We start from the raw sequence: 57671 nt of genomic DNA on the forward strand, positions 1-57671 counted from the left end.
TCAACTCGCTTTTTGGTTTGAAGCTGCCCACACCGGGCAACCAGGCCCAATCCCACTGGTACTGGAAGAATTCACGGCTGGTTTCAAAACGCCGCGCCAGCAGGGCGAACATGCGGGCGTCCAGGCGGAACTCGGCGGCTTTATAGATATAGCGCACGCCGCTGAACACCCCCGGCGCCAGCTTGCACTGACTAAGCCAACCGTATAACGCCTCGTAAAGAGAGGGATAGTGCAGGGCCAGCAGATAAGCGTTTTTCAATAGATCATTAGCGCCGGCGGGCGCAGCGTTCAGCCCGTTTTCCAGTTGCAGACGCACGCCCACGTCATCGCCGGAGGTCAGCGCCTGCTGCAATGGCGAGGGCGTCTGATTCCATTGCGTTTGCAACAGCGTCATTCTTTGCGAGGGTTCAGTCAGGGCCAGTATCGACTCAAACGCCATGGCGCTGACGGTGCTGTTTTTCGAGTTCTGCAAACGATGCAGATCTTCCATGTAATTCGTTGCGCGAGTGCGCCCCAGCGCCCAGGCCACCGCAAAATCCTGTAGCCAATCTCCTTTGCCGACGCACGCCGCCAACTCTTGCCCGGCTTCAGGACGTCCCAGTTCCCCCAAACGCCAGATCAGACGGGCCCGCTTGCCGTTGTCCCATTCCTGGCGCAGTTTTTCCAGCAACTTGACCAGCATATCCGTTGGACCTTCCGGCGTCGCCGGCTTGGAGCCGGCGTCCCCCGCAGACGTTGCGAGCGCACCGCGGCTGATGTCGTAATAGCCCTTGTTGGTTTTCGAGACGACGACACTGTCGAACAGCCTTTCCGCCTCTTCCAGCGTTACCGGCGCAGGCGTCTTGGTGCCTTCGCGCAACGCGCCGCCCTGGCGGCCGTAGCGGAAATTGACGAGGAAGCGGTCATCCTTGCGGCTGGCGGCTTCACTCAGCTCAACCTCGTAAACTTTGTTAGAGTTTCCTTCCTGAAAATGCAGGCTGGCCTTTTTTATCAGCTTCATATCGGCTTTATCCTTACGGGATAACGGAATGCGTCGCTCCGATTTAGTATTGCGGCCTTCAATGGCGAAGCCTTGCGCTGACCAAAACGAGGGGTCCATCTCGCTTTCGAGAATCACCCGGACATCGCCATGATGTGAGCGCGATGAACGGAAATTTCAGCCGCAGGCGCTTAGGAGCGGAGAATGAAAGGGAGTAAGAATAACATAGCGAAACGAAAAGTTTAGACGTTTTTTGTCCTTTGACGACAGAGGGTTGCGCCCCGTTATTAACAGGGCGAATGAGGTCGCTGGCAGGGCTTCAAAGCAAGCTCAGCCCCTGTCCTGCTCGCACTCCTGGGAGTTCACGTCACCGCCGATAATGGCCGCGCCCGCAGCGCCCGCCATGCCTTTGACGATGTTCCATTCCGCCTTGATGAGATTGAGAACGCGCTCCCATTGCTCTTCGGTCTCCGGTTCGGAAATATGGGCGAGCCGCTGCAAACTTTCGTAATGGCGCAAGGCGGCCTCGGCGGTGGCGCCCAAGGAGAAACTCTCCGCCGTCAGCCGTGCGCACTCCTGCATACGCCGGCGCTCTACCCGGCTCTGCGCGCCGAAGTGTTGCAACGCGCCAATGAAGTCGACGATAGACGGCTCTTTAATCAGATAGCCGTTTTCATGATCTATCACCACTTCTCGCACCCCGGCGCCATCCAGCGCCACCACCGGCACGCCCGCCGCCATTGCTTCAGTGAGCACCATACCCTGGGTTTCACTTTGCGAGCTGAACGCAAACACATCCATGGCGTGATAGGCGTCGGCCAAATGAGGCAGTTGCAACTGGCCGGCGAAGTGCAGTCGGTCAGCGAGACCGTAACGCTGAAAAACATCGCGCATCTCGGTTTCCGAAGGCCCTTCTCCCACGACTAAAAAGTGCGCATAGCGGTTGAGCAACATAAAGGCCGCCACCGCTTCCGCCAGGAACTTCAAATTCTTCTCCGGCGCCAGCCGCCCTACGTGTCCAATGACATACGCCTCCTGAGAGATCCCCACAGAATGACGAAACAGGCCGCCCTCGCCGCGTTGAAAATCCTGCAACTTTACGCCGGTAGGCACAACGCTGACAGGCATGCGTACGCCACGCTCGCGGATCAGCTCGGCGACGCTGTCGCTGGGGGCGAACACGCGATCAGTCATATTGGCGTAGATGGTCGCCAGTTCGATTACGAAGCGTTTGAACAGCGGCCTGTCCGCAGGCACATAATGGGTGTACTCCTCATACAACGTGTGATGCGTGAACACCAGCGGCGTCTCCCGGTATCTGGCCACCCGCAGGGCGGTCATCCCCAGCAGGTAGGGATGGTGCGAATGCACGATGTCCGGTTGAAAGGCGTTCAGCGTTTCCCTCAGCAGGCCGGGAACAGGCAGCACCATGGAAAAGTCGCTGCCATTGAAGTTCTGAATGGCGGGAACTCTGATGACATCCTCCTCCTGCTGCGGCTGATAAGGGAACTCCGGCGCGATCACCAACACCTTATGACCTCGTCGCCGATATTCCCGCGTAAAGCTTTCCACCGACCGGGCCACGCCGCCTACATGAGGCAGATACGTGTTGGTGACCATGACGATATTCATTGAGCATCCTCCACATTGATATCAACGAAATTACGCTCCTGAGGCGCACGCCTTGCAGCGACGCCCGGCAGTCTCACTTCCAGAGGCGGCGCTGCGTCGAACCACTCCGCTTCCCAACTGACCCTGACCATGCCGGCGGCGCCGACGCCCTCGCCGATCAGTTTGATGCTGACAGGACCAAACCGGGTGGGCGTCGGGCCAAAGGTGACGGGCTGATCATTCTCCAACCACCGCAGAGGCACGCCAGACGCCAAAATCAGCTTGTCCTCTTCTTCCCGTACGAAACAGCTGCGCAGCAACAAAATCCATTCCACCGCCGCCCAGGCGTGCTGCCCGTCTCCCATACAGCCGCCCCCGGTAGCCGGATGCACCGCCTCCGGCCATTGTCCCGCAGGCGAAGCCAAATCCGCCGCCCCCTGCATCAACGCCTCGTAGCGGGCGTCTCCGGCGCGCAGCAACACCTGCGCCACATGCAAGGTCAGGTAGATATTCACGCCGGAGTGAATCACGTCCTGAAAGAATCCCCCCTTGTAAAAGCAGTTGGCGAGCAGGAACTCCACGGTATCCAGCAAGCGGGGGTCGTCCGCCTCAAAGAGCTGCAGCGGATACCCTGCCGCCACCGATCCAATGGCGCCGGCGTCCAGCCGCCGATACGGCGACGCTGGCATACCAGGGCGTCCCAGGCGCTCTGAGGCGCGATGGAGACTGATGTCGATGGCCTGCTGAAAGACCTCCGCCTCGCGTTCGAACTCTTGCGCCGCCAATTTGTCATAGTCGTCCATCAAGCGCGCCGCGGCGCGTAAACCGGCTACGCCCCAAAAGTCATCCCAGTAATAATAGTCATTGGGTCCCAGATGTTCCGCGCTGAATCCCGCCGGCAATAGGCCCGCATGAGGCGCGCCGTCGTTGGGCTCGCGTTTGCGCAGAATCCAGCGCGCGCCTGCGCGGGCGGCGTCGAGCCAGGCGTTTTTCGGCCTGGTTCCAGTAAGCTCGCTGAAGCGCTGCATGATCCAGATCGCCTCGCCGTTGGAGTCCCACTCCCCGGCCTGAGAATGAAAATAGCCATTGAGGTCCTGTAGTTTGGGAAAACGGTCCAGGGCCCGTTCCGCCCTTTGTGTCAGTCCCAGACATAACAAGCCGTGAATAATGAACGCCGCGTCCCGGAACCAGAAACGTTTGTAGGTATAGGGGCCAGCGTATACTTCTCCGGGGGACAGCAGAGTCAGAGTGCGCACCGCCGCGTCATACAGAAATTGAACCTGCTCATCCGAGGTTTGCAGTCGGCAGCATTCACTCAGGCTCGCCTCCCAGTCTCCCGGTTTCTCTTCACCGGAGAGCGGCAACGTAATCCGCGCCTGAACATTGCGGGACGCCCCTGCCGGAATCGCGAACATAGCGGCGGCGGTGATCATGCCGATATCGCATTCCCCGGACTTCTGGTCCTTGGCGTCGCGCAGATGAATATAAACATCCCCTTGCCGATAGTCGGAGACGTGATGGCGATCGACGGGATCGCTGAACGCCACTTGGCGCTCATTATCCACCGTCCAGCCATTACGCTCCGGGCTCAATTTCACTTCATGAATAAAGCGCACCCCTTCAGGATTATAGGGACGCAGCGCCAACACCAGCCAGGCGTCGCGACCAGCATGTCCCGTCATGTCCAACAGACAAACCGGCGCGCCGTCGCGCATGACGACTTGCGCTTCAACACGCAAACGCATGTCCAGCTCGTCCGTTTCCGTGACGATGCTCAACGCATCCATGTGCAATACCTGTCGGGTCTCCGTGGAGCGGGAGGGAACCAGGATGTCGCCGTCGGCGGTGACGATCCAGGCGTCCAGAGACCAGCTGTCCCACAAAGGCGTCAACAGCCCGCGGGGGTCCACCAAAGGCGTTTCCTGCAGATCCGGCAGTCCCACGGCGGTCCAGTTGCGATGAGTCAGATTAACGTGGGTGAGGCTGAAAGCGCGGGGCACGAAAGAGGGGTCCGCAGGGTCAAACTGACGGCTGATCCAATAGGGCCAGACCCAGTCCAGATTATGCTGAATGACTCGACTGTTAATGAATCCACGGGCGTGAAACACCGCTCCCGCCCGCAACAATTCAATGGGTTCCGTCACCTCCGAAGGCTGGGAAAACCGGTGCAAATGCGACAGCACCGCCACCGGGTCCAGGAACCCGTGTGCGCGGGCGAAGCGGCTGATAATGTAGCGCCAGGGTAACCATTTCATCCACGGCATTGTTCTTCTCCTTCATTTACCGGCGACCCCTGCGTTGCGCGCGGAACTTTCGGCGCGTCCCGCCGCTCCAGCTCATAGGTCGCCAAAATCCGTTTAGCCATGCGATTCAGATAGACGAGAAACACCGCCAATGCGGCGAATCCGCCCAGATACAACGCCCATTGCCAGGGACTGCGCTGTGCGGCGCCGACGGAGACGCTGAGCGCATCCGCCGCCAGCGAACCGACATACACGTTATGCACGGAGTAAGGAATGATTCCGATCGTGTTGCCGATGGCGAAATCCTTGAGGGAGAATCGACTGAGGCCGAACAGATAATTGGACACTTTGAAAGGAAAGAGAGGCACGAGCCGGACCAGCATCACCAGTTTCCAGCCCTGATGACTGACTTCCGCATCGATCAGCCTGATTTTGGCGTGAGAGCGCACATACGCTGCCGCTTTTTCACCAAAGCCGCGCCGGGCGATGACAAAGGCGGCGATAGAGCCCAACGCCGTCCCGACAATCACGTAGATGGAGCCCATCACGACGCCGAATACAAATCCCGCGCCGGTAGTGAAAAACACGCCGGGAGCCAACAGCACCACCGCAGCGGCCATCACCACGACAAAGATCGCTCCCGCCGCCGGCCCCTGCCGATTCATCCACTCCAACAGGCGCACGATATCGCGGTGTACGTCGAAGGCGTACAGCAACGCTACAATCACGGCGACCACGACAATTCCCAGAATCATCGAGGTCTTCAAAGACAATCCGCGCGCCATTGCGGCCCCAGTCACATCAGAGTGGGTTTGACGCGCCTGTCCACAGCAGGCGTTCGCACGCCCGACATCCTGCAGTCTGGTTGCTTTGTACGGTTATCGCCAGATACCGCTCCACTGCAATCCTCCCTTTTCCATACGGCGTCGCGTCCTCCCTCTTCGCCTGCGAACCGCATTGGCGAAAGAGGCGAAGAGCCAAACCCGCTCTTCCCGCATACGCGACAACCTTTGCAAGTTGAACCGGCGATCAACGCCGGTCATTTATTGACCATACTTACTTTAAACGTCAGTCACAAGGGCGAAAGGCGTCGCCACGTCCTGTATTAATCTTTCGTTATTATCCCGCCAGCTTAGTCGGAAAACGCCTCAACCCGCGTCTCGCCGCCCCCGTCGCCGTACATCAACGCCTCCCATTGATCAGGATGTTCATTCATGATCAGCGTGCGCAAACGTCCCGCGGAGAGGCGATCGATAGGTTTGCCGTCAGTGCTGCTGCGCCCCCTGACCCGCAAATCCCGCAAGGGATATACCGATAGCTCCACGGGAAACTCCATATCCAGATAGATATGGGTGAATTCCATAAATCGGCCTTCTTTGCGTATGCAAATGCTCTTGGTTTCATACGGCCATTCCAGCTCGTCGAGATAGCGAAACAGGGTCTCCGGCATATCGACAAAGACATGCAGATCGATATCGCTGCTGGCGCGAATGCGGCCGGTGCTTACCGAACCAATCAGTCGCGGATTGAACGGCGCCAGTTGCTCCATCACATCCATCGCCAGGACCCGCATATCGAATAAGCGTTGCGTCACCGCATCCGGCTCCTCAAAACGCGCCATACGATATATTTCCTCGGATATTTCCCCGTTGGAGGGCAAATGCAGCGTATAGCCGCCCACCAGTCGTTTCGCCGCCTTACGCTTGGCGTCCAGGTATTGGTCCACGCCTTCTTCATACATCAGGCGGGCGGCCTCAATGATCAAAAGACGACGGAGGCGGTTATTACGTTTACTTTTCATAAATGGACCGGCGCGGATCTGCGCCGTGAAAGTCAGATTGATATCTAAATAAATCGGCGCATCAAAGCGCCTGCGCAGCGATACGCCACAGGATCAGGGTTGCTGGGCGCCAGCGGCGATCAAAGCATCCAGCGTCAACTGCAGCGCCTGCTCCGGGTTGCGCACTTTCGCGGTGAGCGAGCGTCCGCCCAGGTCCCAGCGTCGCAGCCGGACTAAGTCCTGCAGACGCGCAGAATCGCCCAGGCGTCGACGGGTTCGTTGCGGCGAAATCAACAGATCCAAATGATGAGCGATTAACCACTCCACCCGGCTGGACAGCACGCCTCGCACCATGGCGGCGCCGACTGCACAGTGATCGCGCTGATCTACGCTTTTGCCCAGGTCATGAAAGAGCGCGGCGGCCCAGAGTTCCGGATCATGGGTTTCGGCATACGCCAGCTCGAACACTTGCAGGGAGTGATAGAGAGCGTCTTCTTCAGGGTGATGACGCAACGGTTGACGCACGCCGTCCAGGTCCCATAACAGACCTGACAGGTATTCCCGAGTAGCTGGTTTCGCTGCGATGTCTGCAGCTTGTCGCAAGGTGACTTCGGAGGAAGTCGTTAAAGAAGTGGAAGAAGTGGAAGAAGTGGAAGAAGTGGAAGAAGTGGAAGAAAAGAAAGAGGTCGAAAAATCGAAATCGTCTTTGGTGTTTCCCAATATTTTTCCGGTTGAACCGGCTGTCCGATACTTGATTTTTAGCGGAGCGAACCGCACTGAGTTGTTATCCGCCATTAATCGGCGTTTAGCGCCGACGCGCCATTATAGCGGAATATTGTAACAGGTGAACCCTGGATGTCTTTCTTGTCTGTCGCCGTTTCAGGCGATTCCCCAAAAATTGGGTTACACTCAAGCAGTGTTTGGCGGTAATTGCGGCGGAACGCCGCACCGGCGATTGCTTACTATTAATCAGGCAGACAAATAGCTTCCTTCTATTTGTCTGCAACGACAGGGCCTGCACATGTCAGGCCCTGTCTCCCGCGGCTGGCCGCCGCGCAGGCGCATTCATGCGCCTGATTATTAACATGCCAATATCATTGCCATATTAATAAACCGTTAACCAGAGGAGTTTTTATGACCACATGGGTACTAGCGGCGGACACCACCCACGCCAGACTGTTTTCCTGCGATACCCCCAAAGGCGCATTACAGGAACTGGAAACCCTCACCCACCCGATCAACCGACTCATGGAACAGAAAATCGTCTCAGACCGCAACGGCGGGATGATGAATGGTTCAGGCAATCACTCCTACGGCGAAGCGGATCGTAAAAAGCATGAGGAAGTGGAGAGATTCGCCAAGCGCGTCAATGAGCGCCTGAATGAAGGGCTCAATAAAAAGCAATATGACAAGTTGTACATTCTCTCCGAACCCACCTTCCTGGGGGTGTTGAGACGTCAGATGAACTCTAATGTGCGTCATTGCGTGGCGGCGGAGGTCGACAAAAATCTCACTGTGCATCCGGTCAAGGACATCCGAGGACATCTGCCGGACTATTTGTAACGCTTGAGTTCTAACGCCGCTGGGCGGGCGCCAGGCGACTAATGGGTCGCCTGGGAGCTGCTGCGGCGCGCCAGCGGCATGTTCAGATGATGCGCCACGAACATGTCATGGGCGCGGGTGTCCGTCAGGCAACTCATACACTGCATCACGCTGGAATTAGTAGCTGGCTCGCTGAAACGCGCCAGATACTCGCAGGCGATGTTGAGCACCTTGTTGGACTCCACTTCGTCGCCCATATGATGAAACACATTAGACAGATAAATCCCGGACAAAGTCAGCAAGGTAATGGCTGTCTTGCGCTCTTCCCCCTGTCGCGACAGCAGCAGTCTGGCCAGATCGAAAGAGCTGCCGATATAGGGCAAGGCCCGGTTCCATTGAGAGTTTTGATAGTAGCAGCCTGACAAATGCATCCAGTGCATCCAGTTATTCACCAGTTCCTCTTCAGGTTGCAGCGAATACCATTCTTCGTGTGTGGGACATAGAAAACGCATGGGTGTGAAAGCCTCCGTCTTTTTGCAAAATCCTAAATGATAATTATTATCATTTGCAACAATAATTGACGCAGTTCTGATTCCTGTCAAATCGTCCATTGTCACGCCCCCTAAAACCGACCATTTGGCCGAAGCGCAGACTATCCCGCCGGACTAGAATATTCTCTTCGCATCGATCTCCCCATCTCCTGGCGCAGGCTTTGCGGTAAATGGAACTCACAACCGGATACATAACGACACGGCGATCATATGACCAAAACCAAAGCGTTTCTGCTAAGCCTCCCCCTGGCCTTCTCCGCCCTTCAGGCGCACGCACACCCCAACCATGACAGGCTGCAGTCAATCCCTGAGGAAACCGCTCAGGATCGCGGAGATTTCGTCATGAAGAAAATGGTCGGCGCCAAACGTCTGGACGCAAGCTGGACCCATGCGGAAAGAGTCGAGACCCTGTATATGGACAAGGGAGAAGAACACCTCTGGCGGGTGAGCTATAAAAACTCCAGCGCCGCCGATGCGGTCAAGCAGACGTTTTTCATCTTCCTTGACGATAACGGTAATTACGTCACGTCCAACTACACAGGCCAGCCTTAACTTCCCGTTTTCCCCGGGGCGCATGCGAGCCCCTTCCTTCTGAATAAACCTTCAGTTCACGGATAAACCTTCAGTTCGTAGATAAAAAAGCCCCGGCGCACGCAGCAACCGGGGCTTGAAATCAGGAATCGGAATTTCCTTAGTCGATTACTTCACCAGTTCCCAGGCGTCGCTCCAGTAGGCGCCTACGCCAGGTTCGTAGTGGTTGGCGTTGTCGCTGTATACCGTACACCAGCCGCTGTACGGGAAAGGCTTACAACGATAGATCTTGCCGTCTTTAGCCAAAACGGTCGTTCCCGCTTTATAGGCGCTCAGGCTTTCCGGGAAGACGTAATCGTAGTCTCCGCTTGGAGGTGTATCGCCGCCGTCTTCCTTCAACAGGAAGCCCTGGGTTTTCTGCACTACTTTGCCGTCGTCGCTCTCGCCTTTGATGACCAGGGAGTAAGCGCCAGGCTCGGCTTTGTCGATATCGATGCGGAAGTTGTGAGACGCGTTATCCACCTTGGCTTCACCGAAACCAGCGGCGGAGCCGTCTGGAGCGTACACGTAGCTGCTGACGTTCATCGCCGCATTGGTGGACACGGTGAAGTCGATGGTAGCCATACCATTTTCGATCATGTACTCGCCTTGCAGGCCGCTCAGCTCAACAGCCGGATCAACGGGGCCATCATCGCCTTTGACGATTTCAATCTCAACGCGGTCAACGTCGCCATCCGCTTTGCCGAATACATCATTGCGACCGTAGGCTGGAACGATGTCGCCTTTCGCGTTCATCTTACCGGCGCGCAGCGCGTCGGACTCTTTGTTGATGGCGGTGGCCAGCAGGAACGGCCACTTGTCTTTCTTACCGTCATCCGCGGAGTTGATGTTCAGTACAGTCTGCAGTCCGGGATTCTCGCCATTGCGATCGAATACGCGGGTTTTCACCTGGTCGCCGGTCTGCAGATCGATGGACGGATTGATGTCGCCGATATCGCGCCATTCCTGCGGCTCGGACGGATCACCGCCGCCACCGCCGAAATCCACATCGACTACTTGGTAGAAACTGTTGACGGTATCTCCTACATCCCAGACCCCCAGGATCACCTGATAACCGCTGCGGCTGGGCACGTTACATTCATGGGACAATTCCGTGGGCGGACGCTGATTATTGCCGTCATAGCTACAGAACGGCTGCGCTTCAAACGAGTTGCGGGTCAGCGGCGCGTTGGGATTCCAACCCTCTTTGGTGATGTAGTAACGCCAGTCACGGGTGGCGTGATTGGCGGTGAAGCGCCACATGAAGGTATTGGAGCCGGCCTGGATCGGCGTTTTTTTCCAGCGGTTGACGGACTGCTCATCCAGCTCGGAAAAGTGGGACACCCCGGCGCTGGCGATCTTGCCGTCGGCAGGGCCGCCCTCAGGATAACGGTCGGGGCCTTCTACACTCTGCGGCTCCCACTGAATAGCGCCGCAGTTAAGGTTTTCCCCCAGTTTACATTGGTAGGAACGGGACGCCGGCTTGGAAATATAGCCGTGCGCGAGAACGTTTTGGGCGATGAAAGGCAAAGTTACCAGACACCCAAGAACGAGTTTCTTGGTATGTGCTCGGTTCATATTAGAGCTCCCCTTATTATCAATTGGTATAGTCCTTTCTTCAAGGAAGAGCAGGGATTTTATTACGCGCATATTTCGCGCAATATCGGCTATTTACCTCATATTTGTAAGCCTCTAAAACTAAAGGACTAATAAAATCGCATTATGCTATTGGCATGCTTTTGGTATGCTTTCAATTCACAAAACGACCGAAACTGGTATTTAATTTCAACGTTACCCGGCGCCAAGACCGAGCGTTAGCGCCTCCCGCACGCCAAGCTTTGTTTGAGCGATTCTGTTTCCCATATACGGGACAATAAACCCCTGTTTTCACATTGCTTTCGACATATCGAGCCGGTAATTTTTTAAACCAATCTGACGTCAAACAGAATGTTGAGCCACTTCCGGAAACGACGCTTTCGTCGCCCGGGCATGGACGGCATAAACACCCGGTTAACCAGTGTTTCCTTAACCTGAAATTAAAATACGAGGAGTATTTATGTTCGAAAAAGTGAAACGCCAGGCAGGCATGAGTTTCATGCTGTTGGCCGGGTTGAGCGCGGGCGCGGCTAATGTTTACGCGGACTCCGATTTTTTTAATGGAGAGCGCCATCGCCCTCCTCGCTACCTTGAAGCGGAGTTTGGATTCACCACCGACCAGACCTGCGTGCGCAGTTTGCCGCAGGCGCCAGGAACCGTTTCCATAGATCCGGATACCCGTCAGTTGCTGGTGGATGCGCAAATCGTCGATATGAGCGGTTACGGGGTCATGACCTTCAGTCGGGACGGCACTATGACGCTGGAGCAAGCGGCGGCGGGTGAGTTGAACAAAGCCAGCCTCACCAGCGGCGACTTTCCGATTCAAACAGGCTTCAGCCCTTACTGCGAAGGCACTTATGAGCTTAAAAAAGATAACTTGGTCTCCGTCGCCTTCAACTGCGTTATCGATGTACCCGCGCAAGGCGCCACCATTCACGCCGGTCCTGTCTATGCCGACGGCTACTTGGCCAGAGGGGGGCGCGGCATGACGCTGAACCTGCAACAAAACATCCAGACACTGACTGTTGAGCTGCCGGGAACTTCCATTGAGTTCCAGCGCATGTGTCTGCAGCGCTTCGCTTTGGAAAAAATTAAGTAGCAGTGGATTAACGAATAGAAATGAGCCGGTAATTCATTTTCTGCTCAAAAAACGACATAGTCCAAGTCCCGACAGAGGCGTATGATCGAACTGTAGTTCGGGAAATGAGCGGTCAGGACAACAACGCGGCCCCGCCGGATGAACATCCGTCTCGACAAGAAGAGGCGAATGGAAGTTCGGCGGGGCGTCATGTAAACAAGGAGACTGTCATGGACACAGGACCAAAAACGCGGGTGCTGGTCACCGGCGCGACTGGCTTTTTGGGAAGCAACGTTATCAAGGCGCTGATGAACCGCTCAGATGTGGAGCCCATCGCCGCCTGTCGCACCCCCTCAAAACTGATCCCCCAATTCAAAGGCGAGATACGCAGCGGCGACCTGATGGACGCGGCCTACCGTAAAGCAGTGGCGCAGGATGTGGATGTGGTCTGCCATACCGGCACCTGGGGCGCATTCTGGGGACACGCCGCCTTGGAGCGCACCCATTTCTTCGAACCTGCGGTGGACCTGGTCGACCAATGCATTGACGCCGGCGTAAAGCGATTCCTACTCGCCAGCACCGTCGCCATCGCCGCCATCCGCAAGGACGGCAAACCTCAGGACGATTTTTCCGAACCTCGTTACACCGGCTACTGGCCGCACGTCGACAAGCTGATCGACGTGGATAACTACATGCGTGAAAACAGCCAGCGCGGCACGCAGATGGTTAATATGCGGCTGGGGCATTTCGTCGGCAAAGGCAACCACCTTGGTATGGTGCCGGCGCTGGTTCCCCGTCTGCGCACGTACATGGTGCCCTGGTTATCCGGCGGACGCAGCCGCATGGCGCTGGTGGCGGATTCAGACCTCGGCGAATCATTCGCCCTGGCTTCCGTGGCGCAGGGGCTGGACAACTATGAGTCGTTCAATATCTGCGGCAAAGATTTCCCCACCACCCGGGAAGTATTTGAATTCATCTGCAAGGAAACCAACTCACCCAAGCCCATCTACAGCGTGCCTTATTTCGCGGGCTACGCCTTTGGCTGGCTGATGGAGACGTTGCTGCCCATTCTGCCGGGCTCTTCCCCGTTCCTCACCCGTTCTCTGGTGCATGTGGCGGAAGACTGGCTGTGCCCGACAGATTACGCCCATAAAAAAATCGGCTATACGCCACAAAAAGATTGGCGCGTCGCAGTAAGCGAGGCCCTCGCGGAACTCAAGGAACAAGGCTACCCCTGGCCGCATCTGTCCCAGGCCGCCTGATTCCACAGCATGTCGGACAATAAGGAACACACCGCCGTGAAACCAGGATTAGTAAACAAAATCCAGGCGGGCGACCTCGTCGCCCCCAAAACCTTAACCACTATCAAAGGCCAACCGACGCAATGGCCGGACCCGGAACGACTGGTCCATTTACAGTTCCGCCGTTTCGCCGGCTGCCCCTTTTGCAATATGCATATGCGCGCCATGACATTGCGGCATGCGGAGCTGGCCTCTGCGGGGATACGGGAGGTTGTCATATTTCACTCCAGCGAAGCCTCCATGCAGCCGTTTCAGGGAGACGCGCCTTTCGATGTGATCTCCGATCCGGAGAAAAAGCTGTATCAGGAGTTTGGCGTAGAGAAATCCTTGCGCGCCCTGATGGACCCGCGAGCGATCGCCGCAGCGATTAAAGGCGGCGCGCGCAAGATGAAAACCGCCAATCCGGATAAGGGCGAAAGTCCGCTGGGTCTGCCCGCGGACTTCCTCATCGCGCCGGATGGCTCCGTGGTCGCCTGCAAATACGGCGTTCATGCGTACGACCAGTGGTCCGTAGACGACGTGTTGACGTTGGCGCGCGGTTTTCACGCCCGCGCATCAACACGGTCGGAACCGGCCCCATCGCCCGCTCCCAAAAGTGCCGCAGCCCATTGATGCGGCGGTTGAATGAATGTCGTTGCAGACAAATAGAAAATCACTATTGGTCTGCAGGAAATGAAGGAGGGACAAACCATGCGCACACCAACATGGAAGCAAGCCAAACCCTTTGCGCAACTTGTCGCAGCGGGCTGTCTGGCGACGCTTGGCGCTACCATAGTCCTGGCGGCGGACACGCCGACTGGTTCAATTGAAGTACAACTGCAGCGCCTGGAGAACGACAACGGGGGGCTGATGGTGCATTTGTACACCAGCGCAGACGGCTTTCCCGACACCCCCGCCAAGGCCTCCATCAAGCTATATGTGAAGCCCACGGACGCCAGCGCTCACGCCACGTTCGCCAATGTGCCTTACGGCGTGTACGCGGTGGCGGTGTGTCACGACGCCAACAGCAATGACGACTGCGACGCCAATTTTCTGGGTATTCCCAAGGAAGGCGTCGGCGTTTCCAACAACGCGAAAGGGTTTATGGGGCCGCCCAGTTTTGACAAGAGCAAGTTCACCCTGCAGGAGCCATCCAAAGTAGTTTCTATTGATTTGGATTATTAAGGCGGAGTCGTTTGGCGCTCTCTCCTGTCACGTTCATCAACGCCCGGCTGGTCTTCGCCGGGCTGACTCCAGACCTCCCTCTCACCTCAGGTTCAAATTCAGCGTCCCGCAAGCATTAAACTTTCCTAATAATCCGCTTATTCCGCCGTCTTTTTCTGGTTCTGCGTCGGGCCTAGTCTGATTGGCGTCTGGCGAAATTACGTTAACGGGCCAAACTATAAGTATCGCAGAGGCTTCTATCGCGACGCCCGGCGACCTCCAGCGTTGTCTAGTCGCAAAGAAGACCCGGGCGATTAACGCCGTTGGCGCTTATGCCCCTGTATTTAAAATGAATTATTGATGAATACCCTAATATTAATTCGCGAGAAAATGTTGCAGGCTGTTGGTTTTCACCCACATCAACATCAGCGTTAAAACAGAGAGGATAAAAAGCCGCAAAATGCTGGAAAGTTTCAAAAGTCTGATCGACATTGCGTCCACACGAGGAGTGCCCGCCACGATAACGCTGCTGATTGCGTTAGCGTTGCTACGATGGGTGGTTCACCGTCAGATCAAGCGCAATAGTTCGCTGTCGGAAGACTTCAAGCTGCGCTGGTCCAACATCCTCAAAAACTCCACCTACCTAATTCTCATCATCGGTCTGGTGCTGATCTGGGCGCCGCAGATCCAGACTTTTGCGCTGTCGCTGACCGCCTTCGCCGTGGCCATTGTGATCGCCACCAAAGAATTGATCCTGTGCGTAAGCGGCACCCTGTTGCGGGCGGGCAACCGCCAGTTCGCCGTGGGGGATATTATCGAAGCGGGAGACTACCTGGGCTACGTGGTGGACCAGAACCTGATCACCACCACCCTGAAAGAGCTGAACCGGGACTTCTATTCCAGCACGGGCAAGACGGTGGTTATCCCGAACAGCCTGTACCTGAGTTCGGCGATCAAGAATCACTCGGTGTTACGTCCTTACGTGATTCACAGTTTCTGCATTACTACAGAGCCGGACTTCCAACGCTCCTACGAATATTCCCTGAGAATGAAGGAAGCGCTGGACAAATACTGGAGCGAATTCCAAAAAGAGAACAAGGATTTCATTCCGTTGATCCGCAGTCGACGCTTGATACTGCAGGACGTGATCCCGAAATTCCGTTTCACCACCACGGATGTGGCCAAGCATAAATTCGTGGTGACGCTGCCGTGCCGCGCCGACGCCCGGCTACAGCAGGAACAGATGATCAATATGCTGCTGTTCGCCCCGCCGGTGGAGAACAATGAAGAGACGAGCCAGGAAACCGCGCAGACGGAAGCCTTGCCCGCGCCAGATCAGCAAGCGCCAGAGCCGCTCCCTGATGCGGCGCTGGTGCGCACCACCATCTAATAGCAGGCCTCTTTCTAGACCTCCAAAGCCGCTCCCAGACTTCTGTCTCGGGGCGGCGCGCCGAATAAACGCTTAAACTCTCTGCTAAACTGCGACGGGCTCACATAGCCCACCTTCATCGCCGCCGTACTGGCGTTGATGCCGCCCCGCGCCAACAGATTACGGGCCTGGTGCAGTCGAATGCTTTTCAGATACTGCAATGGCGAACAGTCCGTCACCGCCTTGAAATTGTGATGCAGCGTAGAGTGACTCATATTAGCCGCCCGCGCCATGGTATCGATATCCAACGGCTGATCATATTGCTGATGGATCATTTTCAGCACTTTGGCGATTTGCGCCACGCGGCTGTTGTGATTAGCAGCCGCGCGCAACGTTTCGCCGCGATCGCCGCATAACACCCGGTAGTAGATCTCACGCAGAATCTGCGGCCCCAGAATCTTGGCTTCCGCCGGGTCGGACAAGACCTTCACCAGGCGGATGCAGGCCTCGATCAGCGTATCGTTGAGAGGCGTGGAATAAATGCTTTTGGGAATATCTCCGGAGGTTCTGGAAGGCGGGTCGCCCATGTCGATCAACAGATCATTCAAGGCAAGGGTATCCACCAGTATGCGCAAACCGAGCAAAGGCGATTCCGGGGACGCTTCGTAGATTTCGCACTCAAAAGGCAACGGCACGGACAACACCAGATAGTTGTAGGCGTCATAAGTATAGGTCTGCTCCCCCACGTATCCGCGCTTACCGCCCTGCCCCACAATGACAATCGCCGGCTCGTACACCACCGGCTGCCGCGGCGAAGGTTTGACGACTCTGAATGTCGTGACTTCCGGCAGCGGCGTATGATTCACGCCGACCTGCTTCGCATGCTGATTCAGAAGATCGACGAACAGGCCTTTGTTATGGGCGTCCAGACACGCTTCGATGCTGGGTTTCGATTCACGGTTGTAAATGATCTTATCGCTCATCGCCATCTCTCCCATGTCATCCTCCGGGATGCGCCATCATTGAATTCAGAATGAAAATACTATCAGGCCCGAAGGGCCTGCGCTTCTGTTAATCACAGCATACGATAGAATCAGGCAAGGACGCCGTAGAATCGTGCATTCAGTTTGCCTCTCCCATCTCCTAGCATGAATATACGCCGTCCTCTAAACGGGCCCTTTAGCGACGACGCCCCACTCATAAGTGAAATACCGCACAGGGAGACAGATATGAACGATTCATCACGATTAGGCAAGGTCCAGTTAGGCTCCAGTAACTTGTTTGTTTCCCGTCTGGGATTGGGATGTATGGGACTGAACGCCTTCTACCGCCCGTTTGACGGCACTGGCGCGCATGACGAAAAGGAGTCCGAAAGCTTTCTACGCCAGGCGCTGGAAATGGGCATGAACTTCTTCGACACCTCGGACTTCTACGCCGCAGGTCGCAATGAACTGCTTGTAGGTCGGGCGCTGAAGCCGGTGCGTGAACAGGCCGTTATCGCCACCAAGTTCGGCATCACTTGGGATGAAGCCACTCAGACTCGTGGGATCAACGGGCGTCCGGAATATGTACGCCAATGCTGTGAAGACAGCCTGCGCAGATTGGGAGTAGATGTCATCGACCTTTACTACTACCACCGCATCGACCCGGAAACGCCGCTGGAAGACACCCTTGGCGCCATGGCGGAACTCGTCAAAGAAGGCAAAGTGCGTCATCTGGGCGTCAGTGAGGCGACCGGAGAGCAAATCCGCCGCGCTCACGCCGTGCACCCGATCGCCGCCGTACAAAACGAGTATTCGTTATGGAGCCGCGAACCGGAAACAGACGCTCTGCCCGCCTGCCGGGAATTAGGCGTGGCGCTCGTGCCTTACAGCCCTCTCGGACGCGGCTTCCTGACCGGAAAAATCGCGACAGGCAACGCGCTCAGCGAAGAAGACTGGCGCCGCAACAATCCCCGTTTCAGCGAAGAAGCCATTGAGGCCAACAAGAAGTTTGTGGATGTATTGGCCGCCATCGCCCAGCGCCATAACGCCACCGCCGCACAAATCGCACTGGCCTGGCTGCTGCGCCAGGGCGAAGACATCATTCCCATCCCCGGCAGCAGCCGCCTGAGCCGCTTACAGGAAAATCTCGCCGCCGCATCCCTGCAACTGGATGCGGAAGACGTGGATCTGATTAACGCCAAACTGCCAATGGGCTCGACTGCGGGCTCAAGGTACTAGCCGTTCTCACGCCCCGCCCGCTTCCGTTCAAGAAACTGGCGGGGCGTTCTCTTCTTTCCTAACGCCTTTATTACAGACTGTCAGTCGAAACCTAAAATCCCATCCAGCCGAATCTCACCGCACACAACAGCCTTCTTCCGAAAAGACGTTTCTACTGATACATTTCAGTAGCCCATTTTTAACGAACAACGTCAGTCGATAAATCGCTCAAGGAGCGCACATGCAGGGCTACAGAATCAGTACGAACTTGGATGAGATGGATTTGGACGTCATCCACGGCTTTATCTCCACCAGTTATTGGGCCAGCGGCATTCCCAAAGAGCTTATGGGCAAAGCCATCGCCAATTCTCTCTGCTTCGGCGTTTTTGATCCGGAAGACAAACAGGTTGGCTTCGCCCGTCTGATCACTGACAAAGCCACTTTTGCTTATCTGGCGGACGTTTTTATTCTCGATGCCCACCGCGGCAAAGGCTTGAGCAAACTCCTGATGACCCAGATCATGGACCACCCCGACCTGCAGGGGTTGAGACGTATGATGCTGGCGACGCGAGACGCCCACGACCTCTACTCCCAGTTTGGTTTCACCCAAGTGGAGAATCCAGACATCCTGATGCAGGTTTGGAAGCCAGAGATTTATCAGGGGTTTTAGAGCTGATAACTTACCCCTCATTTGTGACTTTAGCGCTTACAAGATCTGTGTAGGCGCCCAGCATATAGAAGGTGAAAAACATGAACTTGGAATACATCGACACCCCTAGCGAAGACTTCCTTTGCGACCGCTACCACATCACCGAAATCAACAGCTTCGAAGAATTGCTCGTTGCTTACCGCGAGTTGGCGGCCAGCCATCCCGATTGCCGCTTTCTGCTGACGTTGGATGACCTCGGACAAGCCTGCTACACCGCCATGCACTCGACACAGTCTCATGACCTGGACAATACGGATGACTTTGATTTATCAAAACTACCGCCGGAATGCTTCGAAGACGGCGAGCACAAAGGCTACCTGAGCCACAAAGACGAGTTTCCGATTCGCCGACGCAACATGGAAGCCAAACTCAAAGAGCACACCCTCGCCGACGTCATCGCCAGAGGCGTCAGCCTGAATGAAGACGCCCCCGAAGACATCGAAGACGTCAATGCAGACCCGTTATCCATCCTCGACGCAGAAACCTACTTGCTAAAAGTCCCAGTCACCGCCAGCCACGAAACGATCTTCGCCTTTCCCAACGGCTACTTCACCTGCGACCTGAATCCATTTGAAAACGTAGTGCTCGCCAAACACCTGGACGACCATTTCGGATACCAACTGATGGGACTCGGCGCCTCCTACCTCGCATTCCTGAAAACCAAACCGCTCGACCACAACGCCATACAACAACTGATCGATACACTGGATCAAATCTATCGCGATGAGTTTGATGACGAAATGAAGGAAATGCTTCGTGGGATTATCTCCAACAGTTCAGTTTTGGTTTTGAAATATACGGAGTAGTTGTTTCTTTACGGAACCTCTGAAAAACGTTGGGGACGCCGCAATGGCGCCGCCTATGTTCCCCATGAATAAAGGCGGCCTGAATTCAGTCATGCGCAAACATTAGGAAATTAAGAAGCCCCCATCTATGCATTCGCACAGCGAGGTTACTTACCCTTGACCCCGCCCACGAACGTGCCGGATAAGCCTGTTTGTTGGCATGACGTTATCGAGCACCGTTCATAGATGAAATGCCGCTAGAAGTTAGTCTCGGAGCTCCGAACACAACATCAGGCCTCTTGGCCATGGGACGGATGACCAACCAACCCTATAGGATTCGATACCCTATAAGGATTATCAAAGAAAGACGATATCATTTCTTTTTACAATCTGTTTCTCTAGAAGCTTATTAGCTGTCAAATAAGTCAACCGAGAATAGCCAATATTCTCGTCACTATGCTCTTTCAGATAAGTAATGGCAGCTTTCGCATATACCTTCAGTAGTTATCCATAATTTGTCACAATGCAGCATAATGGAATATCAAATAAATGAAAAAAACGATCAAAAAATCCTCATGGGATGCTGTAATAGATACAGGCGTCTGTGACGCTTACAACAATGCAGATCTCACAATTCAACTTCGTTTAGGCTTCAAACAAATCAACCCGTCCGGCGGCGCAGCAACAGGAACATACAATGACTACGGCGACAAAAGCGCCACCGCTCGAAAAATTGTGAAATGGTCAAACTCAGAGTGGCTCTCGTGGAAAACCAACTTTGTAAACTCAGCTAAAAATTTTTGGCATGGTAAGTTTTGGCTAGTTAATAATTTTTCTGAGTTTGAGTACGTGGACGCAGGAACAAAATATATACCTAACATTTGGTGTCGCTTTGAACTATATGGTGAAGACTACTCTCCCGCAAAAAAATTTCACCATGTAATTGAAGTTGTTAGACTGGATAAATCTGAAACGTGGTTCGGATCTCACTCCAAACTGTATGATAGCCTCGACACAAACTCTGTTCAAAAAGGCACTGACAGCAAAGGCAATCCTATTATGCAACGAGCTCACGTCCATGAAATTGGCCACCTACTTGGCTTAGGACATGTCGACATAGGGAAAAAGCACTGCCCTCCTTCAGGTAATACAAACCTCGGGCCTTGTTACGGTGTTGCTGACAAGGATAAGTACTCCGTCATGGGCCAAGGTATGGAACTTCGAGATCGACATGCTAACCCATGGAGGCGGGCAATGATTGATTTTACCAAAAAGGGTAGTATGACGAACGCGACTGATTGGGCTCCGAAAAGAAAAAGACACTACCCAAGAACGCTTCCAGAAGCTGCCTCAAACGTCCATATCACTGTAAAGCCAAAGCGCAAGTAACCTCACAACACTAAAAAGTAATCCAATGAAACTAACATTCCAAAGGAAGTCGATGAAGACTGCATACCTAATGCTATCATTATCAACATTATTTGGCTGCGCACATGCAGTCGCTGGAGGACAGAATACAATGGAAAATACAAAGCTTTGTGCTAATACACCCACTAAAAAGTCACAAGAAGTTTTGCAAGTGATACTAAAAGACATCGGTGAGAACTACCCTCATGCGGGAGGCGGAGGCATAACCGAAATAAAGCTAACCACATCAAGCACTTACACAGTATCAATTGCTCAGGAAGAGCGAATTGATAAAATAAGTTATGAATTTAGCGTCAACGACAAGTGTGATGTAAAAATACTAAAACGAGAGCTATCTGCTGAAAGCCCCTGGGAAGAGAAGTAGATTTGCACATGCCACGACTGACCGCCAGCGAGAAAAACTGGCGGTATATTGTTACACATTCATCCTGAATGATAAGTTGCTTTCATGCACAAATCTATCTCCGCCCTCACCCACCCAACATCGCCAGATGAGACATCGCGCCGGTAAACCCCTCATGCAGGGAGTGCCCTGGCAGTTTGCCTTCCACCGCGCGGCGGATGGCGGCGACGGTTCCTACTACGTCGCCGTTGCGGAGGTGGTCGCGGAGATTGACGCCGGCTTCCGCGAACAAGCAGAGGTGGAGTTTGCCTTGTGAGGAGACGCGCAGCCGATTGCAGGTGGCGCAGAAATCTTTGCTGTAGGGCATGATCAGACCAATGCGCCCACGATAATCCGGGTGTTGGTATTCCTGCGCGGGACCGGCGTCAATGTCTTTGGGAACCAGCGTCCAGCCTTGCTGTTCCAGTCGCTCTGCGATTTCCGCACCTGATATGTGATTGGCGCGAAAAAATACGGCGTTGTCGCCGGTTTGCATTAACTCAATGAAGCGCACCGCCACCGGTTTGTCCTTCACCCATTCCAGAAACGGCGTCAGTTGATCGCCATTGTAATCACGCAGCAACACGGAATTGAGTTTGACCTGCAGCCCCCCTAGTTCCAACGCGCGATCCACGCCGCCAAGCACCGCATGCAAGCGGTCATGCCCGGTGATGGCGTGAAACCGTTGCGGATCAAGGCTGTCCACGCTCACATTCAATGCGCTTAACCCGGCTTGCGCCCATGCGTCGATATGTTTGCGCAGGTTATAACCGTTGGTGGTCAGAGCGGCCTTGCGTATGCCCTCAGTTTGCGCGCAGGCGCTGATGATTTGCGGTAAGTCGCGACGAATGGCCGGCTCGCCGCCCGTGATGCGCACCTTGCGGGTTCCCAAAGCGGCGAAGGCGGTAGTGAGAGTCTGAATTTCGCTCACCGTTAAGGGCAGCGCCTCCGTCTTACATTGATAGCCGTCCGGCAAACAGTAATTGCAGCGGAAGTTGCAGATGTCTGTGATAGATAGACGCAAATAGTGCAGCCGTCGGCCAAACTTGTCTTGCAATACAGGTGCGTTCAGCTCAGAAGCCTCCATATGATCCGTCACAGACGTGACGCGAAGGCGATTTTTGAAAGAAGCGGAGGCGTTCATTGCGAGTCCAGCCCGGCTTGCGCCATGGCGGTCTGAATCTGTTCGACGACCGTCTCCAGATCGCCTTCGGGGCAGTCCTCGCCGTAGCGTTTTCGGTAGCCCTGCTCATCCAGGCGTACATAGACCTTTGGCGTCACATTCAGGTTATTCAAACACTGCTTGACGCAACCAAGCAGGCAGCCGTCTACGGCGACGATAGGACGGCCGCTGCAGGCGACTTTGACCAGAGGTTTCACACCACCGCCAACGCCGGAAATACAGGACATCTCCGCCAGCCCGCGACGGTCCATCGCCACAGCGGCATTGTTGGCCAACTGCGCAACGTTAGAGCAGCCCGAGCAGGAATAAATCAGGGGAAGATCGGTGCGGCGGTTCAAAACGGCTTACCTCGGTCAGTGATCAGACAGCCTCATTGTAGAGGGCTCACCGCTCGCGATCCCTTGACCCCCGTCAAATGCGTTCGCCCGCCGCCAGGGCATTGGTGGTACCTATTTATTAGTAGTCCTCTTGTTAGTAGTCCTCTCATAGCCCTTGCCGCGACAGCATCGATTAAAGTGGCGTCGCCAATAAACTGGCGCCGCGATACCCGGTGGCGTCGGAGATTTTCTCTTTGATATGCCGCGCTACAGCGTCCGTCGCTGGATTGAATAGACCGCATTTCTGTAACGCTTCTCGATTACGGATGGAGCGCCCCAGGTATTCCAGCACCACCTTCACGCACACGGGTTCACGCCGATCACTGGCGGAAACGCCTAGCTTGAGGCCAGACAGGTAACTCACCCGGCTCTTATAGGTTGGGTAAAGAATCGTCTGCGCAATCTCGTTGTGAGTCAGAGTTTCATATCCCACCAGAAAGATACGCTCGGAGAGAAACATGGCCGTTCCTTCATAGCGGGACTTGTATTTCTCTTCCTTGTTGGGCGGACGCATGCGCTCCAAGCGGCGGAAATAGTAGTCGTTTCCGCTCATGTCGATCTGTAACAGGCTACGAATAATCTGATCAGGAAAGGTCATGGAAAAGTGATATTCGTAGTAATAGCCCAGATACTTATCCAATCGCCCTTCCGATTGCTGCTGCAAACGCTCCAGTTTCTCTGCATAGGGCTTGTCTGGCGCACGCGCGTCTCTGTCGCTATTAGCCCGGGATTGAGCCACTTGCATAAAGCGGTCATGAGGAAGATCCAACTCGTGGGGCTCCACGCCAAAGAAATCGCAGATTTTGCGCAAAACGAAGCGCGAGGGCTGACTGGTTCCGTTCAGGTATTTGTTGAATTGGGCGCGGTGGATTTCCATGCGCCGACAGACTTCGGCGGTGGATTTATAGTGGCTGCACAGCAACTTCAGATTGCTGCAGAAGTCCTCGGTCATGTGATTCCTAGCGGTTTCCGTTCGCCGCTCACCAGCGCCATAATTCTACAGATGGCGCCGCCGATACGATCAAAAACGGTTCTTAATATATTGATATAACCGCTAATTTTAGCTGGGAATAACCGGAGCGCCTACTCTTGGCGACACAGAAAGCTCTTCATTCTGCTCTTCGCTCTCGTCTCGCGTGGAGCGCACCCAGGCGGAATGATCAATATCCAGGTCAGCGAACTTGTCTGGATCGAATACCGGACTCTTCACCCCGGATTGAATCTGCTCGTCGTAGTCACGCAGCAGGCGCAGCCCCACTTTCAGCAACATAAACAACGCCACCAGATTCACCAGCGCCAGCAGACCCATGGTAATGTCGGCGAACGCAAACACCGCAGCCAGGTTCTGCAACGCTCCCCACATCACCAGACCAAGCGTAAACATGCGGTATACGACGACGGCTTTCTCATTGGAGGAATTCAGATATCTGAGACTGTTTTCCCCCAGATAGTAGTTATAAATAATGGAGGTGAAGGCGAACAACATCAGCGCCAGACTGATTAGTCCACGGCCTAACTCTCCCATCTGCTTGGCCAGCGCCAATTGGGTCAACTCAACGCCGTTCAAAACGCCGCCCAGATCCAGAGAGTTAGACATCAGGATGATCATCGCGGTGCAGGTGCACAGCACCATGGTATCCATAAACACGCTGAACGCCTGCACGATACCTTGATCCGCCGGGTGCCCTACTTTGGCCGCGGCGGATACGTTAGGCGCGCTGCCCAGACCCGCCTCATTGGAGAACATACCCTGTTTCACGCCCATCATGATGGCGGTGCCGATCAATCCGGAAAATGCAGGCTCCAGCGCAAACGCGCTCTTGAAGATCAACAGGAAGGTCGCCGGCGCTGCATGATAATTCATGCCGATGACATAGAGTCCAATGCCAAAATACGCCAGCACCATAATAGGCACGATGACTTCCGCCACCTCGGCGATGCGACGCACGCCGCCAAAAATAATCAGTCCAATAAACACCACCAGAACAGAACCGGTAATCGGCGTGGCGATGCCAAAGGTATGTTTAAGCGTGGACGCGACGGTATGCGCCTGCAAAGCATTAAAGGCAAAGCCGAAAGTCACGAGCAGCAATACGGAAAACAGAACGGCGAGCCATTTGAGGCCCAGACCACGATGAATGTAATAGGCGGGACCGCCGCGGAAGCTGCCATCAGAATCTCTGCGCTTGAACAGCTGCGCCAGAGAGCATTCAAAAAAGCTCAGGCCCATGCCGATCAAACCAATCAGCCACATCCAGAACACGGCGCCCGGACCTCCCAAAGCGATAGCAATGGCGACGCCCGCAATATTGCCCGCCCCCACTCGACCGGCGAGTGTCAGGGATAACGCCTGAAATGAGTTGATCTGATCCTGAGATTCCTTCATCGAACGACGGACGAGACGAAACATCCGACCGAAATAGCGGAACTGTACGAAGCGCGAGGTGATGGTGAGCAACAACCCCAGCGCGATAAGGACGGCGACAAGCACCTTACCCCATATCAATTGAGTCAGGAAATCCAACATCTCAACCCTCTTTTATTTTTATATTGGAGTCTCGAAAGATTGAATGAATAGTCCAGTTAATCACCTGAGTTTTATGATTTCTGCATTAGATTTGTACACAGAGCCAACCTGCGCGCCGAGTCCGGGTTCCCCATGAAAATGACACCGAATTCAAGTCGCTGATCGAAGGACGAAAACAGGCTTTAGGCAGGTCGTGAATTTTGCTGTATATACGTGTTTATTGCAATTTCGCTGACAGACGCAAAATGGAGCTAGTTGATGCTATGCAGGCGTCAACCCGATAAAACTCTCCATTTTTTGGCGAAGAGTACGACTAATGTCGCCGGTTAAACGCTAAAAAACCTGGAAAACACCCTGTTTATCGGGCTTCGGAGGGCGGACATGAAGTGTGAAACTTTGAAAAATGTGCGTTTGTGAGTGGTTGTGGCGCGGAGTTTCGGGGTCTAAGTCTCTTATCAACCTAACAAGAGCATCAAGCTCGGTTTAGTTATAGATGGGCTTGAGACCTATTTTTTTCTCGAGGGGAAATCAGCTGGCGGAAATGCGGAGCGATTCCTGTCAAGCCTCTTGGCGAAGGCTGAAACGTTTAAATATCGCATAAGGTGGAAAACTTAATGGGGAACACTTACGAAGCGAAGCAGCAATTTATGAGCACCACTTGTTGATAACTGTTTACTCATAGACTTTCCCGCAGTACAGAAACACCGCGAATTGTTTCCATGAGTTCTCTTTCAGCTCTGGGTCCTGACAATTCCCAAAATCACTATCTTCAGCCCAAGCCACTGCTCCTTTCAAAAAGCCGCTGATGGAGTTACTTGCCCAACCGTCTGTGGAATCAGCCCCGTCGGCAACTTTTCCTTCGTGAGGTTCACGGTCAGCAATCAATGATTTCACAAAGAGAAGAAAACTCTCCTCGTCAGTCACTTCTTTCAGTAATTCATGAGGCTCTCTCATAATTATCCTTTGGCGTCTAACGCTCAGTTCACTGAGCGAATTTTAAACGACTATTTTTGCGAGATATTAAAAAGAACGCTTAAACTTGGCGCCTTAGCATTCAATTACCACGTCCCCTTCCCCAAGACGGACACAATTAAACTGCTTACCTTCAATAGTGACTTCTCGCCAATATTGGGGATCATCCGTTTCACCGTCTTCGATAACCCTATATTCACTACTTGGCGAATCACATCGTTTTCTGGGGAGCTTGGTAAAAATTGAGCCTGCGTAAACGCCGTGCTCATCACATTTTTTGAGGAGTTTAATTGCATGCTCTAGGAGACCTTTATTACCAGTAAGCTCAGATTTTCTCTCAACCGTATCGCACAACAATGTTTCTTCAATCAGAGCTGAAATCTCTTTTTCTAATGTTTTATATACGTATTCCATAATTCTCTCAAGGATAGAATGATCCTACCTACAAGGCCAAATGAAACAATCCGTGTTAAGCGCCTACTCTCTTAATGCACTAATATCTTTCACCATTGACTTAAGGTTTCTTAGCTTCTTTGGATGCTTTGGCGCCCACATGATTTCTGAACCATCTTCAAGCTCCTCATATATAGGCAAAAGGTCGATTATCCCAAGGTACTCCCACTGTACAGTAACGCCAGTTTCACCACCTTTATATGGTTCTGCGTGCTCGATACCAATTTTCTCTACTTTTTCGAAAGCTTCCTCTAATGTCGAAGCCTTGACTATCACTGTGTTTTCCCACGTTTCAAATTGTGCGTCCAGATCATTGTTACGCTCATCATCGACTTCGATAAACCGAGCCATATATGTTCCTATATACCAGCCAACGGGGGAGATATTTTTATCCCATGTCTGCATTCGCGCCACCAGTAGTTTTTGAAATTGGCAAGGGGCAGCACACAAATCGTGCAGTGCCACCTAAACTTGTTATACATAATCAAAATTAACAAATGCATATTGATCGAAATAAAACTTAATGAAACATACAATATACCACTATCATAATCCTTTTCCGCAGCTAATTTCATAACACCTAAAATCCATACAACCAACACTGAAACCAGGATGTACGCCTATAACGTAGCGCTATAAATCACTGCATACATTGCGCAATTTCGTACACGTGCTTATTAATAGATAGCGAAATACTTTGCAACATGCAGCCAACCAAACTCCCTCTTTTCATATACTCATTCATATTCGATACCAAAGGGCTTTTCGCCATCAGCCTAGGGAGCAGCTCTCCAAATTAAGCGAATTGCTCGCCTCATTCCGGTTTTCTCTATTAGCGCGAATAATACGATCCCTGAGATCAGTCACATCGTGCATATTATTGAGATATAATTCATATATTTTCATTTACAAAACTCTCATGCTCCGACTCATCAGGCACAAGCCATTTCGTACTCACTTTCAGCTAGCTCTACGAGCTTCCAGTCAAATTTTGTCGTAATCAGTGTGAGCGACATACCGCCATACAGATGCACTTCCCATACAGGGTCTTCATCTTGTAGGTCATTCATTCTATGCTGAACTGAAGGCGTTACTTTACTTTTTGTTGTTTCTTTCACACGGGTTTCCAGGACTACAAATAAATCATTGCTCGATGAGTCATCGTCAAGCTCCGCCTCCATGTAAACGACCTGACCACATTCAAAAACAGCCTTCCAATACTTATCGTCCATGGTTCCATAAACCAGTATATCCAGGGTAACTTTTGGGAAGGCGCTCAAGTCAATACGCATATCAGCGTTGTCTAAAAGTGTTTCACATACTTGCTTTAGATTCATACACAGCGCGCCCAACGTCGAATTGCAGCGCAGTTTCTCCCTGTGGGCGCTTTGTTAAACCTTAAATTGCTGAATAATTGTGCGAATTTCATTAAATTTCGTGTCTTTCTTTGATTCAAGTAATTCAAGAAACTGTAGTACATCAAACCCATCGTAATCTCTTCCGGGGCGATCAATCTTCATCTCGACTGTCTACATAAGGCTATTCATACTCGCCTGGGTTTGGCGTCCCAAATTCTATTAAGCCCAGTTCGCCCCCCCCCCTGTAACCAGACATCCCGAGCAGGGCTAGCAATCCACGCGTTCACTCAACCCTCCAAGAATACCGCAAATTTGCAGTTCAATTCCCTCCGATCTCAATCATCCAACAAAAAGTTATGCTCCCTTGCCTCCCGCAACCGCCGCCGGCTGCGTTCATTGCGGATGGCGGCGTACATGGCCACCATGCAGGCGGCCAGTACGCCGTAGAGCACCATGAAGCTGGCGGAGTGGACCCCCAACGCTTCTACCGCCAGGGCGAAGGCGATAGGTAAGGTGAAGCCGCCGGCGGCGCCGAGTGTGGCGACGGTTCCGCCGACGCTGCCCATATGATCGGGGAAATAGTCATGGATGATTTTGTACACCGAGGCGCGCCCGAAGCCTTGCGCCACGCCAATAACCAGCATCAACAAGGTGAACACCCACACATTGACGCGGATTTCCAACTGCACATCCCAATCGACGCCGTGAATAGTCATGCTGGTCGGTGGATAACTCAAAAAGAACAGGCACACCAGGCAAATCCAGAATACGCTCCAGTTTACCGCCCTGCCTCCATACCGGTCCGCAAACCAGCCTCCTAACGCCCGCACCATACTGGATGTGGTGACAAACAGCAGCGTCAGCAGCATGGCGTTCTGTAATGACAGCCCATAGGCATTGACGTAGTAGTGCGGTAACCACATCAATAACGCCAGGAAACTGCCGAATACGAAGTAGTAATACAAGCTGAAGCGCCACACCTGGGGGTCTTTCAGTGGTTGTAGATGATACGCCAGATCCGCCCGCCGCCGGGCCTGCATGTAACGGGTGTCCTCCGGCGCCAGCGCCCAGAACAGCACCAGCGTGACCAGCATCCCCAGGCCATAGGCGGGTCCGATAAACTCAGCGCTCCATACCCGCTCGATAACCGGGGCCAGCGCCAGGGTCACCGCCGCGCCGGCGTTACCGGCGCCGAACACGCCCATGGCGAAGCCCTGGCTGCGGCTTTCAAACCAGGCGGTAACGTAGCGAATGCCAATCGTAAATGATACGCCGGAGACGCCCAGCCATAATCCCGCCAGCAGATATCCTCGATAGCTGCTGATCCACGGCAATATAAACAGCGCCGGGGGCAACAACGCCATCTGCCAGATAAACAACTTCCGACAAGACATCACTTCGCTCAGCATGCCGGCGGGAAAACGCAGCAGCGCGCCGCTGAACATCGGCGCCGCCAGCAACAGACCAAACTGGAGGATGCTGAGGTCAAGCTGCTCTTGAATGCGCAACCCCAGCACAGCATACAGCGTCCATACCGAAAAGTTGGCGGCGAACGCCACCGTCGCCGCGGCGAGCGCGCGTTGTCCCAGTTTTTCGGTATAGAGCATTGGCGATTTCCCCATGCAGCAGTTTGCGCCGACTCGTTATCGGCCTTTAGTTGCAAGAATACTGGGTAAACACGCCAAGAAGACCCTTCTTACCCAAATAAACCATGCCTCCCGGCACACTGGCGTTTAGCTACCTATTTGTAGGCAGTCCCTGCCTGCATCCCCCACAAACTCCATAATCAAAGGCCTCGCATTGGCTACCCCTTTCGAGGTATGGCCCTTTACCGCGACCGAACCAGCCGCTGAAGCAATTTGATACTGATCAATTCGATTAGACCGCACAGGTGAAATATTGCAGTCATCCATGGTCCCTAACGAAAGCCAATGCTTTCCCATGTCCTTTCCAACCCTATGTGAAGGGGAGATGTATGAGTACTGACAGCAAACTCAATTTATTCAACTTCAGCGACGGCAAGATAAAGACGCTCCACATCACGTGGTTTGCGTTCTTTTTAACCTTTGTAGTGTGGTTCAGCCATGCGCCTTTGATGGTGTTCATCAAGGAGGCGATGGATCTGAGCAGCCAGCAGATCAAAGCCCTGCTGATTCTCAACGTCGCGCTGACGATTCCGGCGCGGATACTGATCGGCATTCTGGTCGACAAATACGGTCCACGTTTAGTGTATAGCGGCTTGCTGATCTCCTCTTCTTTTGTCTGCGCCGGCTTCGCCATGGCCGACACTTATGAGTCTCTGGCCTTGTTCCGTTTCCTGCTCGGCTTCGTCGGCGCAGGCTTCGTCATAGGCATCCGCATGGTGGGTGAATGGTTTCCGGCCAAGCAAGTCGGCATCGCCGAAGGCATTTACGGCGGCTGGGGCAACTTCGGTTCCGCCGCCGGCGCCATGACACTGCCCACCCTCGCCCTGCTGTTCGGCGGCGATGACGGCTGGCGCTACGCCCTGGGCCTGACCGGCGTACTCACTTTTCTCTACGGCATCATTTACTACAAAGTGGCCCGCAACACACCCAAAGGCTCTACTTACTTCAAACCGAAAAAATCAGGCGGCCTGGAAGTCACCAGCAAAGGCGACTTTATCTTCTACCTGGTGATGAACGTGCCGATGTATCTGGCCCTGGCCGTGTTGGCCTGGAAGCTGTCTCCCGCTGGCGTCGCCCTGCTCACCGACAACACCATGTACATTCTGTGGATCGCCCTGGTGATACTGTTCCTGTTCCAGACCAGCCAGATCTGGAAGGTCAACAAAGAAAACCTGACTCACGGCGCGCCTGAGTATGAGCACTATAAGTTCAAACAAGTGGCTTTACTGGATCTGGCTTACTTCGTGACCTTCGGTTCAGAACTGGCGGTCGTGTCCATGTTGCCGCTGTTCTTCCTGGAAACCTTTGATGGCCTGGACCCAGTCAAAGCCGGCCTGCTCGCCTCCGGTTTCGCCTTCATGAACCTGGTGGCGCGTCCCACCGGGGGGCATTTCAGTGACAAGATCGGGCGTCGCAAAAGCATGATGTTGCTGATCGGCGGACTGGCCGGAGGCTACTTCGTGCTCAGCATGATTGACGGGGGCTGGTGGCTGCCTCTCGCCGTGGCCGCCACCATGTGCTGCTCTTTCTTCGTCCAAGCAGGCGAAGGCGCCGTGTTCGCCATCGTGCCTCTGGTCAAACGTCGCATGACCGGACAAATCGCAGGCATGGCCGGCGCATACGGCAACGTGGGCGGAGTGGCCTACCTGACTGTATTGTCATTCGTCGATTACAGCACCTTCTTCCAGGTGATCGCAGTCTCTGCGGCGGTGGTGTTCGTCGCCTGTTGGTTCCTGGATGAGCCCAGCGGCCAGATCGCGGAAGTCATGCCTGACGGCAGCGTGCATATGATCGATGTGAGCTGAGCCGTCAAGAGCCAATCATGCCTCTGATCGTCCACCACAGCTCTATCACCGCCGCCGGCGTCAAAGACCTCAATGAAGACGCGGTGGCGGTGTGCGCCCCATCACAGGAGCGACGCTTGCTCAATAAAGGCGTCGTCGCCGCGCTGGCGGACGGGGTCAGCTCCGCGGAAGCCGGCAAGGAAGCCAGCGCTACGGCGGTAGATCTGTTCATCGCCGACTATCTAAAGACGCCGGACACCTGGGCGGTGAGTCACGCGGGCCAGAAAATACTCTCCTCCCTCAATCTCAGGCTATATCGTAAAAGCCAGGAATTCGTACATGAGGCCAAGGGCTATCTCTGCACGTTTTCCGCATTGATTCTCAAATCCCGCACCGCGCATATTTTCCACGTCGGCGACAGCCGCATTTATCTGTTGCGTCATGGCGAACTGACCCGCCTGACCCGGGACCATATCGTCAGCTTGGGCGGCGGAAGAAAGATGCTCGCCCGAGCGGTGGGCATGGATAACAATCTGCCCATTGATTACAGCAAAACGCCGCTGGAAGTAGGCGACATCCTGATCCTCACTTCCGACGGCGTGCATGACTTTCTGGACGACGAAACGATCAAACACATCGTGGACCATGCGCCTACCGCGCAGGAAGCGGTGGATGAGCTGCTGCAACAGTCGCTACAAGCCGGGAGCAATGACAATCTCAGCGCTATTGTGCTGGCGGTGGATGATTTGCCTGAGACCACGCTGGAGGATTACAGCAACCAGCTGACCCGCCTGCCCTTCCCCCCGGAGCTGGAGCCTGGAATGGCGCTGGATGGACTTGTCGTCGAAGAAGAGATTTTCGCTTCCTCACGCAGTCAGCTCTACTTGGTGAGAGATCAGGACAGCGGCGAGCGCTGGGTGATGAAAACGCCGTCACGAAATTATCTGGGGGACGTCAGCTATATCGATCGCTTCATACAGGAGGAATGGATCGGCAAACGCATCGACAATCCGCATGTGGTGCGCATTATCGAGCAGCCGCAGGCGCGCACCTGCCTTTATTATTTGATGGAGCACGTGGAAGGCGTCACCCTCCAGCAGTGGATCAAAGACCACCCATTTCCCAAGCCCAAAACCGCCTTTGCACTGATCGCACAGGTCGCAGACGGATTGAGCGCACTGCATAGCCAGGACACTATTCATCAAGACTTAAAACCGGCCAATATCATCGTCAGCCCGGACAATCGGGCGACCATCATCGACTTCGGCTCCGTCTACGTTGCCGGCGTCGCCGAGGTCTTCCGCCCCCTGGAGCATATCGCCGCTCTGGGCACCGCCTCTTACTCCGATCCGCTGTATCTGCTGGGACAAAATACCGGCGCGCGCGGAGATCTGTATGCCCTGGCGACCATCGCCTACGAAATGTTCACAGGCGAACTGCCCTACGGCGACCAAATCAACGAATGCCGCTCCCGCTTTGATTATGACCGCCTGCGTTATCGCTCCGCCATGCAGTTCAACCCGGTGATTCCACTTTGGTTTGATCGGGCGCTGCAAAAAGGCGTGGCGTTCGATTTGGACCAGCGTTATCAGACCATGGACGCGTTGCTGCAAGATCTGCAAAACCCTAATCCGGCGTTCCTGCAAGACAATCCTCTGGAAATGGAAGACCGCAGCCCGGTGATGTTCTGGCAAATGCTGTCAGGATTCTGGGCGCTGATACTTATGCTGGTGCTGATTTTGTTTTCCTGTCAGGGACCTTCCTGAACGTGCTCGCCATCCACCAGACCATTCTCTTTCAGGATGCGGTCAAACTCACCGTTCTCCTTGATAATGGCCAAGCCTCGGTTGAAGGCGTCGATGTACTGCCGGTGACGGGGGTTCTTCATGCCGCTGATAACGTACAGCTTGTTCGCGCTCAGGGGCGGCTCCACGAACTCCAGCATCGGCAATAGCGCAGGCTCCTCCCGCTGGATGCGGTAGCGGGCCACCAGTTCATCTTCCAGGGTCAGGTTGATGCGCCGTTGCGACAGCATCAGAACGCTCTGCATAAACTGAGTGACTTCCAGACGGGTAAAATAATCGGCTTCCATAAAAGCGTCATTGTAGGCATACCCTCGCACCACGCCGATCACTCTGCCGCGCAGACTTTCAAGGCCCTTGAACTCGAACAGGTCGCCCTTCAGCTTGATGAACTTCACTTCATTGGTCAGGTAGGGGTTACTGTACGCGAACAAGTCGATGCGCTCCTGACTCCACCAGGCGTCCAGAATCAGATCGAAAGTTCCGCGCCGGGTCCCTTCCACCGCCCGCGCCCAGGGAACGATAAGCTGTTTTACCTTGTAGCCCTGGGTGGCGAAAGCGGCGTTGGCGATTTCAACGGAAACGCCGCCATGTGGATGTTCGGGGTCGATAAAAGGAGGCCAGGGATCAGCCGCGGCCTTTAGTTCAACAAGGTCCGCGGCGGCCGCCACTTTACCGCCCAATAGAGCGGCGAGAGCGATCAACAGCAGCAGCGCCTTCGCCATTTTCGTTTGCTCCGCCATTAAGAAAACATTGCAAGGGAATGAATTAAGTATGCATCAAAAACGAAAAAGCGCATTCAAATCAAGTTTCCGCTAAAAATCGCTAACTAGAGGATTTATATAGCGGTTTGTCCTAAGTCATTTTGCCTACTCTTTTGTTTTTTAAACCAGTATATTTACGCCCGCGTGGTTAAAGGGGTATCTAACCACGCCAACATCAAAACTAAGGAAGGAATGACATGAATAACAAATTAGCGAAAAGCTACTCCCGGCTAACCTCTTCACTCACCCTCGGCGCTCTCATCGTTGCTGCTCCAGCAGGCGCAACCAGCTTCCAAGTCACCAAATTCACCGACGGCTACGACGGCGTATGCGACAGCGATTGTTCTCTGCGCGAAGCCATCCAGCTGGCTAACGAAAATGCAGGTCCGGATAAAATTATCCTGGACGCCGGCGTCTACAAGTTATCCATCCCCGCTGACAATACGATGGATGAAGAAGACGAGAACCTGAACGGTGACCTGGACATTCTGGACGATCTGGTTATCGAAGGTCAGGGCATCGACATCAGCATCCTCGACGCAGACGGCTTGGATCGCGCGATCGAGGTGTTGAAAGAAGTGAAAGTGGAGCTGCGCGGCTTCACCATTCGCAACGGCAATGTGCGCGACTACGGCGGCGGCATCGAAAATTACGGCGAATTGATGCTGCGTCAAATGCGCATCACCGGCAACGTCACCAAAGGCGAGCTGAACCCCGGCAATGGCGGCGGCATCTCCAACGAAGGCATGCTCGATATCTATCAGTCCATCCTTGACGACAACCGCGCGCAAGGCGATGAGGCGCACGGCGGCGCTATCTACAACACCGGCTCACTGTTCGTGCGTGAGACCACTTTCGAAAATAACTCTTCCGAGAACGAAAGCCTGACTGGCGCTGGCGGCGCTGTCTATAACCGCGGCGTGGCGGATATTTCCCGCACCACTTTCGCCAATAACGTCGCTGATTCCACCGGCTCTGCGTTCCTGAACGATGACGCCGCCGACCTGTGGCTGAGCAACAGCACCCTGAGCGGCAACATTGCTCTGGGCGAAAACGGCGCAACCCTGGTGAACGGCGTCACCAATCCGACTCTGCAAGGCGTCGCGACCATGAAAGTCGTACACGTTACCCTGGCGGATAACACCGGTCACGGCTTCTATAACTACGGCGACGTCAATGTGCGCAACAGCCTGATGGTCGGCAACCGCCTGCTCGACAACAGCGGCTTCTCCGATTGTGCGGACTATGGCGTCTCCTATCGCAACAAAGGTCTGATGACCGGCGCGGGCGCGGGCAACTGTAAGGCGGACATGGAAGTGGCCAGCGAAGACGTGTTCACCGAAGTGCTCTATCCATTGATGGATAACACCGGCCTGACCAAAACCCACCGTCTGCGTGAAACCAGCCCGGCGATCGATGCAGGCATGGGTCTCTGCGCCAGAACTGACCAGCGCCGTGTAGTGCGTCCTAAAGACGGCAATGGCGACGGCGTTGAGAACTGCGATTTGGGCTCTTTCGAATTCGTCATGCCCTAATACGCATCGGTTGAAATGAACAGCCAACGGGGGAGCGCTTCATGCCGCTCCCTTTTTTATTCAGCCCGCCTCTCTCCCCTCATCCGCAATCTTTCCCCTTGACGCCGTCAGCAATAAAAAAATACGCTGCCAGAATGCCGTAAATAACCACTAACTTAATGAAATTACGAAAATTTACTGCATAAAAGCCCATTTAGGGTTTATGATCCGGGTCCCACATTTTTATTTATTGCGGAAAAACTGGAGCGCCGTGTGAAGCGGCGAAATCCGCAGTCGGTTACAACACCAGGACAGTAGTTGTGAACAAAACATCCCCAAATCACCCCTTACGCGCGCGACTCCGTCGCAAGCCGAACTCCCTGACGCGGTTCGCCCGTCTTACGCCGTCCGCCTTGCTTATCGCAGGCGCAGCGTCTTCGGCGTTGGCGGCCGAGAGCAAATATTACGGCCTCATCGATCAATACCCGATCACCATGACGCTGTCGATTGAAGAAAACGGTTCCATAAAAGGCGACTACTTTTATGACCGCTACCAAACCGCCATCGAACTGCATGGGGGCATTCAGGGCTCGAACATTCATCTCGAAACCAGCGCGCCAAAAGACAAAGACGAAGAGAACTTTGACGGCAGCTTTTCCACCACCGTCGTTGCTGACCACAGCGACAACGCAGGCGCCGTCATTCCCAATGATATCAAGGGATATTGGACCCACTCGGGCAAAAAACTGCCTTTTACTCTTACCCTGGGACCTTACGAAGATGGCAAGCTGACCTGCGAGGAAATGAGCATGCAGCCAGCGCGCGTATTTTCAGAAGCCCCGGATCTTGGCTCAGGTAGAAGCAGTCCGCTGGAAGTGGACTATCAGTGTCCGCAGAGTTTGGCTGAACTACCGTTCCTGCAGAACTTGAAGGCATTGAGCGATACATTCCGCAGCGAACAAGGCTCATACGCATGCACGGGTACGATTGTTTACGTCCAATGGCGTTATTACCACTTTCAACTGCTTGAGGCAGGCTTCGCGCCGGAACTGAACCTGGCCCGCATTGATGCAAAAAACAGAGCGCGCTATCGCGCAGCGACGCTGGACTATCTCCGCTACTGGTCCCTGGAAAGCATCTACAACCTGCCCTATTACCACGAATACCTGCAAGTCATGCAGCAGGCGGAGACCGACCTGGCCGCTCACTACGCCAGCCGCTTCGGTATGGACGACGCCAAAGCGCACGCCGCCGCACAAGCGGGTGTGGACTTGTTCCTGCAACGAGCGGCGGGGGCGTATCCCAGCCACCAGGATCACACCGTCGCGCCGCTGGCGACGTTGATGTTCAACGACGAACCGCCAACGTTGGACACAGTTCGAAAGCTTATCACCGACGCCGACCAAAGCGCCCGTCTGCAAGCACTGAACGCCGCCTTGGGACTGGGGCTATCGACGGACGTCGTCGAAGCCCTGCTGGAGTCGGTTAAAGACGTCAATCAGGGCGATGAGCCCCCCCTGTTCTTCGCAGTGCGCAACCCGGACTATATCCGTCTGCTGCTTAACAAAGGGGCGGATGTGAACTATCAGAATGGTTTTGGTAAGACTGCCTTGTACTACGCGATTCAGTTCAATCTGCCGAAGTCAGCACAGAGCTTGCTCGACGCAGGCGCAGAGGTTAATCATCGCTACAAGTCCGGGCCGGAAATACAATATGACTGCCGCTACAACATCGCCCGCACGCTGCGCAGCCCATTAATGCACGCTGCTCAACACGCGGATACGGCTATGCTAGAGCTGCTAGTTAAAGCAGGCGCCGATCCTGCGCTGGCGGACGGCCTCGGCGACACCGCGTTGACCTATGCAGAGGAAAACGACAAGCTGGAGAATGCGGCCTATCTGAAAAGTCTCGCCGCGCAATCCCAGGCAAGCGTGAATCAATAACGTCTCTTTATACGACTACTTAAGCCGCCCGTTCTCCCTCCTGGGCGGCTTTTTCATGCCTGAAATACGCCCATAAAAAAAGGCCGCTGCGGCGACCCTTTCATCTTGGAACTGTTTGGAACTGTTTCGGCGGCGCTTCTGCTTACCGCGCAACAGCCATTATAAACGCTTTTTATCCAGACCCAGTACAGACAGCGTTCTGGAACGCACACTGTGTAGCAACTCGGCGTTATCCACCAGCGACTCGCCGTAGGAAGGAATCATCTCCTTCAACTTGGCCGTCCAGTCTGCGCTGCTTAAACGGTCTTTGAAGCAACGTTCGATCACGTCGACCATCGCCTTCACCGCCACGGATGCGCCAGGAGAAGCGCCCAACAGCGCCGCCAGCGTACCGTCTTTGGAAGCCACCAGCTCAGTGCCGAACTCCAGCTTACCGCGGCCCTGCGCGTCCCGCTTGATAATCTGCACGCGCTGTCCGGCTTCCGCCAGCGTCCAGTCGTCTTCTTTCGCTTCAGGGAAGTAGTTCAGCAACGACTTCACCCGGTCTGAATGCGACTGCATCGCCTCTTTGATCAGGTAACGGGTCAAGTCCATGTTATTGATGCCCACAGACATGATCGGACCAAAGTTATTGGCGCGGATGGAGCCGAACAGATCGAAAGACGAGCCTGTTTTCAGGAACTTGGTGGTGAAACCGGCGTAAGGTCCGAACAGCAGCGCAGGTTCGCCGTTGATGATGCGGGTGTCCAAATGCGGCACAGACATGGGCGGCGCGCCGATGGCCGCTTTACCATACACTTTGGCGTAATGACGTTTGACGATATCCGGCTTCTTGCACACCAGCCACTGACCGCTGACCGGGAAACCGCCATAGCCGTCTCCTTCCGCGATGCCGGATTTCTGCAGCAAGGGCAGCGCGCCGCCGCCGGCGCCCAGAAAGACGAATCCAGCGTCGATGGTTTTGCTTCCGCCATTGCGACTGTCGGACAGTTGTACGTTCCAGCGCCCGTCCGACGTTTGTTTCAGGCTCTTGACCGGATGGCTCAGCAGCAATTCAAAGTTGGCGTTCTTTTGCAGATGCTCCACCATGTTGCGCGTCAGAGAGCCGAAGTCGACATCGGAGCCGTAGCGAACGCGCGTCGCCGCTACTTTCTGCATCGGATCGCGATGTTCCATGACCAGCGGCATCCAATCCTGCAACGTGCGGGGATCGTCGCTGAACTCCATGTCTTTGAACAGATGATGCGCGCTCAATAATTGGTGACGCTTGCGCAAAAACGCGATGTCCGACTCGCCCCAAACGAAGCTTTCGTGCGGACAGGTGTTGATGAATTCATCAGGGCTGGGCAATCCGCCGCGCTCCACCAGATAACTCCAGAACTGCAGCGAAACTTCGAAAGAAGCGTTAATGGCCAGCGCACGGGTGATTTCAATGTCGCCGTCGCCGGTTTCCGGGGTGTAGTTCAGCTCACAGTACCCAGCGTGGCCTGTGCCTGCGTTATTCCAGCCATATGTGCTTTCGTGGGCGACATGATCGAGTCTTTCCACCATGACGATATTTAAGGATGGGTCCAACTGCATCAGCATCGTCCCAAGGGTCGTGCTCATAACACCGCCGCCGACTAGCAGCACATCCGCCTTTTTTACAGTCATTACAATCGCGCCTTTGCAAGAAAATCAAAATCTGGTGACAAGCATTAAACCGCCGCCGATTATGGAGGATTTGGGCGAAAGGTCAAAGATAAGTGAGACCGCCCCTGGCGAGAAGCGTTTGCTTTTCTGCTCTGTCGGAGGCTATGGTTCCTGTCGCCCCGATATTGGAAGAGAACCCGAAAAGCCAAACGTACCTGGCCACGGGGTCGCAATTATACCTTAATTTAATCGCTAAACGAGCGTTTAATTGCTTACGGATAATTTATTGTGGCGGGCCCCGCTGCATCAGGGCCGGCGCCACCTGCGAGATGGATACATAACCCTTTGTATTAAAATAGGAAATACTACTGCAACAGTGGAGATCCGTCCTGCGCAAAGCGGTAACCATGAATTTCCGCCGCCTCCACCAGCCTGTGCAAATAATCCACAATCGCCCGGCGCTCCGCCAGCTCCTTCAAATAACTGCGCAGTTTTTCCTCAACGTAAGAGTATGGCGCCAGCTCGCCGGGAATGTTGCGCTTCACCCATACCACATGAACGCCATAGCGACTCTCCACAGGACTGGGTATCAAGCCATACTCATGACGAAACACCGCCGCTTCGAACTCGGCGACGGTTTGCCCCCGGGACAGTTGTCCCAATGAGCCGCCCTGATCTTTGGAGGGGCAGGCGGAAAACTTCTGCGCCAGAGAAGCGAACTGTTCAGGATTCGATTGCAGCCGTTCGATCAGCGCCTTGGCCTGCTCCAGTTTTAATGAGCGCTCCTTGACGTCGTCAGGGGCCGCCGCCAGCAGTATATGATTGGCCTCCACCAAAGGAGATGAGGAGAACTGTTCCGGGTGGCCGCGATAGAACCGCTCGCATTCCTCCGCTGTGGGCTCGCGGACAGGGGCTTCGCGTTGCAGCAGCAGATCAATGACTTCATCCTGTGACAGCCCTTCTGTTTCCATCTCCAGCGCCTGCGCGCGTTGGCGCAGCAGTTCGCTGACGATCAAGGCGCGAGCCGCCTGGTTCAAAGCGTCTTCCTGGCTTTCAGAAGGGAAATACTGCATTTCCTGAAACATCGCCGTCTCAGAGATGGCAACGCCGTTTACACTGATATCTGTGCTCATGATTATCCTCACTGACCGCTTTCATTCCGCCCCTCGCCTTTTCTTCCTTATTGAAGAAAGACTCGGGGCGGATGTGGCTTAAAAGGCGTTTATCTCGCCCGAACGACTTGATAGTTGCGGGTGAAGTAGCGCACCGGCACGCTCCATACATGCACCAACCGGCTGAACGGAAACAGCAGGAACAGGGTCATACCCAGAAAGATGTGCAGCTTATAGATCACATGTACGCCACTAATCGCCGCCGCAGCCTCCGTCGCATTGAAGGTCACCAGAGATTGCGCCCAGGTCATCAGCTTGAGCATCTCGGCGCCGTCCATATGACCAGCGGAGACGAAGATACTGAGCAGCCCCAGAATCAATTGCGCGAAAAGCAGCAGCAAGATCGCTATATCCATTTTGCTGGAGTTGGCCCGCACCCGCGGATTGGTCAGACGGCGTTTGATCAGAATAACCAGTCCGACGAAGCAGATAAGGCCGAACAACCCGCCAATTCCCATCGCCATCGCTTGTTTAAAGCTGGCTGAAATACCCAGTACATGCCACACCGCTTTGGGAGTGAGCAGACCGACAAAATGCCCCGCCAGGATAGCGATGACGCCGATATGAAACAGCATGCTGCCTATGCGCAACTGACGGCTTTCAAAAATCTGGCTGGAGCTGGTCTTCCAGGTGTACTGATCCCTGTCATAGCGGATCAGACTGCCGAGGAAGAATACCGCCAGCGCGATATAGGGATAAACGGAAAACAGAAGTGTATTGATATAGTTCATGATATTTCTCCTCAACCCAGATTGGACTGGCGCTCGGCCATCGCCGCAGGGTCCAGTAACTGCACAGGCATGACGTCGTCTTTACGCTGCCCGGCCGACGGCCGATAGCGTGCGTCGCCGCAACTGTTCATCGCGCTGTCCTGTGTAAAGGTCACCGCTTCTTCTTCCCAGATTTTATCCAGGGCTTCAGGGGTGTCGTCGCGTTCTTCCCCTTTGATCTGCTCGCGCAGTGACGCCAGATTCACGTCCACCTCGGCAAGCTCGATCAGCGCATGAACAAGCTGGGCATAGGGACTGTCGCGCTCTTCCAGACGCGCCGCCAGCAGGGCGAGAATATGCGCCACGTCTTGCAGCCATCCTCGCGCCTGTTCGCCCTGCGTCGCGGCGAACTCAAGGTAGACCGGCAGATAATCCGGCAGTTCGCGCACACTGATTTCCAACCCCGCCTCACGATATTGTTGCAGCAGGTTGACCATAGCCTGTCCACGATCCCGGGATTCGCCATGCACATGCTCAAACAGGTGCAGGGATACCGCCCGGCCGCGTTCGAACAGGCCATCGTATTCACTCTGCAAATCCAATAAGTCGCGACTGAAGAAATCGTCGACAAAATTTTCCAGACGACGCCGGGTTAAGGTTGTCAGAAGCTGGTCATCCTTAACCAAGCCTCTGACAAGCGCCGAACTTGCATACAACTCCTCGGTAGGGTAATCCAACAACCGGGATATCAACTTCAAAATGACCATGATTAATCCTCCTGCCGCACCGGAATGACTTGTCGCACCGTCGCCTGTTTACCGCCGAACAGATTCACCGGGTTGTCGCCGTCGGAGCAGCCATTGCCGAAGCTGAAGCCGCAACTGCTCTTGAGATCGTAGGCGTTCTCCGCGTATTCCCGATGGGTGGTGGGAATCACAAAACGGTCTTCATAGTTAGCCAGGGCCATAATGCGATACATGTCCTCCACCAGGGATTTGGTCAGCCCCACCTGCTCCAGCACTTTCAGGTCTTCAACCTTGTCCACGTGCCTGGCGCGCATGTAGGCCCGCATGGCGATCATACGCTCCAGCGCCCGCACTACCGGCGCTTCGTCTCCCGCCGTCAGCATGTTGGCCAGATAACGCAGGGGGATGCGCAGGCTTTTCAGATCCGGAATCTCACCGTTCATGCCCACATGGCCCTGCTCCACCGCGTTCTGGATCGGGCTAAGCGGCGGCACATACCAGACCATGGGCAAAGTGCGGTATTCCGGATGCAGCGGCAGCGCCACTTTCCAGTCAATCGCCATCTTATAGACCGGCGATTGCATGGCCGCCTCCAGCCAAGCCTGGGGAATGCCTTCCGCCCGCGCCGCTTCCTGCACTTTGGGATCATGCGGGTCGAGGAAAATATCGCATTGCGCCTGATACAGATCCTGATCCGAGGCGGTAGAGGCCGCGTCTTTGATGCGATCCGCGTCGTACAGCAGTACGCCCAGGTAACGAATGCGGCCGACGCAGGTTTCCGAACAGACCGTCGGTTGTCCGCTTTCTATGCGCGGATAACAGAAGATACATTTCTCGGACTTGCCGCTCTTCCAGTTGTAATAGATTTTTTTGTAGGGGCAGGCGGAGACGCACATTCTCCAACCCCGGCATTTGTCCTGATCAATCAGCACAATGCCGTCCTCTTCCCGCTTATAGATCGCGCCGCTGGGACAGGCAGCCACACAGGCGGGGTTCAAACAGTGTTCGCACAGGCGGGGCAGATACATCAGGAAAGTTTTCTCAAACTCGCCGTACATGTCCGCCTGCACCTGATCAAAATTTTTGTCTTTGCGACGCTTGGCGAACTCCGTCCCCAGGATTTCCTCCCAGTTGGGGCCCCATTCGATTTTCTCCATACGGCGACCATCGATCAGCGAGCGCGGACGCGCAGTAGGCTGATGCTTGCGATCCGGCGCTGTGTGCAGATACTGATAGTCGTAGTCGAAGGGTTCGTAATATTCATCAATGGTCGGCAGGTCAGGGTTGCCGAATATGTTCGCCAACACCCGGTGACGACCGCCGATGCGCGGCTTCAGGGCGCCGTCAGCGCCGCGTTTCCAGCCGCCTTTCCACTTGTCCTGATTCTCCCACTCTTTGGGATAGCCCACGCCGGGCTTACTCTCCACGTTGTTAAACCAGGCGTATTCCACCCCTTCCCGCGACGTCCACACGTTCTTACAGGTGATGGAGCAGGTGTGACAGCCGATACATTTGTCCAGATTCAGGACCATTCCGATTTGAGCGCGTACTTTCATAATTTGTCTCCAATCACTCTGTATCTAGCCAGTCAACATTGTTCATTTTGCGTACGATGACGAACTCATCGCGGTTACAGCCTACGGTGCCGTAGTAGTTAAAGCCGTAGGACTGCTGCGCGTAGCCGCCGATCATATGAGTCGGTTTCATGACCGCGCGGGTCACGGAGTTGTGAATGCCGCCCCGGGTCTGGGTCATTTCCGCTCCGGGCGTGTTGATGATCCGCTCCTGAGCGTGGTACATCATCGCCATGCCTTCCGGCACCCGCTGCGAGACCACCGCCCGCGCGGCGATGGAGCCGTTGACGTTGAACACCTCAATCCAGTCGTTGTCTTCCAGGCCGGCTTTCCTGGCGTCGGTTTCGCTCATCCACACGATGGGACCGCCCCGGGACAACGTCAGCATCAGCAGGTTGTCCGAGTAGGTGCTGTGAATGCCCCATTTCTGGTGCGGCGTGATCCAGTTAAGCAGGATCTCCTTATTGCCGTTGGGCTTGCTGTTCATCACCGGCGAGGTGGTCTTCAGGTTGATCGGCGGTTTATAGACGCACATGGTTTCGCCGAAGTCGCGCATCCATTCATGATCCTGATAGAACTGCTGACGACCGGTGATGGTGCGCCAGGGAATCAGCTCATGGACGTTGGTGTAGCCCGCGTTATAGCTCACATGCTCATCCTCCAGACCAGACCAGGTGGGCGAGGAAATGATCTTGCGGGGTTGCGCCACGATGTCGCGGAAACGGATTTTCTCTTCCTCTTTGGGCCGCGCCAGATGGGTATGATCGAGACCGGTGGCGCGCCCCAATGCTTCCCACGCCTTCACCGCCACATGGCCGTTGGTCTCCGGCGCCAGGGACAGAATCACTTCCGCCGCGTCGATGGCGCTTTCGATTCTGGGACGACCGCCGCGCGGGCTGTCTTCGTCGTGAGTCAGATTCAGTTTGGCGAGAAACGCCACTTCCTCTTTGGTATCCCAGTTGATGCCTTTGCCGCCGTTGCCCAATTTGTCCAGCAGAGGGCCGACAGAGGTGAAACGGTTGTAGGTGTTGGGGTAGTCCCGCTCCACCACAACCATATTGGGCGCTGTTTTACCGGGAATCAGGTCGCACTCGCCTTTCCACCAATGCTCGACGCCAAACGGCTGGGCGATTTCCGCCGGGGTATCATGCAGAATCGGCACAGTCACCAAGTCTTTTTCCACGCCCAGGTGGCCTTGCGCCGCCGCGGAGAACTGCTTGGCGATGCCTTTAAAGATATCCCAGTCGCTGCGCGCCTCCCATACCGGGTCCACCGCCTTTGACAGAGGATGGATAAAGGGATGCATGTCTGACGTATTCAAGTCGTCCTTTTCGTACCAGGTCGCCGTGGGCAGCACGATATCGGAATACAGGCAGGTGGTGGACATACGGAAGTCCAGCGTCACCAGCAGATCCACCTTGCCTTCCGGCGCTTCGTCGCGCCAGATCACATCCTCCGGCTTGGTTTCGCCCATTTCACCCAGGTCTTTGCCCAGCAGACCATGCTTGGTTCCCAACAGGTGGCGCAGCATGTATTCATGTCCTTTGCCGGAGGAGCCCAGCAGATTGCTGCGCCAGATAAACATGTTGCGAGGATAGTTTTGCGGGTTATCCGGGTCCTCACAGGCGAATTTCAGTTGCCCTTCTTTTATCAGTTTGATGGCGTAATCTTTCGGGTCCATGCCTTCCAACGCCGCTTCCTTGGTCAATATCAGCGGATTCATACCCAATTGGGGGGCCGACGGCAGCCAGCCCATACGCTCGGCGCGGGTGTTGTAATCAATGATGGAGGCGCTCCATTTGCCTTTATCCGCCAGGGGCGACACCACTTCCGTCATCTGCAGTTTTTCATAACGCCATTGATCAGCGTGGTTATAGAAGAAGGAGGTGCCGTTCATCTGCCGGGGCGGACGTTGCCAATCCAGCCCAAACGCCAGAGGCAGCCAGCCGCACTGAGGACGCAACTTCTCCTGCCCCACATAATGCGCCCAACCGCCGCCGCTTTGGCCGACGCAACCGCACAGCATCAGCATGTTGATCAGACCGCGGTAGTTCATGTCCATGTGATACCAGTGGTTCAGCGCGGCCCCGACGATGACCATGGAGCGACCATGGGTTTTATCCGCATTGCGGGCGAACTCGCGAGCCACGCGGATAACATCCGCCTGGGGCACGCCAGTGATTTTTTCCTGCCAGGCTGGCGTATAGGGAATATCGTCAGAATAGTCCTTGGCGCAGGCTGGGTCGTCATAGCCATTGTCGACGCCATAATTCGCCACGGTCAGATCGAATACGCAGGCCACTTTCACCGTGGAGCCGTCCGCCAACTGCACATTCTTCACAGGCACTTTGCGGATCAGCAGCTCATCGTGGTGGGTGTGCTGGAAGTAGTCATATTCATGCTCCTGCCCGCCAAAGTATGGGAATGCGACAGGCGCGACTTCATCACACAGCGATTTCAGGCTGAGAGCCAGTTTCACTTCCGCGCCGGACTTACCGTCCAGTTGCTGAATATTCCATTTGCCCTGCTCCCCCCAACGATATCCCACCGCGCCGGTAGGTGAAATCAGCTCGTTGGTAGCTTCATTAACCGCAATGGTTTTCCATTCCGGATTGTTGTCCTGTCCCAGATTGCCGGACAGATCCGAAGCGCGCAGGAAACGCCCTTGAATGTAGCGGCCTTCGTGTTCTTCCAGCATGACCAGCATGGGCATGTCGGTGTAGCGGCGCACATAGTCCGTGAAATATTCACTGGGATTATCCACGTGAAAGTCTTTCAGGATGACATGTCCGAAGGCCATAGCCAGTGCGGAGTCAGTGCCTTGCTTGGGCGCCAGCCAGGTATCGCCGAATTTGGAGCATTCGGAATAATCCGACGTGATAACGCAGGTTTTAGTCCCTTTGTAGCGCACTTCGGTCAGGAAGTGCGCGTCAGGAGTACGGGTCTGAGGCACGTTGGAGCCCCAGGCGATGATGTAATTGGAGTTGTACCAGTCCGCCGCTTCCGGCACGTCAGTCTGTTCGCCCCAGATCTGTGGAGACGCCGGCGGCAGGTCGCAATACCAATCGTAGAAGCTCAGGCAGTTGCCGCCGATCAGAGACAGATAGCGGGAGCCGGCGGCGTAGGACACCATGGACATGGCGGGAATCGGAGAAAATCCAGAGATGCGGTCTGGGCCATAACGCTTCGCCGTATAGACGTTAGCGGCGGCGATAATCTCGTTTACCTCAGTCCATGAACTGCGAACGAATCCGCCCAAGCCGCGACGTTGCTTGTAGGATTTCGCTTTGGCGGGGTCTTCGACGATGCTCTCCCAGGCGTCAACGGGATCGTCGTGCCTCTGCTTCGCTTCGCGCCACAGTTTGATCAGGCTTTGTCTGACTTTCGGGTACTTAAGCCGGTTGGCGCTGTAGATATACCAGGAATAACTGGCGCCACGGGGGCAGCCTCTAGGCTCATGATTAGGGAGGTCCGGTCGTGTGCGAGGATAATCGGTCTGCTGGGTTTCCCAGGTCACCAGACCGTCTTTAACGTAAATCTTCCAGCTACAGGAGCCGGTGCAATTCACCCCGTGCGTAGAGCGCACGATTTTGTCATGCTGCCAACGACGGCGATAACCGTCCTCCCAGCTACGATCGTCTTTGGTGGTGGCGCCGTGTCCATCCGCGAAAGTTTCTCCCTTGCGTTTGAAAAACTGCAGTCTATCCAGAAAATGGCTCATGTTGGACTCCTCATCAGAACCTGCTTCGAAGCATGGAGCACAGCGTTAGAGACAGGTCATTTTTTAATTTCAAATTCATTCTAGGAGAGCCTGGGGGACTATAATTGATGCAAATCAAAGCGGTTTTTTGAGGACGCGTCAGTATCCTCTGGCGCATACCTCTTAGGGGGTAGGGGCAAAAAATGGGTTGTTCTTATATTTCAATAAGTTATACATTGGAAGCATAGATTGATTGAGCTAACGACAGGTCTAGGTTCTTTGGTAGTACTCCCCCCTGGAAGGAGTTCGAAACGATGATTGCGCGATTCCAGAAATCATTAATCTTCCGAATGGGCGCCTTAATGATCGCCATGGTGTCACTGGCGATGATCACTATGCTGGCGTCATTCTTCATCTCCGAGTCAGCGGAAAAAGACGCGGAGGCGGTGAATATCGCCGGCTCCCTGCGCATGCAGAGCTACCGTATGCAGGCTCGGCTGCTGACCCTGGATACGCCGCCCTCAGATTTCGTAGCGGCGCTTACCCGCCAATTTGCCGAACGCATCGAAAACCCCGTGCTGGTGGCGGAAGCCATGAAAGACGACTCCTCGGAATTGCATCGACAATTCATGCAGGTTCGTGAGAGTTGGGAGAACGATGTCAGCGGCTTTATCGCCACCTACGCCCACAATCCGGACCGCCGCGTTGCGGATCAATTGGGCGAAAAGATCGACAAGTTTGTTGATGAAATAGACAACTTGGTGCAGCTCTATCAGATCCGCGCGGAGGATCGCATCGAGAACCTGCGTCTGATACAAATCAGCGCCCTGTTTCTCACCTTCGCCCTGGTCAGCTTCTCCCTGCTCATTCTCCATCATCATGTCGAGCTGCCTTTGCGCAGCCTGACGCAAAACGCACGCAAGATCGCCCGCGGCGACTTCAGCGACCGCCTGGAAGTAAAAAATGATGACGAGCTGGGCCTGCTGGCGGAGACGTTCAATCAGATGAGCGATGCGCTATCGGAGATGTACGAATCTCTGGAGACACGGGTCAAAAATAAAACCCAGGCGCTAAAGCGCAGTAACGATTCCTTGAATTTTCTCTATCATCTGGCGCGGGAAGTCAGTGAGAAAACTCATGAGAATATTGATTTTCAGGCCTGGCTGGAGGAACTCACCAGTATTACCGCCGTCGGCGGCGTTGAACTTTGCCTGAAAACTCCCGAGGCGGTGATTCCCTATGAACACATCCGCAACGACTATATGACGGAGCTGCCTTCCTCCTGTCAGCGCCAGGAATGCGAAAAGTGCATGGTGGAAAAAGCCCAGGTGTGCCGGGACAATGACGAAGTGCAGGTGCGATATCCTCTGATCAAGGAAGGCGTCCAATATGGCGTGATAGTGTGCACGCTGCGCAACAGCCAATACCTGGAAAGTTGGCAGCATCAATTATTGCAATCCTTCTCCGACCAGGTCGCCGTGGCGCTCAGTTTGAAAAATCAGGGGGATCAGGAACGTCGGGTGTCTCTGATGAACGAACGCAACGTCATCGCTCGGGAGCTACACGACTCATTGGCGCAGAGCCTCTCCTATCTAAAGATACAGGTCGCTCGCCTGACTCGCGCCTTGCAGTCAAAACAAGTGGAAGACGAACAGATCGACGGCATTACCGCAGAGCTCAAGGAAGGCATCACGTCCGCTTATCGGCAGTTGCGCGAGCTGCTCACTACATTCCGTCTGAGCATTTCCGAGAAAGGTCTGCACGCAGCCATATTGCATACCGTTGAGCAACTGACCGAGCAAAGCACGAATGTCAAAATTGTGCTGGATTATCGGGTGGAAGACATTCCCTTCTCCCCCAATGAAGAAATTCACTTGCTGCAGATCACACGGGAAGCGTTGCAAAACGCCGTGCGTCACTCTCAAGGAAATCTGGTGACAGTCTCCCTGCATTCAGACCCTAAGAAAAAAGTCACCTTAGCCATTATCGACAATGGCGTCGGCATCCCAGAAGATCCAGAGAAGCTGAATCATTACGGCCTCGCCATCATGCGCGAACGCACCCGCAATCTGCATGGCGAGCTAGCCATTCAACGCATACCGGAAGGCGGCACTGCCGTATTGTTCAGCTTTACTCCCAGCTACTTACAGGAGCGGAAAATCTCATACGCCGAATAATGTAGGAAATATCTCACACGCAATGCAGACATCGCGTCTATTCTCCCACCCCTCCCCACCCTAATATAGGTACCAAGAGGATGCGCTGACACATAAGGACATGAAGCAAGGAAGCAACAAGGACGACCAACGCCGACGGAAATAGGCATCAAGGGAAGCATCTGACACGGAAGACGCAGCATGGAACGCTGCGTCTTTTTCTTTGTGGAACACGAACGCTCGGACGCGTCGACTGAATGGAGTCAGACAACAGCAGGTAAGGACACCGGGGCTGGATGGGATGAAGGATTGAGGGATGAACAGGCGGGACGCCAGGGTGTACGAGATATCCTACAAACAATGCAGATATGTCGTCTATCCTCCCTACCAAGCCATGGCTAATATAGCCACAATGGATGCGAAAACGCGGCAGGGAAAGCCCGCAAAGGACTGCAGCAAGGATAGCAAAAGAGCCGCTGGAACCGGCAAAAGGAAGCATCAAATGGAAAAGGCGCAATATGGATATTGCGCTTTTTGTTTTTCTGGCCCCCCGCATTTTTAAACTCCCCCCGATTCTTATCTCTTCACTGATCAGCCTACACACCAATTTCTTTTCACAACTCTCTGACATGCCTGCGAAATTTTATTTTAAAAACGCTATCGTATATCCTCGCTGGCTATTATTGAAAAACCTATCAGCTATAGAAAGCCCGCCATTATGGATATGACATTCGTGGAGTTCGCCAACATTCTGGCGCAGAACCTTTTCCCAATTACCTTTAACAGCCTCGCCGCCATCATTCTGCTGCGCTACTTCCGCGGCAGCGCGCTGGTCGTCGCCTTGGCGGTATGTTTGATTGCGAGCGCATTTTATTACTTGCTATTCCCCTTCACTTTCTACTTGGATACGAGCGGCGACAGATTCATTTTCGGCTTGTATTCAGCGATTGGCGGGGGTCTTCAACAAGGAGTAATCATCACTCTCATCGGCTTTCTGCTTTTCAAAAAGGAAAGAGTGGACAGACTTAGAGACTCCACCAAGGCATTGGGTGGATTTACTCTTACACTGCTAGCCGCAGCCAGCGTCATGAGCGTATACACCAGTATTCTGGCATTCTCAGAAAAGTCCTCATTCATGTATGGCGCAAGTGACGAGCTGATCTACGTCCTGATCACTTACCTGTTCGCCACCATTTATTCACTTGTTTCACTGATGTTGATGACATACGTCCAGTGGCGGGTGATTCCTGAATCCAAACGCCCCCATTCCCCCAAATACATGGCCTGGCTGATGGCGATTCCGGTATTCAATATTTTCTGGCTGTGCAGCAGCCTCAGCCGCTGGGCGCAAACCGTCAAAGGCGCTTTGGGAGACGTCAATGCTCGCGAGGCGCAGCTGGCTGATCGGATACGCTATGTCTTCATCAGCCTGCTATGCGGCTGGCTCTTCATCACCCTGATCTCGGTAACCGTCAGATACCCGGATAAAGCGACTGTCATGTTCATGGGGCTGCTGTCACTAATCTTGCTGGGGCTAAGCATCGCCTACCTCGTATACGTGATAAAACTCATCCGCAGCCTGCACACGCTGGAGCAAAAGATTCGGCAGACCAATACGGTAGAATCATCCATCGAGAGCTAATTCATAAAGCCGCCTTCGGGCGGCTTTTATTGAAAGTACCTTCCTCGCCCTAAAGCGTCGCCGAAAAAACAACCGCCCTCTTCCCATGTGCATTAACAAAAACGCATAACAATAGAATTTTTTATTACTTTAAATTTTATGTTCGTTCCGTATCATGAATTCCGTGACTTGATGACCCGTAGTCTGGAGATGACCGATTCATGAACAGCGCGCAACTGATAACCCGCATAGGCGACAATAGCGCAGGGCTTTCTTACGAAGCTATCGCCGATTTGAACGCCTCCTATGCCCCGCTTGATTTTGAAGCGCGTATCCGTCGTCTGTATCAGGATTTCGCACCGGAAAAGGTGTTGGTGACGTCTTCGTTCGCCGCCACATCCGCTTATTTTTTGCACATCATCTCGCGCATGCGTCCCTCGCAGAAAATTCACTTTATTGATACTCAGTTCCACTTCAAGGAAACCCTGGAATACAGGGATTACCTCACCCGTTTGTACGGGTTGAATGTGGAGGATGTGAAGCCGGACAGGCATCACCATGCCTACTCGGTAAGCGAACGCCTGTGGGAAACCGACCCCGACCTGTGCTGCACCGTCAACAAGGTCCAGCCGCTGGAAGAAGTGAAAGAAAACTACGACGTTTGGGTGTCCAGCCTGATGAGCTGGCAGACCGAGCATCGCGCCGGCCTGCAGATTTTTGAAGAGCGTCGCGGCATCATCAAATTCAATCCGATGATTGACGTCACCAAAGAAGAGCGTGACGCATATATTCGCGATCATAACCTGCCCTTTCACCCGCTGGTAAGTGAAGGTTACTCTTCAATCGGCTGCGAGCACTGCACCCGTAAAGGAGAAGAACGCGCGGGACGCTGGCAGGGTAAAGAAAAGACCGAGTGTGGTCTGCACCTGTAAGCTTGATGCAAATGCGGCGGTCATACCGCCGCCCTTATCACTCGCCCCCTTCCCCTTTACGTCTTCCCCTCCAACAGACTCTTTTGCATAGCCACAAGCTTTTCCATTTCGCTTTCTGAAGCGCTCAATATAAAAGACTCAAATGCGTTTTTATCCATAAAGCTATGTCGGACCTGTTGCATCAACGCCCCCAGTTCGGTTCCGGTCAAACCGGACAGACTGCTGACTAACTCGCCATTGAATTTGCGCTTGATCTCGCGCTGTCGGGACAGATCCGCCTCAGCGACCCGCCATTCGGCTTCCGCTTCTGGAAACGCGGCGAAGATCTGCGGCAACCAGGCGGCTTTGCACGCTGGCCAGTCTTTAAAGTCGTCACCCGCATAAGCCTCACGCAGCCATTTGAGGAAGCCCGTATAAGTCGGTCGCTTGGCGTCGCGGACGCGAGCGTTGTGACTGCGGTTTTCCAGCAAATAAATGTCCTTGTCGAAGTATTTGGAGGCTGAGATAAACTGATATAACTGAATCAGGTCGTCAAAGCCCTGCCTCCAGCGAGCGATATCAAACCCCAAAAAGCGGACGGCCTTGTCGAAATCCCGGGTAACCAGCACTTCGGTAAACAAGTAATCTCCTTCCCGGAACGGCAGCCACAAACCATTATGACCGAACTTCATTCCCATTTTGTGGGCGACGCGCCCAATCAGGTTGCCGGCGTCATTCCAGGAAAAGTAGCTTAATGCGAAATCAAACTGAGACGCAGGCGTATACAGCAGATCCACCTGAAACACGCCCCCCTGCTCCAATGGAGCACCGAAACTGGCCACGCCGCCATTGGCGATAAACGGCAGCGGTTGACCACCCCCCAATACGTTACCCAGTAACTCCGACATTGATGCATTGCCAAAATCACGTTTAACGGAGTCGCTGACCACCATATCAATGTCGCCGTAGGTCTCTTTGTTCCGATAAGCTGTGACTATCTCGGCGCGTACCGGCGCGCCGTCATTACTCTGCAAGGCCTGTATAGCTCTGCGAGCCTTCTCGCCAATACGTAAAGCCTCCGCAGCAGACAAGCGCTGTGCGCCATGATCTTTCAATGCATTACCGCCCAAAACTCACTCCTGTCATATAGATCGTTATTTCGCCGGCGCGTACCGTATTTTTCACCGCGCGGCGGTTATTGTCATTTCTCGCGGCGACTGGTAAAACAAGAACTCTGTCGAACAGATCTGAATAACAATAACTTAAATCACCACCGCCCTCACGTTAACGCGGTAGTGTAACGGAAAGGTCGCTCATGCCCGAAAGTGCTCCGACATGGATTACCGTTCTCGCGCCCTGGGAGTTTTATCCCTCTGTCGCCCTGATGTCCCTGCTCGCAATCACGCTGTACCTATGCGGCTTGCGCAGACTCCGGGAGTCAGGCCGACCCATCGGCTTCGCCCGCTCTCTGTCATTCTTCGTCGGCGTAGCGATCACTTACGCCGTTCTACACACAAAATTTGATTATTACGCCCAGTATCTGTTTTTTGCTCATCGCCTGCAGCATCTGGTCCTGCACCATCTGGGGCCTTTCTTCATCGCATTGGCTGCGCCTTGGTCGGTGCTGGCGGCGGGCTTGCCGCAACGCCTGCGAGACATCAACTATAGAGCCCTTCCCGGCGCCGGGCTTATTGTATGGAGCTACCGAGTACTGCAGTTTCCTCCCTTGGCCGCCTTTTTGTTCGTCGGCATCATCTTTTTCTGGTTGACGCCGTCCATACACTTTTACGCCATGCTGGATCTGAAGCTGTATCACCTGATGAACTGGAGCATGTTTCTGGATGGCCTGCTGTTCTGGTGGCTGATTCTTAATCCTTCGCCCCAGCAAGGCCCTTCTTTCGGCTGGCGCATCATCATTTTATTAGCCATTATGGTGCCCCAGATTCTGCTGGGCGCATATATTACGCTGTCGGAGTCCACCCTGTACGACATCTACGCCATCTGCGGGCGGGCCTTTCCTATTGCGCCGGAAGCGGACCAAATGGTGGGCGGCGTCGTCACCTGGATTCCTCCCGCCATGATGAGCGCCATCGCCATTTTGGTGATGTTATCCTATATCCGACGCCAGGATTTGGTGGGCGCACGTCCCTCTGGCGCGCTCAGCAGCGCCGCTTGAGTTTTTCAGTGACTGTTAAGGAGATCCCTTCGTGACGGCGATACGCCTCGTTTTTATCGCAATAGTAATGACGCTCACCAGCGCTTGTAGTCAGGAACCATTGGAGTGGTCAGGAACCGATATCAGCGGCATGCTGCCGGAGCTGAAGTTTTCGCTACAAAGCGAGAACGCGGCCTCCGTGTCGGAGAAAGACTTCGAAGGTAAGTACAATATTCTGTTTTTCGGCTACACCTATTGTCCGGATATCTGCCCCACTACACTGGCCAGATTGAAGTCGGCATTGAGCAAACTGGAAGCCTCCGAACAACAGCGCATCAATATTCTGTTCGTCAGCGTCGACCCAAAAAGAGATGCGCCTGAACAACTCAAAGCTTATACCGACGCCTTCGGGCCAGAGTTTGTCGGCCTTACTGGCGATATGGACGCCCTACAGTCCATCACCAAGCGTTACCGCGTGGCGTTCGGCTATGGTAACCCCGATGAAGCCGGCAATTATGACGTCTCGCACAGCTCCGCCGCCTTCGTATTCGACGCGAACGGCAAGGCCCGCCTGTTGCTGCGGGACGATCTCAGCGCCGACATGATCGCCAAGGATCTGGACCAGCTTCTTAAAAGCTGACGTTTCGCTCCCCCCAATAAAAAAGCGCGCCCTAAGGCGCGCCAAGGTAAAGGTTCCGTCCCAGCTGCGTGAACGATGGGACGAAACTCCACTCCGCAGGAGTGTCTCGGGAATCAAGGGTTATAAAACTCAGCGCCTTTACGCAGATAGAAGAACCAGTTCACCAGAACGCATACCGCATAGAACACCGCAAAACCGATCAGCGCGTATTCCGGCGTGGCGGCTTTGATTTGCTCGCCAAACACCTGGGGAATGTAGAAAGCGCCGTAGGCAGCCACCGCTGAGGTCCAGCCAAGCACAGGGCCCGCCTGCTCCTTCGGGAACACCATGGCGATGGTGCGGAAAGTGGAGCCGTTGCCGATGCCGGACGCCGCGAACAAAGCCAGGAACAAGATGAAGAAAGGCGCAAAGTACTCTTCAGGGGTTGCGGAGTTATAGGCCGCGCTCATGTAATAGGCTACCGCCAGGGCGCACACCACCATCACCAGTGAACAGATCTGAGTGACCAGCGCACCACCGAATTTATCGGAAATCCAACCGCCCACCGGACGAATCAACGCGCCGATAAAAGGCCCCATCCAGGCGTACATCAGTGCGCTGGGACCATTGGGATTAACGGTGTTGTGCGTCATTACTCCATCCACCATCACATGGCTGTAGCCGAAGATGACCTTGATCGCCAATGGGAACGCCGCTGCGTAACCGATGAAGCTGCCGAAGGTCATGGTGTATATGACGCTCATCACCCAAGTGTGCCGATTGCCGAAAATACGATACTGACGATTAAGACTGCTGCGGATCTGGCCCGGCAACAGCTTCAGCAGGAAGACCGTTGCGGCGATAACACCCACCAGCACCAGTTCTTTGGGAACGCCCCATCCTGCGCCATTGGCGGATTCTGGCAACATCAGCCAAAGTCCGACGACGGAAGTCAGGAAGCCGATCAACAGCATGAAGGTGATCTTGGAAAAGGCGCTTATTGGTCCGCCAATATCCGGCGAAACCTCATCGGTGCGAATGTTGTTCATGCCGAACCAACCGGCGAACGCCAGTGGAACCAGGAACAGCAGCCAGACGAAGCCGGAGTTTTGAATCCAGGTTTCGGAACCCGCCGGAATCTTTCCGATCAACGTGCCTGACGGATTCACCAGCGTCATAGGATCGCCGCCCACTGCGCCAAACGCGCCGAATGTCATAAACAGCGGCACCAGAATCTGCATGCTGGTGACGCCAAAGTTGCCGAGACCCGCATTCAGGCCTAGCGCCAATCCCTGCTGCTTCTTGGGAAAGAAAAAGCTGATGTTGGACATGGAGGAAGCAAAGTTGCCGCCGCCCAGGCCGGAGAGTAACGCCAGTATCTGGAAGACCCATAAAGGCGTCTCTTTACTCTGCAAGGCGATGCCTGTTCCAACCGCAGGAATCATCAGCAGCGCCGTCGTAAAGAAAATCGTGTTGCGACCGCCGCACAGGCGGATGAAAAAGCTGCTGGGGATGCGCAGCGTGGCGCCGGTCAAACCGGAAATCGCCATCAATGTGAACAATTCCGACGCCTGAAACGGAAAGCCCAGATTCAACATCTGTACTGTGATAACGCCCCAGTACAACCATACGGCGAAGCCGCACAGCAAACTCGGAATGGAAATCCACAAATTCCGATTTGCTACTTTCTTACCTGTCTTTTGCCAGAACCCACTGTCCTCCGGATTCCAGCCAGCAGTGATGTCCGCCATATGCCTTACCTCTGCGTTGGGCCTGAAAAATAATCTTCGGCTCAACTATCTTTATAAATGTATGGGGCGACAATGCTCCGGAGGGGGTAGCGCTTAATGTGGGGGCTACGCGGGTGAGTTACTCAAAAGTGACTTTAAACGTTTCCGCTATCCCCTCTATTTTCATAGACTTACACAGATATCCGAGAATTTGCTAAAGTCTTCCAATACCCACAATGGGGTAGACGAATCCGGCGCAAAAGCGGTATGTCCTCGGTATGCGCAGCTCAAGATCATCGTTGGCAAACCTGATATGGATCAAGTCCCTATCGCGCCATCGAAGGGGCAGCCCTGAGTTCATGGTATGCTGAAAAACGCCAGGCTGTGCTGGACGTATATGAAAAGAATGACAAGGTGAAGCTGAGATGAGCGAAAAAGCAACGATTATGATGGTGGACGACCATCCCCTGTTTCGTAAAGGCATCCGCCAGTTGATTGAGTTGGAGGAAGAACTGGATATCGTCGCCGAAGCCAAAAACGGCGAGGAAGGCCTTAGCAAGGCGAAAGAACTGGAGCCGGACCTGATTCTGCTGGATCTCAACATGCAGGGTATGGACGGCCTGGATACGTTACGCGCCATTCGCGCCGCCGGCGTGGACTCTCGCATCATCATGCTGACGGTGTCCGATAACGAAGCGGATGTGGTGAACTGTTTCCGCGCCGGCGCCGACGGCTATCTGCTGAAGGACATGGAGCCGGAAGACATTCTGGAAAAAATCAAACAGGTTACGCTTGGCAAAATGGCGATCAGCGAACGCCTGACGGAAATCCTCGCCTCCGCCCTGCGCAAACCCGTTGAAGCCGCCGATCCTTCCGCGTCTCTGACCAGTCGTGAATATGAGATTCTCACCCGCATTGCGCAAGGTCACAGCAATAAAGTCATCGCCCGGGATCTGAATATCTCCGACGGCACCGTGAAAGTCCACGTGAAGCACATTCTCAAAAAGATGGGCATGCGCTCACGGGTGGAAGCGGCGGTATGGCTGGTGAATCGCAAGGGATGAGATAAGGCGTGAGATGACGCGCGCCACTCGTTTGAGTGATGTCCGCCCTTGGGTAATCGAAGACAATTTTCCTTCCAACAACAATAAATCATGAGGAAGGAAATCCATGAATCGTTACAACTGGCGCGCCGCGCTCGCCGCCGCCATCCTGCCGCCGTTATTAAGCGGATGCCTGGAAAAACAGACTATCGTCGCCATTCCCGATGCGGAAAATATTCTATTCACCTCCGATGGCCAATTATTGGTCACAGGAGGCAAAGGCATATACCGCATCGACGCCCGGACGAACG

The 57671-nt window shown here is 54.3% G+C and carries 52 protein-coding genes (2 of these 52 cut by a window edge); 25 read left to right on the top strand and 27 right to left on the bottom strand.

Annotation, left to right across the window (positions count from 1 at the left end; all coding sequences use genetic code 11):
- The 6 genes from HCH_RS17700 to HCH_RS17725 form a co-directional block, all read right to left on the bottom strand.
- Positions 1 to 1117, bottom strand: the 5' portion of a protein-coding gene (locus HCH_RS17700; protein WP_041598763.1) for a WGR domain-containing protein. It extends 2132 nt beyond the left edge of the window; 1117 of the gene's 3249 nt are visible here — the first part of the coding sequence; the start codon lies at positions 1115 to 1117; its stop codon lies off the left edge, out of view.
- A 192-nt stretch (positions 1118 to 1309) separates the two neighbouring features.
- Complete coding sequence (locus tag HCH_RS17705) at positions 1310 to 2611, bottom strand: glycosyltransferase (protein ID WP_011397748.1); 1302 nt, start codon at positions 2609 to 2611, stop codon at positions 1310 to 1312.
- Entirely contained in the window at positions 2608 to 4854 is a 2247-nt protein-coding gene (locus HCH_RS17710) for a hypothetical protein (RefSeq protein ID WP_011397749.1), read from the bottom strand. Before HCH_RS17710 ends, HCH_RS17705 begins: the two co-directional genes overlap by 4 nt.
- Positions 4842 to 5618 (bottom strand): TVP38/TMEM64 family protein, encoded by a 777-nt coding sequence (locus HCH_RS17715; protein WP_011397750.1) that lies wholly within the window; start codon positions 5616 to 5618, stop codon positions 4842 to 4844. Before HCH_RS17715 ends, HCH_RS17710 begins: the two co-directional genes overlap by 13 nt.
- 347 nt (positions 5619 to 5965) lie before the next feature.
- The gene (locus HCH_RS17720; protein WP_148212606.1) at positions 5966 to 6634 is read right to left on the bottom strand and encodes a nucleotidyltransferase; all 669 of its coding nucleotides are present in this window, start codon (positions 6632 to 6634) and stop codon (positions 5966 to 5968) included.
- A gap of 93 nt (positions 6635 to 6727) precedes the next feature.
- The gene (locus HCH_RS17725; RefSeq protein ID WP_049780993.1) at positions 6728 to 7216 is read right to left on the bottom strand and encodes an HD domain-containing protein; all 489 of its coding nucleotides are present in this window, start codon (positions 7214 to 7216) and stop codon (positions 6728 to 6730) included.
- Here HCH_RS17725 and HCH_RS34635 point away from each other — a divergent pair.
- Together HCH_RS34635 and HCH_RS17735 are read left to right on the top strand one after the other, a co-directional pair.
- On the top strand, positions 7197 to 7454 hold the full coding sequence (locus HCH_RS34635) for a hypothetical protein (RefSeq protein WP_011397754.1): 258 nt from the start codon (positions 7197 to 7199) through the stop codon (positions 7452 to 7454). The genes HCH_RS17725 and HCH_RS34635 overlap by 20 nt on opposite strands.
- A 293-nt stretch (positions 7455 to 7747) precedes the next feature.
- Positions 7748 to 8176: a host attachment protein gene (locus tag HCH_RS17735; RefSeq protein WP_011397756.1), complete on the top strand. Its 429-nt coding sequence runs from the start codon at positions 7748 to 7750 to the stop codon at positions 8174 to 8176.
- 38 nt (positions 8177 to 8214) lie between these two features.
- Here the strand turns inward: HCH_RS17735 and HCH_RS17740 are convergent, their stop codons facing one another.
- Entirely contained in the window at positions 8215 to 8667 is a 453-nt protein-coding gene (locus HCH_RS17740) for a hypothetical protein (protein ID WP_041598765.1), read from the bottom strand.
- 249 nt (positions 8668 to 8916) lie between these two features.
- Between HCH_RS17740 and HCH_RS17745 the strand changes: the two genes are divergently transcribed.
- Positions 8917 to 9258, top strand: a complete 342-nt coding sequence (locus HCH_RS17745; RefSeq protein WP_011397758.1) for a DUF6488 family protein — start codon at positions 8917 to 8919, stop codon at positions 9256 to 9258.
- 147 nt (positions 9259 to 9405) lie between these two features.
- Here HCH_RS17745 and gbpA read toward each other — a convergent pair whose 3' ends face one another.
- Positions 9406 to 10854 carry an N-acetylglucosamine-binding protein GbpA gene (gene gbpA, locus HCH_RS17750; RefSeq protein ID WP_011397759.1) on the bottom strand — a complete coding sequence of 483 codons (1449 nt, stop codon included), beginning with the start codon at positions 10852 to 10854 and terminating at the stop codon, positions 9406 to 9408.
- Positions 10855 to 11332: 478 nt separating this feature from the next.
- On the opposite strand from gbpA, the gene HCH_RS17755 reads away from it, so the two are divergent.
- The 5 genes from HCH_RS17755 (at position 11333) to HCH_RS32495 (ending at position 15784) form a co-directional block, all read left to right on the top strand.
- Entirely contained in the window at positions 11333 to 11971 is a 639-nt protein-coding gene (locus HCH_RS17755) for a hypothetical protein (RefSeq protein WP_011397762.1), read from the top strand.
- 209 nt (positions 11972 to 12180) lie between these two features.
- Positions 12181 to 13212: an NAD-dependent epimerase/dehydratase family protein gene (locus tag HCH_RS17760; protein ID WP_011397763.1), complete on the top strand. Its 1032-nt coding sequence runs from the start codon at positions 12181 to 12183 to the stop codon at positions 13210 to 13212.
- A gap of 36 nt (positions 13213 to 13248) precedes the next feature.
- Positions 13249 to 13863: a peroxiredoxin-like family protein gene (locus HCH_RS17765; protein WP_202945261.1), complete on the top strand. Its 615-nt coding sequence runs from the start codon at positions 13249 to 13251 to the stop codon at positions 13861 to 13863.
- Positions 13864 to 13941: 78 nt separating this feature from the next.
- Positions 13942 to 14415: a DUF2141 domain-containing protein gene (locus tag HCH_RS17770; RefSeq protein WP_011397765.1), complete on the top strand. Its 474-nt coding sequence runs from the start codon at positions 13942 to 13944 to the stop codon at positions 14413 to 14415.
- 439 nt (positions 14416 to 14854) lie between these two features.
- Entirely contained in the window at positions 14855 to 15784 is a 930-nt protein-coding gene (locus tag HCH_RS32495) for a mechanosensitive ion channel domain-containing protein (protein WP_011397767.1), read from the top strand.
- Positions 15785 to 15798: 14 nt separating this feature from the next.
- Here HCH_RS32495 and HCH_RS17780 read toward each other — a convergent pair whose 3' ends face one another.
- Positions 15799 to 16746 (bottom strand): AraC family transcriptional regulator, encoded by a 948-nt coding sequence (locus HCH_RS17780; RefSeq protein WP_148212608.1) that lies wholly within the window; start codon positions 16744 to 16746, stop codon positions 15799 to 15801.
- A gap of 246 nt (positions 16747 to 16992) precedes the next feature.
- On the opposite strand from HCH_RS17780, the gene HCH_RS17785 reads away from it, so the two are divergent.
- The 5 genes from HCH_RS17785 (at position 16993) to HCH_RS17805 (ending at position 21250) form a co-directional block, all read left to right on the top strand.
- Complete coding sequence (locus HCH_RS17785; protein ID WP_011397769.1) at positions 16993 to 17985, top strand: aldo/keto reductase; 993 nt, start codon at positions 16993 to 16995, stop codon at positions 17983 to 17985.
- Positions 17986 to 18205: 220 nt separating this feature from the next.
- Complete coding sequence (locus tag HCH_RS17790; protein WP_011397770.1) at positions 18206 to 18634, top strand: GNAT family N-acetyltransferase; 429 nt, start codon at positions 18206 to 18208, stop codon at positions 18632 to 18634.
- A gap of 80 nt (positions 18635 to 18714) precedes the next feature.
- The gene (locus HCH_RS17795) at positions 18715 to 19479 is read left to right on the top strand and encodes a hypothetical protein (RefSeq protein ID WP_011397771.1); all 765 of its coding nucleotides are present in this window, start codon (positions 18715 to 18717) and stop codon (positions 19477 to 19479) included.
- Positions 19480 to 20007: 528 nt separating this feature from the next.
- Positions 20008 to 20847: a hypothetical protein gene (locus HCH_RS17800; RefSeq protein ID WP_011397772.1), complete on the top strand. Its 840-nt coding sequence runs from the start codon at positions 20008 to 20010 to the stop codon at positions 20845 to 20847.
- Between the two features lie 52 nt (positions 20848 to 20899).
- Positions 20900 to 21250, top strand: a complete 351-nt coding sequence (locus HCH_RS17805; RefSeq protein ID WP_148212610.1) for a hypothetical protein — start codon at positions 20900 to 20902, stop codon at positions 21248 to 21250.
- Positions 21251 to 21356: 106 nt separating this feature from the next.
- Here HCH_RS17805 and moaA read toward each other — a convergent pair whose 3' ends face one another.
- The 9 genes from moaA to HCH_RS17850 form a co-directional block, all read right to left on the bottom strand.
- Positions 21357 to 22355 (bottom strand): GTP 3',8-cyclase MoaA, encoded by a 999-nt coding sequence (gene moaA / locus HCH_RS17810; protein WP_041599693.1) that lies wholly within the window; start codon positions 22353 to 22355, stop codon positions 21357 to 21359.
- Positions 22356 to 22408: 53 nt separating this feature from the next.
- Positions 22409 to 22789 carry a putative zinc-binding protein gene (locus tag HCH_RS17815; RefSeq protein WP_011397774.1) on the bottom strand — a complete coding sequence of 127 codons (381 nt, stop codon included), beginning with the start codon at positions 22787 to 22789 and terminating at the stop codon, positions 22409 to 22411.
- A 172-nt stretch (positions 22790 to 22961) separates the two neighbouring features.
- Positions 22962 to 23780: a helix-turn-helix domain-containing protein gene (locus tag HCH_RS17820; RefSeq protein ID WP_011397775.1), complete on the bottom strand. Its 819-nt coding sequence runs from the start codon at positions 23778 to 23780 to the stop codon at positions 22962 to 22964.
- Between the two features lie 108 nt (positions 23781 to 23888).
- Positions 23889 to 25355, bottom strand: a complete 1467-nt coding sequence (locus tag HCH_RS17825) for an alanine/glycine:cation symporter family protein (protein ID WP_011397776.1) — start codon at positions 25353 to 25355, stop codon at positions 23889 to 23891.
- A 672-nt stretch (positions 25356 to 26027) separates the two neighbouring features.
- Complete coding sequence (locus tag HCH_RS17830) at positions 26028 to 26309, bottom strand: DUF7660 family protein (RefSeq protein WP_011397777.1); 282 nt, start codon at positions 26307 to 26309, stop codon at positions 26028 to 26030.
- Between the two features lie 93 nt (positions 26310 to 26402).
- Positions 26403 to 26741 carry a hypothetical protein gene (locus HCH_RS17835; protein WP_011397778.1) on the bottom strand — a complete coding sequence of 113 codons (339 nt, stop codon included), beginning with the start codon at positions 26739 to 26741 and terminating at the stop codon, positions 26403 to 26405.
- A gap of 63 nt (positions 26742 to 26804) precedes the next feature.
- A complete protein-coding gene (locus tag HCH_RS17840; RefSeq protein ID WP_041598768.1) occupies positions 26805 to 27185 on the bottom strand; it encodes a DUF4288 domain-containing protein in 381 nt (126 codons plus the stop codon).
- A gap of 527 nt (positions 27186 to 27712) precedes the next feature.
- Positions 27713 to 28117 (bottom strand): hypothetical protein, encoded by a 405-nt coding sequence (locus tag HCH_RS17845; RefSeq protein WP_011397781.1) that lies wholly within the window; start codon positions 28115 to 28117, stop codon positions 27713 to 27715.
- A 356-nt stretch (positions 28118 to 28473) separates the two neighbouring features.
- Positions 28474 to 29745 (bottom strand): MFS transporter, encoded by a 1272-nt coding sequence (locus tag HCH_RS17850; RefSeq protein WP_011397783.1) that lies wholly within the window; start codon positions 29743 to 29745, stop codon positions 28474 to 28476.
- 368 nt (positions 29746 to 30113) lie between these two features.
- Here HCH_RS17850 and HCH_RS17855 point away from each other — a divergent pair, with 368 nt between their 5' ends.
- Positions 30114 to 31589 (top strand): NarK family nitrate/nitrite MFS transporter, encoded by a 1476-nt coding sequence (locus HCH_RS17855; protein ID WP_011397784.1) that lies wholly within the window; start codon positions 30114 to 30116, stop codon positions 31587 to 31589.
- A 17-nt stretch (positions 31590 to 31606) separates the two neighbouring features.
- On the top strand, positions 31607 to 33334 hold the full coding sequence (locus HCH_RS17860; RefSeq protein WP_011397785.1) for a bifunctional protein-serine/threonine kinase/phosphatase: 1728 nt from the start codon (positions 31607 to 31609) through the stop codon (positions 33332 to 33334).
- Here HCH_RS17860 and HCH_RS17865 read toward each other — a convergent pair.
- Positions 33319 to 34095, bottom strand: a complete 777-nt coding sequence (locus tag HCH_RS17865) for a substrate-binding periplasmic protein (protein ID WP_011397786.1) — start codon at positions 34093 to 34095, stop codon at positions 33319 to 33321. The genes HCH_RS17860 and HCH_RS17865 overlap by 16 nt on opposite strands.
- Before the next feature lie 236 nt (positions 34096 to 34331).
- Here HCH_RS17865 and HCH_RS17870 point away from each other — a divergent pair, with 236 nt between their 5' ends.
- Positions 34332 to 35669, top strand: a complete 1338-nt coding sequence (locus HCH_RS17870) for a CSLREA domain-containing protein (protein ID WP_011397787.1) — start codon at positions 34332 to 34334, stop codon at positions 35667 to 35669.
- Between the two features lie 299 nt (positions 35670 to 35968).
- Positions 35969 to 37591 (top strand): ankyrin repeat domain-containing protein, encoded by a 1623-nt coding sequence (locus HCH_RS17875; protein ID WP_011397789.1) that lies wholly within the window; start codon positions 35969 to 35971, stop codon positions 37589 to 37591.
- Between the two features lie 159 nt (positions 37592 to 37750).
- On the opposite strand, the gene mqo is transcribed toward HCH_RS17875, so the two are convergent.
- From mqo to HCH_RS17905, 6 genes are all read right to left on the bottom strand, one after another.
- Positions 37751 to 39244 (bottom strand): malate dehydrogenase (quinone), encoded by a 1494-nt coding sequence (gene mqo / locus HCH_RS17880; protein WP_011397790.1) that lies wholly within the window; start codon positions 39242 to 39244, stop codon positions 37751 to 37753.
- A 344-nt stretch (positions 39245 to 39588) separates the two neighbouring features.
- Complete coding sequence (locus HCH_RS17885; protein WP_011397791.1) at positions 39589 to 40356, bottom strand: peptidylprolyl isomerase; 768 nt, start codon at positions 40354 to 40356, stop codon at positions 39589 to 39591.
- Positions 40357 to 40445: 89 nt separating this feature from the next.
- Positions 40446 to 41126 (bottom strand): respiratory nitrate reductase subunit gamma, encoded by a 681-nt coding sequence (gene narI / locus HCH_RS17890; protein WP_011397792.1) that lies wholly within the window; start codon positions 41124 to 41126, stop codon positions 40446 to 40448.
- A gap of 11 nt (positions 41127 to 41137) precedes the next feature.
- Positions 41138 to 41872, bottom strand: coding sequence for a nitrate reductase molybdenum cofactor assembly chaperone (gene narJ, locus HCH_RS17895; protein ID WP_011397793.1), 735 nt, complete (start codon positions 41870 to 41872; stop codon positions 41138 to 41140).
- Between the two features lie 2 nt (positions 41873 to 41874).
- Positions 41875 to 43407, bottom strand: a complete 1533-nt coding sequence (narH, locus tag HCH_RS17900; RefSeq protein WP_011397794.1) for a nitrate reductase subunit beta — start codon at positions 43405 to 43407, stop codon at positions 41875 to 41877.
- Between the two features lie 13 nt (positions 43408 to 43420).
- Positions 43421 to 47146, bottom strand: coding sequence for a nitrate reductase subunit alpha (locus tag HCH_RS17905; RefSeq protein ID WP_011397795.1), 3726 nt, complete (start codon positions 47144 to 47146; stop codon positions 43421 to 43423).
- Between the two features lie 293 nt (positions 47147 to 47439).
- Here HCH_RS17905 and HCH_RS17910 point away from each other — a divergent pair, with 293 nt between their 5' ends.
- The 4 genes from HCH_RS17910 (at position 47440) to HCH_RS17925 (ending at position 51834) form a co-directional block, all read left to right on the top strand.
- Positions 47440 to 49302 carry a HAMP domain-containing protein gene (locus tag HCH_RS17910; protein ID WP_011397796.1) on the top strand — a complete coding sequence of 621 codons (1863 nt, stop codon included), beginning with the start codon at positions 47440 to 47442 and terminating at the stop codon, positions 49300 to 49302.
- 395 nt (positions 49303 to 49697) lie between these two features.
- Entirely contained in the window at positions 49698 to 50009 is a 312-nt protein-coding gene (locus HCH_RS33895; RefSeq protein WP_011397797.1) for a hypothetical protein, read from the top strand.
- Positions 50000 to 50923: a hypothetical protein gene (locus tag HCH_RS17920; protein ID WP_011397798.1), complete on the top strand. Its 924-nt coding sequence runs from the start codon at positions 50000 to 50002 to the stop codon at positions 50921 to 50923. The genes HCH_RS33895 and HCH_RS17920 overlap by 10 nt, the downstream gene beginning before the upstream one ends.
- A gap of 200 nt (positions 50924 to 51123) precedes the next feature.
- Complete coding sequence (locus tag HCH_RS17925) at positions 51124 to 51834, top strand: phosphoadenylyl-sulfate reductase (RefSeq protein WP_011397799.1); 711 nt, start codon at positions 51124 to 51126, stop codon at positions 51832 to 51834.
- A gap of 56 nt (positions 51835 to 51890) precedes the next feature.
- Here the strand turns inward: HCH_RS17925 and HCH_RS17930 are convergent, their stop codons facing one another.
- Positions 51891 to 52943 (bottom strand): hypothetical protein, encoded by a 1053-nt coding sequence (locus HCH_RS17930; protein WP_011397800.1) that lies wholly within the window; start codon positions 52941 to 52943, stop codon positions 51891 to 51893.
- 185 nt (positions 52944 to 53128) lie between these two features.
- Here HCH_RS17930 and HCH_RS17935 point away from each other — a divergent pair, with 185 nt between their 5' ends.
- Positions 53129 to 53989, top strand: coding sequence for a cytochrome c oxidase assembly protein (locus HCH_RS17935; RefSeq protein ID WP_011397801.1), 861 nt, complete (start codon positions 53129 to 53131; stop codon positions 53987 to 53989).
- A gap of 31 nt (positions 53990 to 54020) precedes the next feature.
- Positions 54021 to 54608: an SCO family protein gene (locus HCH_RS17940; protein ID WP_011397802.1), complete on the top strand. Its 588-nt coding sequence runs from the start codon at positions 54021 to 54023 to the stop codon at positions 54606 to 54608.
- A gap of 113 nt (positions 54609 to 54721) precedes the next feature.
- On the opposite strand, the gene HCH_RS17945 is transcribed toward HCH_RS17940, so the two are convergent.
- Positions 54722 to 56338, bottom strand: a complete 1617-nt coding sequence (locus tag HCH_RS17945; RefSeq protein ID WP_011397803.1) for an MFS transporter — start codon at positions 56336 to 56338, stop codon at positions 54722 to 54724.
- Positions 56339 to 56742: 404 nt separating this feature from the next.
- Here HCH_RS17945 and narL point away from each other — a divergent pair, with 404 nt between their 5' ends.
- Positions 56743 to 57381: a two-component system response regulator NarL gene (gene narL / locus HCH_RS17950; protein ID WP_011397804.1), complete on the top strand. Its 639-nt coding sequence runs from the start codon at positions 56743 to 56745 to the stop codon at positions 57379 to 57381.
- A 106-nt stretch (positions 57382 to 57487) separates the two neighbouring features.
- Positions 57488 to 57671: the 5' portion of a hypothetical protein gene (locus tag HCH_RS17955; protein ID WP_011397805.1), read on the top strand. The gene runs 947 nt beyond the window's last position; only the first 184 of its 1131 coding nucleotides appear in the window; the start codon lies at positions 57488 to 57490; its stop codon lies off the right edge, out of view.

The sequence above is a fragment of the Hahella chejuensis KCTC 2396 genome, from assembly GCF_000012985.1.
GTDB classification, from domain to species: domain Bacteria; phylum Pseudomonadota; class Gammaproteobacteria; order Pseudomonadales; family Oleiphilaceae; genus Hahella; species Hahella chejuensis.

Bases quoted from the DNA above. Each gene is read 5' to 3' on its own strand.
- HCH_RS17710 (WP_011397749.1), bottom strand. From the start codon at position 4,854: ATGCCGTGGATGAAATGGTTACCCTGGCGCTACATTATCAGCCGCTTC.
- HCH_RS17870 (WP_011397787.1), top strand. From the start codon at position 34,332: ATGAATAACAAATTAGCGAAAAGCTACTCCCGGCTAACCTCTTCACTC.
- HCH_RS17855 (WP_011397784.1), top strand. From the start codon at position 30,114: ATGAGTACTGACAGCAAACTCAATTTATTCAACTTCAGCGACGGCAAG.
- HCH_RS32495 (WP_011397767.1), top strand. From the start codon at position 14,855: ATGCTGGAAAGTTTCAAAAGTCTGATCGACATTGCGTCCACACGAGGA.
- HCH_RS17850 (WP_011397783.1), bottom strand. From the start codon at position 29,745: ATGCTCTATACCGAAAAACTGGGACAACGCGCGCTCGCCGCGGCGACG.
- moaA (WP_041599693.1), bottom strand. From the start codon at position 22,355: ATGGAGGCTTCTGAGCTGAACGCACCTGTATTGCAAGACAAGTTTGGC.
- narH (WP_011397794.1), bottom strand. From the start codon at position 43,407: ATGAAAGTACGCGCTCAAATCGGAATGGTCCTGAATCTGGACAAATGT.
- HCH_RS17925 (WP_011397799.1), top strand. From the start codon at position 51,124: ATGAACAGCGCGCAACTGATAACCCGCATAGGCGACAATAGCGCAGGG.
- HCH_RS17800 (WP_011397772.1), top strand. From the start codon at position 20,008: ATGAAAAAAACGATCAAAAAATCCTCATGGGATGCTGTAATAGATACA.
- gbpA (WP_011397759.1), bottom strand. From the start codon at position 10,854: ATGAACCGAGCACATACCAAGAAACTCGTTCTTGGGTGTCTGGTAACT.
- HCH_RS17885 (WP_011397791.1), bottom strand. From the start codon at position 40,356: ATGAGCACAGATATCAGTGTAAACGGCGTTGCCATCTCTGAGACGGCG.
- HCH_RS17745 (WP_011397758.1), top strand. From the start codon at position 8,917: ATGACCAAAACCAAAGCGTTTCTGCTAAGCCTCCCCCTGGCCTTCTCC.
- HCH_RS17945 (WP_011397803.1), bottom strand. From the start codon at position 56,338: ATGGCGGACATCACTGCTGGCTGGAATCCGGAGGACAGTGGGTTCTGG.
- narL (WP_011397804.1), top strand. From the start codon at position 56,743: ATGAGCGAAAAAGCAACGATTATGATGGTGGACGACCATCCCCTGTTT.
- HCH_RS34635 (WP_011397754.1), top strand. From the start codon at position 7,197: ATGTCTGCAGCTTGTCGCAAGGTGACTTCGGAGGAAGTCGTTAAAGAA.
- HCH_RS17790 (WP_011397770.1), top strand. From the start codon at position 18,206: ATGCAGGGCTACAGAATCAGTACGAACTTGGATGAGATGGATTTGGAC.
- HCH_RS17840 (WP_041598768.1), bottom strand. From the start codon at position 27,185: ATGCAGACATGGGATAAAAATATCTCCCCCGTTGGCTGGTATATAGGA.
- HCH_RS17920 (WP_011397798.1), top strand. From the start codon at position 50,000: ATGGATATGACATTCGTGGAGTTCGCCAACATTCTGGCGCAGAACCTT.
- HCH_RS17760 (WP_011397763.1), top strand. From the start codon at position 12,181: ATGGACACAGGACCAAAAACGCGGGTGCTGGTCACCGGCGCGACTGGC.
- HCH_RS17770 (WP_011397765.1), top strand. From the start codon at position 13,942: ATGCGCACACCAACATGGAAGCAAGCCAAACCCTTTGCGCAACTTGTC.
- HCH_RS17735 (WP_011397756.1), top strand. From the start codon at position 7,748: ATGACCACATGGGTACTAGCGGCGGACACCACCCACGCCAGACTGTTT.
- HCH_RS17720 (WP_148212606.1), bottom strand. From the start codon at position 6,634: ATGAAAAGTAAACGTAATAACCGCCTCCGTCGTCTTTTGATCATTGAG.
- narI (WP_011397792.1), bottom strand. From the start codon at position 41,126: ATGAACTATATCAATACACTTCTGTTTTCCGTTTATCCCTATATCGCG.
- HCH_RS17795 (WP_011397771.1), top strand. From the start codon at position 18,715: ATGAACTTGGAATACATCGACACCCCTAGCGAAGACTTCCTTTGCGAC.
- HCH_RS17740 (WP_041598765.1), bottom strand. From the start codon at position 8,667: ATGCGTTTTCTATGTCCCACACACGAAGAATGGTATTCGCTGCAACCT.
- HCH_RS17830 (WP_011397777.1), bottom strand. From the start codon at position 26,309: ATGAGAGAGCCTCATGAATTACTGAAAGAAGTGACTGACGAGGAGAGT.
- HCH_RS17820 (WP_011397775.1), bottom strand. From the start codon at position 23,780: ATGACCGAGGACTTCTGCAGCAATCTGAAGTTGCTGTGCAGCCACTAT.
- HCH_RS17755 (WP_011397762.1), top strand. From the start codon at position 11,333: ATGTTCGAAAAAGTGAAACGCCAGGCAGGCATGAGTTTCATGCTGTTG.
- HCH_RS17785 (WP_011397769.1), top strand. From the start codon at position 16,993: ATGAACGATTCATCACGATTAGGCAAGGTCCAGTTAGGCTCCAGTAAC.
- HCH_RS17860 (WP_011397785.1), top strand. From the start codon at position 31,607: ATGCCTCTGATCGTCCACCACAGCTCTATCACCGCCGCCGGCGTCAAA.
- HCH_RS17845 (WP_011397781.1), bottom strand. From the start codon at position 28,117: ATGAATCTAAAGCAAGTATGTGAAACACTTTTAGACAACGCTGATATG.
- HCH_RS17905 (WP_011397795.1), bottom strand. From the start codon at position 47,146: ATGAGCCATTTTCTGGATAGACTGCAGTTTTTCAAACGCAAGGGAGAA.
- mqo (WP_011397790.1), bottom strand. From the start codon at position 39,244: ATGACTGTAAAAAAGGCGGATGTGCTGCTAGTCGGCGGCGGTGTTATG.
- HCH_RS17865 (WP_011397786.1), bottom strand. From the start codon at position 34,095: ATGGCGAAGGCGCTGCTGCTGTTGATCGCTCTCGCCGCTCTATTGGGC.
- HCH_RS17935 (WP_011397801.1), top strand. From the start codon at position 53,129: ATGCCCGAAAGTGCTCCGACATGGATTACCGTTCTCGCGCCCTGGGAG.
- HCH_RS33895 (WP_011397797.1), top strand. From the start codon at position 49,698: ATGCGAAAACGCGGCAGGGAAAGCCCGCAAAGGACTGCAGCAAGGATA.
- HCH_RS17715 (WP_011397750.1), bottom strand. From the start codon at position 5,618: ATGGCGCGCGGATTGTCTTTGAAGACCTCGATGATTCTGGGAATTGTC.
- HCH_RS17825 (WP_011397776.1), bottom strand. From the start codon at position 25,355: ATGTTGGATTTCCTGACTCAATTGATATGGGGTAAGGTGCTTGTCGCC.
- HCH_RS17805 (WP_148212610.1), top strand. From the start codon at position 20,900: ATGAAGACTGCATACCTAATGCTATCATTATCAACATTATTTGGCTGC.
- HCH_RS17780 (WP_148212608.1), bottom strand. From the start codon at position 16,746: ATGAGCGATAAGATCATTTACAACCGTGAATCGAAACCCAGCATCGAA.
- HCH_RS17835 (WP_011397778.1), bottom strand. From the start codon at position 26,741: ATGGAATACGTATATAAAACATTAGAAAAAGAGATTTCAGCTCTGATT.
- HCH_RS17705 (WP_011397748.1), bottom strand. From the start codon at position 2,611: ATGAATATCGTCATGGTCACCAACACGTATCTGCCTCATGTAGGCGGC.
- narJ (WP_011397793.1), bottom strand. From the start codon at position 41,872: ATGGTCATTTTGAAGTTGATATCCCGGTTGTTGGATTACCCTACCGAG.
- HCH_RS17910 (WP_011397796.1), top strand. From the start codon at position 47,440: ATGATTGCGCGATTCCAGAAATCATTAATCTTCCGAATGGGCGCCTTA.